64 protein-coding genes and 1 pseudogene (2 of these 65 cut by a window edge) are annotated in these 57,216 nt (G+C 44.3%); 20 read left to right on the forward strand and 45 right to left on the reverse strand.

All coding sequences use genetic code 11. The annotated features are described in order from the left end of the window. Together Phpb_RS13135 and Phpb_RS13140 are read left to right on the forward strand one after the other, a co-directional pair. Positions 1–341 carry the 3' end of a glycosyltransferase gene (locus Phpb_RS13135; RefSeq protein ID WP_082302577.1) on the forward strand. Its footprint begins 952 nt before the window's first position, so only the last 341 of its 1,293 coding nucleotides appear in the window; its start codon lies beyond the left edge, outside the window; its stop codon occupies positions 339–341. A gap of 168 nt (positions 342–509) precedes the next feature. Beyond that, positions 510–911, forward strand: a complete 402-nt coding sequence (locus Phpb_RS13140) for a hypothetical protein (protein ID WP_065390711.1) — start codon at positions 510–512, stop codon at positions 909–911. Positions 912–967: 56 nt separating this feature from the next. Here the strand turns inward: Phpb_RS13140 and Phpb_RS13145 are convergent, their stop codons facing one another. After that, positions 968–1,219, reverse strand: coding sequence for an ogr/Delta-like zinc finger family protein (locus Phpb_RS13145; protein ID WP_065390712.1), 252 nt, complete (start codon positions 1,217–1,219; stop codon positions 968–970). Positions 1,220–1,258: 39 nt separating this feature from the next. Further along, positions 1,259–2,410 (reverse strand): phage late control D family protein, encoded by a 1,152-nt coding sequence (locus Phpb_RS13150; RefSeq protein ID WP_065390713.1) that lies wholly within the window; start codon positions 2,408–2,410, stop codon positions 1,259–1,261. A 143-nt stretch (positions 2,411–2,553) separates the two neighbouring features. Between Phpb_RS13150 and Phpb_RS13155 the strand changes: the two genes are divergently transcribed. The 6 genes from Phpb_RS13155 to Phpb_RS13175 all read left to right on the forward strand — a co-directional run bounded on the left by Phpb_RS13155 (position 2,554) and on the right by Phpb_RS13175 (position 8,419). Beyond that, complete coding sequence (locus Phpb_RS13155) at positions 2,554–3,747, forward strand: phage tail sheath subtilisin-like domain-containing protein (RefSeq protein ID WP_082302578.1); 1,194 nt, start codon at positions 2,554–2,556, stop codon at positions 3,745–3,747. Between the two features lie 12 nt (positions 3,748–3,759). Then, positions 3,760–4,272 carry a phage major tail tube protein gene (locus Phpb_RS13160; protein ID WP_065390715.1) on the forward strand — a complete coding sequence of 171 codons (513 nt, stop codon included), beginning with the start codon at positions 3,760–3,762 and terminating at the stop codon, positions 4,270–4,272. A 65-nt stretch (positions 4,273–4,337) separates the two neighbouring features. Next, positions 4,338–4,643, forward strand: coding sequence for a phage tail assembly protein (locus Phpb_RS13165; protein ID WP_065390716.1), 306 nt, complete (start codon positions 4,338–4,340; stop codon positions 4,641–4,643). Between the two features lie 83 nt (positions 4,644–4,726). Continuing rightward, complete coding sequence (locus Phpb_RS27395; RefSeq protein WP_321208849.1) at positions 4,727–4,792, forward strand: GpE family phage tail protein; 66 nt, start codon at positions 4,727–4,729, stop codon at positions 4,790–4,792. Continuing rightward, positions 4,789–7,980, forward strand: a complete 3,192-nt coding sequence (locus Phpb_RS13170; protein ID WP_065390717.1) for a phage tail tape measure protein — start codon at positions 4,789–4,791, stop codon at positions 7,978–7,980. Before Phpb_RS27395 ends, Phpb_RS13170 begins: the two co-directional genes overlap by 4 nt. Before the next feature lie 4 nt (positions 7,981–7,984). Next, a complete protein-coding gene (locus tag Phpb_RS13175) occupies positions 7,985–8,419 on the forward strand; it encodes a phage tail protein (RefSeq protein WP_065390718.1) in 435 nt (144 codons plus the stop codon). On the opposite strand, the gene Phpb_RS13180 is transcribed toward Phpb_RS13175, so the two are convergent. The 17 genes from Phpb_RS13180 to Phpb_RS13260 form a co-directional block, all read right to left on the reverse strand. Further along, complete coding sequence (locus tag Phpb_RS13180; protein WP_065390719.1) at positions 8,399–8,599, reverse strand: hypothetical protein; 201 nt, start codon at positions 8,597–8,599, stop codon at positions 8,399–8,401. The genes Phpb_RS13175 and Phpb_RS13180 overlap by 21 nt on opposite strands. 64 nt (positions 8,600–8,663) lie before the next feature. Beyond that, positions 8,664–9,290: a tail fiber assembly protein gene (locus tag Phpb_RS13185; RefSeq protein WP_065390720.1), complete on the reverse strand. Its 627-nt coding sequence runs from the start codon at positions 9,288–9,290 to the stop codon at positions 8,664–8,666. Next, positions 9,290–10,906: a phage tail-collar fiber domain-containing protein gene (locus Phpb_RS13190; RefSeq protein WP_065390721.1), complete on the reverse strand. Its 1,617-nt coding sequence runs from the start codon at positions 10,904–10,906 to the stop codon at positions 9,290–9,292. Before Phpb_RS13190 ends, Phpb_RS13185 begins: the two co-directional genes overlap by 1 nt. Then, entirely contained in the window at positions 10,903–11,511 is a 609-nt protein-coding gene (locus Phpb_RS13195; protein ID WP_065390722.1) for a phage tail protein I, read from the reverse strand. The genes Phpb_RS13190 and Phpb_RS13195 overlap by 4 nt, the downstream gene beginning before the upstream one ends. After that, positions 11,504–12,412, reverse strand: coding sequence for a baseplate assembly protein (locus Phpb_RS13200; protein ID WP_065390723.1), 909 nt, complete (start codon positions 12,410–12,412; stop codon positions 11,504–11,506). Before Phpb_RS13200 ends, Phpb_RS13195 begins: the two co-directional genes overlap by 8 nt. A gap of 4 nt (positions 12,413–12,416) precedes the next feature. After that, positions 12,417–12,755, reverse strand: coding sequence for a GPW/gp25 family protein (locus Phpb_RS13205; protein ID WP_065390724.1), 339 nt, complete (start codon positions 12,753–12,755; stop codon positions 12,417–12,419). Further along, on the reverse strand, positions 12,752–13,381 hold the full coding sequence (locus tag Phpb_RS13210; RefSeq protein ID WP_065390725.1) for a phage baseplate assembly protein V: 630 nt from the start codon (positions 13,379–13,381) through the stop codon (positions 12,752–12,754). The genes Phpb_RS13205 and Phpb_RS13210 overlap by 4 nt, the downstream gene beginning before the upstream one ends. Beyond that, positions 13,378–14,019, reverse strand: a complete 642-nt coding sequence (locus Phpb_RS13215; RefSeq protein ID WP_065390726.1) for a phage virion morphogenesis protein — start codon at positions 14,017–14,019, stop codon at positions 13,378–13,380. Before Phpb_RS13215 ends, Phpb_RS13210 begins: the two co-directional genes overlap by 4 nt. Then, positions 14,016–14,477 (reverse strand): phage tail protein, encoded by a 462-nt coding sequence (locus Phpb_RS13220; RefSeq protein WP_065390727.1) that lies wholly within the window; start codon positions 14,475–14,477, stop codon positions 14,016–14,018. Before Phpb_RS13220 ends, Phpb_RS13215 begins: the two co-directional genes overlap by 4 nt. 11 nt (positions 14,478–14,488) lie before the next feature. Beyond that, positions 14,489–14,938, reverse strand: a complete 450-nt coding sequence (locus tag Phpb_RS13225; RefSeq protein WP_065390728.1) for a lysis protein — start codon at positions 14,936–14,938, stop codon at positions 14,489–14,491. A 9-nt stretch (positions 14,939–14,947) separates the two neighbouring features. Continuing rightward, a complete protein-coding gene (locus tag Phpb_RS13230) occupies positions 14,948–15,352 on the reverse strand; it encodes a structural protein (protein WP_065390729.1) in 405 nt (134 codons plus the stop codon). Continuing rightward, positions 15,327–15,671, reverse strand: a complete 345-nt coding sequence (locus Phpb_RS13235) for a phage holin, lambda family (protein WP_065390730.1) — start codon at positions 15,669–15,671, stop codon at positions 15,327–15,329. Before Phpb_RS13235 ends, Phpb_RS13230 begins: the two co-directional genes overlap by 26 nt. Before the next feature lie 49 nt (positions 15,672–15,720). After that, positions 15,721–15,921, reverse strand: a complete 201-nt coding sequence (locus tag Phpb_RS13240; protein WP_065390731.1) for a tail protein X — start codon at positions 15,919–15,921, stop codon at positions 15,721–15,723. Beyond that, positions 15,921–16,418 (reverse strand): head completion/stabilization protein, encoded by a 498-nt coding sequence (locus Phpb_RS13245; RefSeq protein WP_065390732.1) that lies wholly within the window; start codon positions 16,416–16,418, stop codon positions 15,921–15,923. The genes Phpb_RS13240 and Phpb_RS13245 overlap by 1 nt, the downstream gene beginning before the upstream one ends. Positions 16,419–16,515: 97 nt before the next feature. Beyond that, positions 16,516–17,376, reverse strand: coding sequence for a phage terminase small subunit (gene gpM / locus Phpb_RS13250; protein WP_065390733.1), 861 nt, complete (start codon positions 17,374–17,376; stop codon positions 16,516–16,518). A 39-nt stretch (positions 17,377–17,415) separates the two neighbouring features. Then, entirely contained in the window at positions 17,416–18,465 is a 1,050-nt protein-coding gene (locus Phpb_RS13255; RefSeq protein WP_065390734.1) for a phage major capsid protein, P2 family, read from the reverse strand. Between the two features lie 31 nt (positions 18,466–18,496). Further along, positions 18,497–19,339, reverse strand: coding sequence for a GPO family capsid scaffolding protein (locus tag Phpb_RS13260; RefSeq protein WP_065390735.1), 843 nt, complete (start codon positions 19,337–19,339; stop codon positions 18,497–18,499). Positions 19,340–19,489: 150 nt separating this feature from the next. Between Phpb_RS13260 and Phpb_RS13265 the strand changes: the two genes are divergently transcribed. Continuing rightward, positions 19,490–21,211 (forward strand): terminase large subunit domain-containing protein, encoded by a 1,722-nt coding sequence (locus tag Phpb_RS13265; protein WP_065390736.1) that lies wholly within the window; start codon positions 19,490–19,492, stop codon positions 21,209–21,211. Between the two features lie 4 nt (positions 21,212–21,215). Then, positions 21,216–22,256: a phage portal protein gene (locus Phpb_RS13270; RefSeq protein WP_065390737.1), complete on the forward strand. Its 1,041-nt coding sequence runs from the start codon at positions 21,216–21,218 to the stop codon at positions 22,254–22,256. Positions 22,257–22,648: 392 nt separating this feature from the next. Here the strand turns inward: Phpb_RS13270 and Phpb_RS13280 are convergent, their stop codons facing one another. From Phpb_RS13280 to Phpb_RS13365, 16 genes and pseudogenes are all read right to left on the reverse strand, one after another. After that, positions 22,649–23,461: a hypothetical protein gene (locus Phpb_RS13280; RefSeq protein ID WP_065390739.1), complete on the reverse strand. Its 813-nt coding sequence runs from the start codon at positions 23,459–23,461 to the stop codon at positions 22,649–22,651. Beyond that, the gene (locus tag Phpb_RS13285) at positions 23,458–23,646 is read right to left on the reverse strand and encodes a hypothetical protein (protein WP_065390740.1); all 189 of its coding nucleotides are present in this window, start codon (positions 23,644–23,646) and stop codon (positions 23,458–23,460) included. The genes Phpb_RS13280 and Phpb_RS13285 overlap by 4 nt, the downstream gene beginning before the upstream one ends. Before the next feature lie 185 nt (positions 23,647–23,831). Continuing rightward, on the reverse strand, positions 23,832–24,101 hold the full coding sequence (locus Phpb_RS13290; RefSeq protein WP_082302579.1) for a MazG-like family protein: 270 nt from the start codon (positions 24,099–24,101) through the stop codon (positions 23,832–23,834). Then, positions 24,101–24,403 (reverse strand): hypothetical protein, encoded by a 303-nt coding sequence (locus Phpb_RS13295; protein ID WP_065390741.1) that lies wholly within the window; start codon positions 24,401–24,403, stop codon positions 24,101–24,103. Before Phpb_RS13295 ends, Phpb_RS13290 begins: the two co-directional genes overlap by 1 nt. A gap of 59 nt (positions 24,404–24,462) precedes the next feature. Continuing rightward, positions 24,463–24,744, reverse strand: a complete 282-nt coding sequence (locus Phpb_RS13300; RefSeq protein WP_205634779.1) for a hypothetical protein — start codon at positions 24,742–24,744, stop codon at positions 24,463–24,465. Continuing rightward, complete coding sequence (locus Phpb_RS13305; protein WP_065390743.1) at positions 24,741–27,164, reverse strand: replication endonuclease; 2,424 nt, start codon at positions 27,162–27,164, stop codon at positions 24,741–24,743. Before Phpb_RS13305 ends, Phpb_RS13300 begins: the two co-directional genes overlap by 4 nt. 2 nt (positions 27,165–27,166) lie before the next feature. Then, positions 27,167–28,170: pseudogene (locus Phpb_RS13310) on the reverse strand (phosphoadenosine phosphosulfate reductase domain-containing protein). After that, positions 28,163–28,981, reverse strand: a complete 819-nt coding sequence (locus Phpb_RS13315; RefSeq protein ID WP_065390744.1) for a DNA adenine methylase — start codon at positions 28,979–28,981, stop codon at positions 28,163–28,165. Before Phpb_RS13315 ends, Phpb_RS13310 begins: the two are co-directional and overlap by 8 nt. 1 nt (position 28,982) lies before the next feature. After that, positions 28,983–29,204: a TraR/DksA C4-type zinc finger protein gene (locus Phpb_RS13320; protein WP_065390745.1), complete on the reverse strand. Its 222-nt coding sequence runs from the start codon at positions 29,202–29,204 to the stop codon at positions 28,983–28,985. After that, positions 29,197–29,442, reverse strand: a complete 246-nt coding sequence (locus Phpb_RS13325; RefSeq protein ID WP_065390746.1) for a DUF2732 family protein — start codon at positions 29,440–29,442, stop codon at positions 29,197–29,199. Before Phpb_RS13325 ends, Phpb_RS13320 begins: the two co-directional genes overlap by 8 nt. A gap of 66 nt (positions 29,443–29,508) precedes the next feature. Continuing rightward, a complete protein-coding gene (locus Phpb_RS13330) occupies positions 29,509–29,853 on the reverse strand; it encodes a DUF5347 family protein (RefSeq protein WP_065390747.1) in 345 nt (114 codons plus the stop codon). Positions 29,854–29,883: 30 nt separating this feature from the next. Next, complete coding sequence (locus Phpb_RS26060; protein ID WP_165603294.1) at positions 29,884–30,021, reverse strand: hypothetical protein; 138 nt, start codon at positions 30,019–30,021, stop codon at positions 29,884–29,886. Continuing rightward, positions 30,021–30,425, reverse strand: a complete 405-nt coding sequence (locus Phpb_RS13335; RefSeq protein ID WP_065390748.1) for a hypothetical protein — start codon at positions 30,423–30,425, stop codon at positions 30,021–30,023. Before Phpb_RS13335 ends, Phpb_RS26060 begins: the two co-directional genes overlap by 1 nt. A gap of 1 nt (position 30,426) precedes the next feature. Then, positions 30,427–30,630 carry a hypothetical protein gene (locus Phpb_RS13340; RefSeq protein WP_065390749.1) on the reverse strand — a complete coding sequence of 68 codons (204 nt, stop codon included), beginning with the start codon at positions 30,628–30,630 and terminating at the stop codon, positions 30,427–30,429. Next, complete coding sequence (locus Phpb_RS13345) at positions 30,620–30,859, reverse strand: hypothetical protein (protein WP_065390750.1); 240 nt, start codon at positions 30,857–30,859, stop codon at positions 30,620–30,622. Before Phpb_RS13345 ends, Phpb_RS13340 begins: the two co-directional genes overlap by 11 nt. A 630-nt stretch (positions 30,860–31,489) precedes the next feature. Next, positions 31,490–31,750, reverse strand: a complete 261-nt coding sequence (locus tag Phpb_RS13365; RefSeq protein WP_049585555.1) for a hypothetical protein — start codon at positions 31,748–31,750, stop codon at positions 31,490–31,492. A 106-nt stretch (positions 31,751–31,856) separates the two neighbouring features. Here Phpb_RS13365 and Phpb_RS13370 point away from each other — a divergent pair, with 106 nt between their 5' ends. The 4 genes from Phpb_RS13370 to Phpb_RS13385 all read left to right on the forward strand — a co-directional run bounded on the left by Phpb_RS13370 (position 31,857) and on the right by Phpb_RS13385 (position 35,348). After that, positions 31,857–32,168: a helix-turn-helix domain-containing protein gene (locus Phpb_RS13370; RefSeq protein WP_065390754.1), complete on the forward strand. Its 312-nt coding sequence runs from the start codon at positions 31,857–31,859 to the stop codon at positions 32,166–32,168. A gap of 117 nt (positions 32,169–32,285) precedes the next feature. Next, positions 32,286–32,606: a helix-turn-helix domain-containing protein gene (locus Phpb_RS13375; RefSeq protein WP_082302581.1), complete on the forward strand. Its 321-nt coding sequence runs from the start codon at positions 32,286–32,288 to the stop codon at positions 32,604–32,606. A 74-nt stretch (positions 32,607–32,680) separates the two neighbouring features. After that, complete coding sequence (locus Phpb_RS13380; protein WP_065390755.1) at positions 32,681–33,661, forward strand: phage integrase; 981 nt, start codon at positions 32,681–32,683, stop codon at positions 33,659–33,661. Between the two features lie 391 nt (positions 33,662–34,052). Beyond that, the gene (locus Phpb_RS13385) at positions 34,053–35,348 is read left to right on the forward strand and encodes a glycosyltransferase (RefSeq protein ID WP_082302582.1); all 1,296 of its coding nucleotides are present in this window, start codon (positions 34,053–34,055) and stop codon (positions 35,346–35,348) included. 201 nt (positions 35,349–35,549) lie between these two features. On the opposite strand, the gene Phpb_RS13390 is transcribed toward Phpb_RS13385, so the two are convergent. From Phpb_RS13390 to pepN, 4 genes are all read right to left on the reverse strand, one after another. Beyond that, positions 35,550–36,095, reverse strand: a complete 546-nt coding sequence (locus tag Phpb_RS13390; RefSeq protein ID WP_065390756.1) for a cell division protein ZapC — start codon at positions 36,093–36,095, stop codon at positions 35,550–35,552. Between the two features lie 191 nt (positions 36,096–36,286). Next, positions 36,287–37,297 carry a quinone-dependent dihydroorotate dehydrogenase gene (gene pyrD, locus Phpb_RS13395; RefSeq protein WP_065390757.1) on the reverse strand — a complete coding sequence of 337 codons (1,011 nt, stop codon included), beginning with the start codon at positions 37,295–37,297 and terminating at the stop codon, positions 36,287–36,289. A gap of 366 nt (positions 37,298–37,663) precedes the next feature. Then, entirely contained in the window at positions 37,664–37,933 is a 270-nt protein-coding gene (locus tag Phpb_RS13400) for a CCDC90 family protein (RefSeq protein ID WP_065390758.1), read from the reverse strand. A gap of 209 nt (positions 37,934–38,142) precedes the next feature. Further along, positions 38,143–40,755, reverse strand: coding sequence for an aminopeptidase N (gene pepN / locus Phpb_RS13405; RefSeq protein WP_065390759.1), 2,613 nt, complete (start codon positions 40,753–40,755; stop codon positions 38,143–38,145). A 346-nt stretch (positions 40,756–41,101) separates the two neighbouring features. Between pepN and pncB the strand changes: the two genes are divergently transcribed. The 5 genes from pncB (at position 41,102) to Phpb_RS13430 (ending at position 48,501) form a co-directional block, all read left to right on the forward strand. Continuing rightward, positions 41,102–42,316, forward strand: a complete 1,215-nt coding sequence (gene pncB / locus Phpb_RS13410) for a nicotinate phosphoribosyltransferase (protein WP_065390760.1) — start codon at positions 41,102–41,104, stop codon at positions 42,314–42,316. Positions 42,317–42,522: 206 nt separating this feature from the next. Further along, positions 42,523–43,923 (forward strand): asparagine--tRNA ligase, encoded by a 1,401-nt coding sequence (asnS, locus tag Phpb_RS13415; RefSeq protein WP_065390761.1) that lies wholly within the window; start codon positions 42,523–42,525, stop codon positions 43,921–43,923. Positions 43,924–44,260: 337 nt separating this feature from the next. Then, positions 44,261–45,406 carry a porin gene (locus Phpb_RS13420; RefSeq protein ID WP_065390762.1) on the forward strand — a complete coding sequence of 382 codons (1,146 nt, stop codon included), beginning with the start codon at positions 44,261–44,263 and terminating at the stop codon, positions 45,404–45,406. A 507-nt stretch (positions 45,407–45,913) separates the two neighbouring features. Beyond that, entirely contained in the window at positions 45,914–47,089 is a 1,176-nt protein-coding gene (gene ompC, locus Phpb_RS13425) for a porin OmpC (protein ID WP_065390763.1), read from the forward strand. A 221-nt stretch (positions 47,090–47,310) separates the two neighbouring features. Continuing rightward, the gene (locus Phpb_RS13430; protein ID WP_065390764.1) at positions 47,311–48,501 is read left to right on the forward strand and encodes an amino acid aminotransferase; all 1,191 of its coding nucleotides are present in this window, start codon (positions 47,311–47,313) and stop codon (positions 48,499–48,501) included. Between the two features lie 132 nt (positions 48,502–48,633). On the opposite strand, the gene Phpb_RS13435 is transcribed toward Phpb_RS13430, so the two are convergent. The 4 genes from Phpb_RS13435 to Phpb_RS13450 all read right to left on the reverse strand — a co-directional run bounded on the left by Phpb_RS13435 (position 48,634) and on the right by Phpb_RS13450 (position 52,636). Continuing rightward, the gene (locus Phpb_RS13435; protein ID WP_065390765.1) at positions 48,634–49,281 is read right to left on the reverse strand and encodes an MBL fold metallo-hydrolase; all 648 of its coding nucleotides are present in this window, start codon (positions 49,279–49,281) and stop codon (positions 48,634–48,636) included. Positions 49,282–49,326: 45 nt separating this feature from the next. Next, a complete protein-coding gene (gene mepK / locus Phpb_RS13440) occupies positions 49,327–49,875 on the reverse strand; it encodes a peptidoglycan L,D-endopeptidase MepK (protein WP_049585326.1) in 549 nt (182 codons plus the stop codon). 78 nt (positions 49,876–49,953) lie between these two features. Beyond that, complete coding sequence (gene ldtD / locus Phpb_RS13445) at positions 49,954–51,666, reverse strand: L,D-transpeptidase (RefSeq protein WP_065390766.1); 1,713 nt, start codon at positions 51,664–51,666, stop codon at positions 49,954–49,956. Positions 51,667–51,982: 316 nt separating this feature from the next. Then, positions 51,983–52,636 (reverse strand): TetR/AcrR family transcriptional regulator, encoded by a 654-nt coding sequence (locus tag Phpb_RS13450; RefSeq protein WP_065390767.1) that lies wholly within the window; start codon positions 52,634–52,636, stop codon positions 51,983–51,985. 153 nt (positions 52,637–52,789) lie between these two features. Between Phpb_RS13450 and Phpb_RS13455 the strand changes: the two genes are divergently transcribed. Beyond that, the gene (locus Phpb_RS13455; RefSeq protein WP_065390768.1) at positions 52,790–54,103 is read left to right on the forward strand and encodes an FAD-dependent oxidoreductase; all 1,314 of its coding nucleotides are present in this window, start codon (positions 52,790–52,792) and stop codon (positions 54,101–54,103) included. An 846-nt stretch (positions 54,104–54,949) separates the two neighbouring features. Here Phpb_RS13455 and Phpb_RS13460 read toward each other — a convergent pair. Further along, complete coding sequence (locus Phpb_RS13460; RefSeq protein ID WP_065390769.1) at positions 54,950–56,047, reverse strand: type II secretion system F family protein; 1,098 nt, start codon at positions 56,045–56,047, stop codon at positions 54,950–54,952. Between the two features lie 6 nt (positions 56,048–56,053). Beyond that, positions 56,054–57,216, reverse strand: the 3' portion of a protein-coding gene (locus tag Phpb_RS13465) for a GspE/PulE family protein (RefSeq protein ID WP_065390770.1). It continues 394 nt past the right edge of the window; only the last 1,163 of its 1,557 coding nucleotides appear in the window; its start codon lies off the right edge, out of view; the stop codon is at positions 56,054–56,056.

Below are 57,216 nucleotides of genomic sequence, written 5' to 3' on the forward strand. Positions count from 1 at the left end.
TTTCATTTGAGCACTGGCTGCCAAAAGCTTCACTGCTAATATCCAACGGAGGTTATGGAACCATCAATTATGCTCTCAGCCACGGGACTCCGTTACTCATTGCAGATGCAGGAGAAGGCAAGCAGGAAGCGGCTTTTCGTGTTGTATGGGCTGGATGCGGTACTAATCTGGATACAGCACACCCCACTGAATCTCAACTTAAACAAACAGTGGAAAATATGCTGAGTACAGACTTGTTTAAACAACGTGCGCAAATTGTCCAAAAAGATTACGCAAGACATGATGCATTAGCAGCAATATCCCGTCACATAGAACAATTAATTCATTTATTTTTAACTTAACCTATTGAATTAAAATGATTATATTTATTTTGTGTCCCGATATTGACCACATGTCGAGAAATAGCCCTGATTTTCGGGGCTTTTAATATCCAAATTCAGGTAAGATAAAAAGTTCACGGAAACCCGTTTTATCGTATGGGTTTCTACTACAAATAGAGGATAGATTTAATGAAAAAATATATCTGCACGCTATTTTTACTTGTACTGACATCATTCAGCGTTTTTGCACAATCAACCAATTACTCAGTTTTACAAAAATCAATGCGGTCATGGCAACCACTATCAATCAGTGATAGCGGAGATGTCATTACACTAACGATGGATGAAGGTCAGGTAACAAGCGACATTTATAAGTCAGTAATTAAGATGGGCGTATGTGGCCCAATCTGGCTGGGTGTCAAAAATTCATACTTGAAAAATACAAAAGAGATTCGTGTACTGAACAGACATAACTATATTGGCTATGTTTTTGAAAATCCACGTTCATCATGTGATGACGTTGGCAAAGCAACAGATGATAATGTTGATCTTATCATTTTATCTCACACTCACGGTCACATGAATCGATAATCTTTGTCAGTCTAAGAATAAGCCCAGTTTTCTGTCTCGGGCTTATTCGTTTTCAATCAGAATCCAAACCCTATTTGCTCATCACCGTAATGACTGGCCGGAAATGCCATCTTTGGTAATTTAAAATTGGGTGGCAATTCTTGTTGATTGGGTGTACAGAGATAGCGTTCGACTGTTGTAATCGTTGTAAACGTACAGCCACAAAGGAGGTTTTGACATTGATGATAACTACGACGAGTTTCTTCACTCATCATTTCACTTGTGCGGGTTTTTGCTACAGCATTGCAGCGGGGACATATAAACGCCATGATATACCTCTAATCAGGGGTTTGCTTAATATAAGCATATCATGACTTGTTATTATTTTTGCTATTTTCGTCACCCGCGCTCATTTCTGTGTTCTTAATTTTTAATTCAAGTTCCAGTGAAGTTGTATAGCCACTGTCACCAATATTATGCACCACCCTCGTGATTACCCACCCTGATGAATCAATGACAGTTTTAAAGCCCATCACCTGAGCATACAGATCGGGATAAAGATCCGGGCGGCCTCTTGCGAGAGTAATGCTAAATTCGGCGGCTCCTCGTTGCAAAGCGGCCCATTTCGCCGCGGCAGCACGGCGGGCTATACGTTCTGTCTTAAAGGTTTGGCGCATCACATACACATTTCCCTCCGCACCTTCCAAATAATCGCCCTCTTTTTTACTTGATTTATTTGATGCTGTTGCCTTGGTTTTTGTGGATTGGTCAGGTTGACTCTTACGCTTCATCGTTGTTGCCGGTTTTTTACCAAAGCTCAAATCTAACCAATACGCTTTAACGCCGGTATAAGCGTCTCTGTCAGCCAGGCTAAAATTATGCTTATCGCCAGATTCACGCTTGATAGTGATAATCGGCAATGGCTTACCGCTACGCGAAACACCTTGGCCGGGAATAATAAACAGCAACATGCCGTTTTTGATTGTTGCAATAGCACCGAGCATTTCAGCCATGCGGCTCAAAAAACTAATATCGCTTTCATTGGTCTGGTCGGCGTGATCAATTTCAATATTCATTAACTGGCGACTAACGCCGGGCTTTAAATTGTATCGACCGGCAATGGCACTGACGACTTTTGCAACGGTGATATCGTGCCAGCTATATTCGCGTTTGACATTGAATTCTTGTCTAAAGTCGGCGGACCTGGCGGTTATAGTTAACTGGTCAGGTGGGCCACTGTGACTAATTTCATCGACTGTGAAAAAGCCCTTATGTATCAATGGCTCTCCTTGCCAGCCAATCGCAACAGAAATCTCAACACCCCTTGGTGGTAATGCGATTTTACCGTCTGAGTCGTCAATGACCAATTCAAGCGTATCCGCCTCAAAACCCCGATTATCAGTCAATGAGAGTGAAATCAGTCGGTCATTCAGCGTGGTGATTTGCTGACCGCCAATCATCAGATCAAAAGCCGGTTGCTTGACGTATTCACTCGCCATTAAATTATCAAGAAAACTCATTACCCACCCAGTCCGATTTATTTCAGTTCATCATTGCCGCACGCGTGCGCGTAGACAATTGGCGGGCGTTGTCGCGGTTCCACGACACGCAGCACAACATGATTTTCTGTTGCCGAGCTATCACTATAGCAACATGTTCAATCATGAGAGTAAAAATCATGGCCGCTTTTCACCACGGCGTATCTGTTACAGAAACAACAAAACTCAGTACGCTAATCCGGGATATTGATACATCTATCATCGGTGTCGTTTGCACTGCGGATGACGCCGATCCAGCCCTGTTTCCGCTAGACACGCCAACTTTAGTAACGCGTATTAACAGTGTGATTGGTAAAGCCGGAAAAACCGGGACGTTATACACCACATTGAAAGCCATTTCTGATCAGTGCAGCCCGAAAGTGATTGTTATTCGTGTTGCTGACGCAGCGAAACAAAAGTCAGGCGAAGATGCCAAAACACAAGATCAGCTTGTTATTGGTGGTGTTGGGGCTGATGGACGTTACACAGGTTTATATGCTCTGCTAACAGCCGAATCTAACGTGGGTGAACATCCGCGGATTCTAGCAGCCCCCGGACTTGATACGCAGCCCGTCGCGGCTCAACTAGCGATATTTGCTGAGAAGTTGCGGGCATTTGCATATATCGGCGCAAATGGCAATAAGACGCTTGCTGACGTGAAGAAGTACCGCGAAAACTTCAATCAGCGTGAACTGATGGTGATTTATCCCGATTTCATTACTTACAACAGCCAGTCAGGGAAAAATGAAACCATTCCGGCTACGGCGTTTGCTTTGGGGCTGCGGGCGCGTATTGATGCGGATCAAGGCTGGCATAAGTCATTATCAAACGTTGCCGTTAATGGGGTGCTTGGTATTTCTGCGGACATTTGGTGGACACTACAAGGCGCAGATACCGATGCTAACGATCTCAACTCCAAGGGCGTGACCACGTTGATTAAAAGAGATGGTTTTCGCTTCTGGGGTAATCGCACTTGCGACAGTGAAACTTATTTTTTTGAAGTCTATACCCGCACCGCGCAAATACTGGCAGATATGATTGCCGAAGCCCATTTCTCTTATATTGATAAAACGCTAACACCCTCTCTCATCAAAGATGTGATCGATGGCATCAACAGAAAAGGGGTTCAACTAGTGACCGAGGGGAAGTTGTTGGGTTTTGAATGCTGGTATGACCCGGCAGACAATCCGAAAGAAAACCTGAGAGATGGTAAAGCGCATATTCGTTATAAATACACGCCGGTACCGCCATTAGAAAATCTGCAACTTACGCAAACTTTCACGGATGAATATTTTGCTGTCTTTAATCAGTTGGGTTAAGAGGATCACACAATGGGTATGCCAAAAAAGTTATTCATGTTTGATACGTATATCAACGGTCAAACTTATCTAGGGCAAGTTGAAGAAGTCACCACGCCCAAACTCTCATTGAAAACCGAAGACTATCAAGGAGCCGGGATGCCGGGATCAGTTGCTGTGCTCGTCGGCATGGATGGCGGGGCCCTTGATATGGATGTGACGATGGGTGGCATTGAAGCAGCATTATTGAAAACATGGGGCGGCACACTTGACAGTCTGCAATTGCGCTTTGCGGGTTCTTATTATGATGATGCAACCGCGCAAACTATCGCGTGTGAAATTCAGACGCGGGGGCGCTTTACAGAGCTTGACTGGGGTTCGGCAAAAGCGGGTGACAACACGCAACATAAATACACGCTGAAAAACACGTATTGCAAAGTCACGATTGATAACAGTGAAGTATTCGAAGTCGATATGTTGAACCTGGTTTGGAAAGTGGACGGCAAAGATTTACTTGAACAACACCGGGCCAATATCGGCCATTAATCACAACCCTACTTTAATTTAATGGCGGTAATTACGCCAATTGGCCAATTGCAGGAGATTTAACCATGTCAAAAACCATTACTCTTTCAGAGCCCTTGGAGCGTCACAACGGGGAAAAAATTACAGAGGTCACAATCACTGACACGATGAAGCAAGTGGGTGCCCTACGTGGGTTAAAACTGTACGACGTGATGACCAGTGATGTGAACTCGCTTATTACCCTGTTACCCCGTGTGACACAGCCGCGTTTGACAGAAGCAGAGATTAATAGCATGGGTATTCAGGACTTTACACAACTGGCGAGCGGTGTTGCTGATTTTTTAGCGCCGAGCTCGGAAGTCGATACGACCCAAACACGGGACGAAAAATAATTCCCTGTCCGCTTGTCGAAACCGACGAAATTATCGCGGATATCGCGACGGTTTTTCACTGGGCCCCGTCTGAATATGACGTTATGACCGTGCCTGAATTGCTGAAATGGCATGAGCGGGCGGCGGCACGCAATGGAAGTGATTCATGACAGATCGTAATCTGAATATTCGGGTATCACTGAGCGCCGCTAATAAACTTTCTGTCCCTGTTGCTGCCGCAAGTCGTGCGGCGGCAGCGCTGGCGTCTCAAATCAAATCCACATCAGGCGACATTAAAAACTTAGCCAGTCAGGCAAAAACGTTTGACCGCTTAAGCGATGCTATTAAAAAAAACACAGAGGCTTACGACAAGGAAAAAGCCAAAGTTAAAGAGCTGGTAGCGCAATTTCCGAAATTCAGGGAGCAGACCGAAGAACAGCGTAAAATCCTGCTTGCAGCAAGACAGGAACGGGATCGCTATGGCCGCACCTTGGCTAAAGAAAAGCAGAAATTGCAGGCCGTGGGTGAACAGATGGATAGGCATAATATTTCTATTCGTCAGAGTGATAATGTTACCGCTCAAATTACCCGTCGCACTGAAATTTACAATCAACAATTAGCCGAGCAACAACGGCGGCTAAATGCCGTTACACGCGCTCAGAGTAGCTATAGCAAAGCCAAAGAGATGCGCGGGAAGCTTGCCACGGCGGGGGCCGCTGCAACCGCGGGCAGCGCGGGCTTTTTGTATGCGTCATCTCGCATCATGGCACCCGGTCTGGATTTCGATGAGGGCATGTCGGGCGTTCAAGCGCTGACACGTCTCGATAAAAATGATCCTCGCCTAAAAATGCTCAGAGAACAAGCCAGAGCGCTGGGGGCCAGCACGGCATTTACGGCAACGGATGCCGCGGCGGGTCAGAAATTTTTGGCGATGGCGGGTTTTACCCCGGAATCTATTAAAGCAGCATTACCGGGCGTACTAAACATGGCATTAGCCGGGGATGTTGATCTGGGTGAAGCGGCTGATATTGGCTCAAACGTGCTGACCCAGTTCAAACTCAACGCCGATCAGATGGACCGGGTGTCTGACGTTCTGACTGCGACTTTTACCCGTAGCAATACTGATTTACGGCAACTTGGCGAAGCGATGACCTATGCCGGGCCAGTGGCTGCCGACCTAGGTGTTAGTCTAGAAAGTATGGCGGCGATGGCGGCAATGATGGCCGCAAATGGCATGCGCGGCTCGATGGCGGGAACTGCTTTGAGAGGGGGATTATCGCGCCTTGTTGCGCCAGTTGGCGCGGGCGCGGATGCCATGAAGGCGATGGGGATTAAGGTCAGCGGAGCAAATGGTAAGCTGAGGGATATGGGCGATATCCTAAAAGAAGTGGCGCAAAAACTTCGCAAATATGATCAGGCCAGCCAGATCCGTATCAAAAAAGACATCTTCGGTGAAGAAGCAATGGTCGGCATGGGCGCTGTGCTAGAAGGTACCCAAAACGGTAAATATGACGAACAGAAAAAAGCCAACAAAAATTCGAAGGGTGAAGCCGAAAAAGTTGCAAAAGTCAAAATCGATAACCTAAAAGGCGATCTCAAGCAACTAAAATCAGCGTGGGAAGATTTAGTGATACAAATGGAGGAGAGTGTTGACTCTCCGTTCCGAAAACTAACGCAAGGACTGACAAAGGTTATTGCTCGTGTTGATGACTGGATGAAAGCCAATCCCAAATTAACTTATGCACTGATGGTTGGCACGCTGGTTATCGTGACGCTTGTCGGTGCGCTAGGGGCGCTTGCGCTAGCGGCCGCTGCCGTTATCGTGCCCTTAGCTGCAATGAAACTCAGTCTGTTTATGCTGACTGGCGGGGGCGGGATTGGCAAGTTAATTCCGTCAGTCGGCAGATTAACGGGCGGCTTGAAGGGACTATTACCGTCACTGGGCGGCGTAAGCAGAAGCGTTAAAGGTTGGGGGCCTATTTTCAAAAATAGCAGTGCGGCGCTAAGTCGCCTTGGCAGTCAACTCGCAACAAGCGGGGCAAATGGGTTTAAAACATTATCTGGCGGAGCGGCGGCGGCAGGACGTGGGGTTGCGATGGCGTTCACACAGCCAGTAGCAACGATGTCTATGCTGTTTAGCGGGTTAAAGAGCTCGGTTTCTTCGGCGTTCGGCGCATTGCGGAGCGGCGGAACAGTGGCAATTAGGGCACTGATGAGCGGGTTTTCGCTGTTACTCAGTCCACTTGGTCTACTAGTTGTTGCTATTGTCGGCGCTGCGATATTGATCTGGAAATATTGGGAACCCATTAAAGCGTTTTTTAGCGGTTTTTTTGAAGGGCTGATGAAGGGATTAGCGCCTATTAAAGAAGCATTTAAGCCCCTCGCTTTTATTTTTGATGGCATTGCCAGTGCTGTTAAAAAGGTGTGGGACTGGTTCACGAAACTATTTGAGCCTGTCAATACTACATCCGAAAATCTCAAAGCCTGCACAGAAGCCGGTAAAACGTTCGGTGAAATTGTGGGTGCTGCAATCAGCGCCCTCATGTTACCCATCACCGCGGTAGCAAAGGGCCTCGGTTTTATACTTGAAAAATTGGGTGCCATTCCCGATGCAACAAAAGCCGCAGCCGAAGCTGCCGATGCAATGAACAACAAACCCGTCAAGGTCTCAGATAGCACATCTAAGAAACTGGATGAAATGGGTGAAAAAGTCAAACAACTCGTCGTGCCGGGTTGGGCCAACGGCATTCTCCCGGCACTGGGAGATAAAACAAAAGGCATTATTAATAAAGTCAAAGCTGCCGCCAGTGCTGCGGAAAAGAAAAAACTTAAGCAGGACACTTCGACAGGTGATAGCAACATACCTGCATATGGTACACAAGTTTATACTCCTAAAGGGGATAAAAAGAATAGTAAAAATTCAAGTGGAGGAGCCGCAAATACATCATTGCCAAATACCGGTACAGCGTCACTCGCTGATGCTAATAAACTGGGTGAGATTGTCTTTAAGAACCACCCCGCAGTGACGGCGATTGACGGCGCGTATCGTGAACCACAACTAAATGTACCGCGTGCGTCATTGTTATCTCGACTCAAAGATTCTGCGATGGGGCTTGCCAGTGCCGTGCTGCCTGAACCTCAACCGGCATTTGCCGGCATTCCGGTACCGATTGATCTGAACGGAAACAGAAATAGTGAACGGCAAAGAGCAAGTGACAATTACACTTTTGAGCTTAATTTCTACGGTATTGATATGCGCGACAGCAAAGCGCTGGGTGACTTAGTAAAAGAAAAGATAAGTGAACTGATGCGAGAAACTAACACTCGCCGCCGTTCCCGTTTAACTGATGGAGATTAATTTTATGATGATGATTTATGGCATGTTTGTTTTTATGTTGAATACCACGCCCTATCAGTCGCTCAGTCGCGAAATGGCCTGGCGGCATGTGAAAAATGATCGGGTTGGGAAATCCGCGAAGTGGCAATATATCGGGGCCGGTGAAGACAGTATTACGTTAGACGGAGTACTTTATCCAGAAGTTACAGGGGGCGATATTTCTCTTGAAGCCCTGAGAACGCTGGCGTACGCGGGCAGGGCATGGCCGCTAATCGAGGGCACAGGCATGATCTATGGCATGTTTGTGATTGAGAGCCTAAATGAAACCCGCACTGAATTTTTTTCAGATGGTAAAGCCCGAAAAATTGAATTTACTTTATCACTGAAAAAAGTCAGTGAAGATATTCGAGAGGGCTTAAGCAATATTACTGCTGATGACCTACTTAATATTGTTAAATAATTTAGTACGCTTGTTGATTGTATTTTTATTTAAAACGTTAATAGTATCTTGGGATATCGCAGCAACATCATTGCTGATTTTCTCTTTATCACTTTTCGATGATATAAGCTTTCTGTAATTTGTTGCTGGCATGATATTCATAATACTGCTTGCAGCAATAAAAAAACGACGCATTGACATCTCTCATCTCCATATCTTGAACACGAATGAACACGAACAAGGGCCTCACGGCCCTGTTTTTATTTCACTTCGGCACTGGCGGCCACTCAACATTGGGTGCTTGGTTCACATCTGTATGAGTGAGTAGTACTCTGTATTTTCTCCATTCGAGCAGAGATGCTCTTGTTTCATCTGTAGCCATCTCTAAGTCAACAGAATCTTGCAACAGTGAGATTGTGTAATTTGCTTGCTGTAACAGTGTTGCTTGTTTCTGTTTTGCTTCGTTGATTTGATGAGCTTTGAGTAAGTCTTTATCAACTACCCAATCTTTGCCGTTCCATACATCGAAATCGGTCGGTGGTTTTTTGAAGGTCAGGGTTTCCGGTAGCTCACCGATTTCCGTTATCTCAATCGGTTCCCGTGTTAACGTGTCGTAAGCTATCTTTCCGCGATAGTCTGGGAGGATTTCCCAACATTTACCGTCAATGCTACGACAGACCGCTTCGTCATCAGACTTCGGTAACTCAGGCGCATCGGGATAAGCACCGGCCGATAAACTAACTCCAAGCATCACATATTCAATATCAGAGTTTGTGAATTCTCGTGTTATCTGATTCGAGTGATAAACCTTTATCCAACCCGCCTGAGTCGCTAAACCATCTTTACCCAAAATTGCCGTTTCATGTTCTAAAGAGTATTTCTGTTCTGTCATTATATTGCTCTCACTATGTAGTTAAATGCTATGTTACGGGGACGGGTTTCGTTGCCGCCTGTATTGTTAGCAATTGATGTATCAGTTGCGCCACCCTTCATATCCCTGCCAAGTGGGTACCAATATCCGTTCACTGGCCCTTGATTTAGTGACATATAACGGCTATCTGCGTTACCTTCTGCAAGCTGTATTCTTTTTGTGCTATCAGCCTGCCAACTCCCACACACTCTACCCGGATCTACTCCGCGACTATCGTCCCAACCTCGGATAAACTCGCCTCTTAAGTCGGGCACTTTGCCGTCAGGATAAGCTTGTGCTAGTTGCGGATATACAGATTTGTCAAATGTTTGACCGTTGCACGTTAAGTAGCCGGGCGGCGTATAACGGTGGGGGTACGGAATAGGAGAGCCAACTGGGTGAGTATTGACTACTCCGCCAAGCCGCGCTTTTGAGCTTGCCTTTAGAAAATATGAATAAAGATTTCCGTCTTTATCTACATATATTTGTCCGATGTCGCCTTTTTTTAAGCCGATGTTAATTCCTTTTGCCCATTGGGTTTTCAATCCAGCTTCGAACGTACCGACATAATTATTGTCGGGCAGGTCGTCAAAATCAGTGAGACCGGGAAACGCCCCCACATCCCCCGCATTCAAACTGACATCCCCGGTCAACGCCTTGCCATTAATTTTCCGGCTGTTCGGTACCGCATTATTCGCCCTCTCCACAGTCTCCGCCAAACCGAGGTTTTTCACAAACTCACTTTTGTTAGGGATGTCGGCACCGTTTTGATTTTTTGCCAGTTTAGTGTTGGCGTTATCATTTATATCAGTAACTAACTTCTGAGTAGCTGCAAGGGTATTACTGTTACCTGTTTTGTCTGTGAGTTGGGTGATTCCTTTTTGGGTTAATGAGGCGTCGGGCACGCTTGTAAGCTTACTTGCCGCAAGATCATAAGCTGCTTTTACGGCTTTTGGTGTAGCAGCCAGGGTTTCACTTACGCTATTTGTTGCACTACTCAGTAGTACAACTCCTTTCTGAGTCAATGAGGCATCAGGCAAAGGCGATAAATCTTTTTTTAATAAATATTGCGGATGCGGATCACTAGCCGCGAGATGGGCTTTAAACGCATTATCACAGTAAGCTTTCACTTCAATCGTGTTTTTATCGACATACTCACGTGTTGCCAGTACAACAGACGGATCAACTTTTAACGTGACTGATTCAGTGTTGTTAACAATTAGAATCATTCTCACCGTTTGTGTTCTGCCTGAACCTTCTTGTAATTGTGGCTTGTAGGTTTCTGGACAATTTGCTACTGCAATTAAGCTATCCTCGCTATCAAATAAGCCAATTTCACGCAGCCACCATCCCCCCTCATTTTCGGGAATAATTTGTTCAGCAATAATTTGGTTGGTGTTCACCGGGTCAACACTTAATGTATTAATTGCAGCGCGACGCTTTTCATTAACTAATTTTGTCTGATTGGCGTCAGGCTCCGGTAATTTGCCGCCACCGTCACCCACCGCCATATGAGTAATACTAATCTTGGTACCCAGTGCGGCAGCATTTGCCAGCTTTGCCGCGCCCAACTTAGTTAAAATGGCAAAGTATTTCATGATAAAATCCTCATCGTATCAATCAAATGAACCGCTGATCCCGCATGAGCGGTACCTTTTGTTTCAATCAGTTCTGGCAAATAGGGGTAAACTGTCAGACTATCGCCGATATAGCTTGTTGCCGCGCAGTGAATGACACCCGATATATCTAAACTAACAGCTAAACCAATTAAGTGACGGCTTACGGGTTTAGCATCAGAGATTAAACGCTCAAGCTCTGAAAATATTTCAGCGGTAATCCCGCTCTCACGAACGCCGACTTCAAGTCGAAAAGTGCCGGGCGCATCATTGGTTTGCCACCATTCCTTTATTTGAATGAAATAGCCCAATGGCTCTACCACACGGCGGATAGCACCAACCGTTCCCTTATGTTTATGCAAAAATAGTGAGTTTTTTATTACTTCCCGCTTAGTCGTTGCCGGCCAGTTTTCATCCCAACGATCAACGGACCACGCCCACGCCAGATAAGGTAATAATTCCACCGGGCAAGTATCAGGATTCCAGAGCTGTCGAAGTGGTACCGGCACATCTTGTAATTGTGCACATGCTTTAGCTGCGGCCACCTCTAAAACCGTAGAACCTGTTGGTAACAGGCGGTCATTCATCAGAACCCCCTACTTTCAAGTTTGCGTGCATGCAAAATGACACCTGAGTTTTATCTAACACGACGTCAGTTGTGGGTGATTTCAATTCCACGCGTTGTACACCCTCTACATGTAGAGCGGCATAAATGGCAGATAAGCGAATATCACGACCAAGGCGGTGCTGCGTTTCTGTATAGCGTTTCATTTGTTGTTCAGCAGCAATACGAATCGGTTCAGACTCCGGTGTCGGATAGAGATAAAGCACGGCATCAATCTGATATTCCACTATCTGGGCTGACTGGATTTTTACCCGATCAGCTACCGGCCTGACATTTTCGTCATTCAGTGCTGCGGCGACTTTATTGAGTAAATCTTGTGAAGCAACACCATTATTTTCCCGTGACATAATGGTTACAGTGACATTGGCGGGGGACGGGCTGATAGCCGATGCATCCGCAACACGACCATCAGCACTGCGGGCATGATATTCATAAGCCCCTATCGGCCCGGCAACACTCAGCCCTTCAAAAGCCTGAGGGATGCGAACACGAAAATCTCTATCAGATTCCATGACAGCGGGCGTTGGCGGGATAGTACTGTCATCGGCATTCTGTAATATTAAGCGTGTGATATTATTATTTGCGCCCAACTGATCTAAATCGCTACCCGTCGCATAGGCTACCATTACCGCACGAGCAGCTTCATTCACGCGTTGACGTAGCAATAATTCCCGATAAGCATTCTCTTGTAGTAATTTCACAATGGGCTCAGATTCCAACCCAAGCGTACGAGTGATTGCAGCTCGTTGCTCTTCGGGATAAAGAGATATCAGCCTGGCTTTACGTTCAGCCAATAGGCTTTCATAATCCAGTGGCTCGACGACATCCGGTGGCGGCAACTGGCTTAAATCAATAGTCGGCATAGTTTCACCTTACAGGAATAGCTATCGCTAAATCATTACCATTAATATGAACGCCTGTTATCTCAACGTGCATTTCTCCCACCTCTGTACGCTGAAATGCAATTGTTGTGAGTCGCACGCGGGGTTCCCATTTCAGGATTGCCATATAGCACGCACTCATAATTTTTAGACGCAGAGCTGGATTCTGGGGCTGATCAATCAGTGCGGGCAGCAATGAACCGTAATCTCGGCGCATAACGCGTGCGTTAATTGGGGTCAGTAAAATATCGGTGATGCTCTGACGAACGTGTTCAATATCTGTCATGCTGCGGCCTGTTTGCTTATTCATACCCAAAAATTTCATGCTGGGCCCCCCGATGTATCACCGCCTGATTTAACGCCGGTGTGCTTATGTGAATCCACGATCACCCCGTTTGAGCTGAATTGCCCGCCGCTATGTTCAATATTGCCCGCCATTTTCCCGCCTTTTTGCACTACAAAGCTGGCTGTTGTCAGTAAATTGGTGCAAATGACTTCTGGTGTATCAAGCGTGATATTACTGCTCGCGATGCAAGTGATTTTTGGTGCTGTTACACTGACTGATTCAGACGCATTCACCGTTGCGGTTTTAATACCAGTTACTTTTAAGGCACTGGACGCCGGTTCATATTCCATTACTGCCCCATCAGGGAAAGCGATATGAACAGCGTCGGCAGAAACTGACGGGGCCGGAAACTGATCAGAATAAACAGCCGGTAATACAAAGGCGGTGGTCAATTCTCCACCCATAGACAGCAATAAAACCTGTTCACCAACATTGGGTGCCCACCAGGTACGAGAATGACCTGCACGCAGTGTCAGCCAGGGCAACCAGTCCGTTTTTAAATCACCGGTTTGCACCCGGCAACGATGACCAACGAGATCAATTTCTGTTACCAAGCCTGCGCGGATAATATTTGTTAATAGCCGGTGCAATTCGGGCAATGTCATAATTGGCCTACTAAATCATGGTAAATTAATTCAATCAGTTGTAACCGCTCATGTTGCGTAATACCCAACAATTGGCGCTGCGGATAACGCACCTCCGCAAGAGCGTTAATACTGCCCTCCAAACCGTATTGATGCTGACGAGCAATTGCTGCGGCTCGGCCCTGAAAGCCGACAACAGCGGCAGCTGATGACGCACTTGACTTAAGAAAACGGGCGGTTCTCAATCGCCGGAACATCGGATCGCGGCGATTTGATGTTTTTTTCACTTCACTGTGATTGATTTCCAGATAACGCTCTATGCCGCTGCGATAAAATGAGCGCACCGCGTTACGTTCTTCATCAAAGCCGGTAATCATACGCCCCCGCCGCCCCCGCGTTGCCCGCCAATTCTTAAGTGTCCGTACATCCCCTTGGTATAAAAATTTAATCCCCTTTTGCGAGCGCAATACACGGCGGCGGCGTGGCTCATAGGCGGTACCATCCACATTTTTTTGGCTACGGATACGCTTTTGCTGGTCGGCGCGGATTGCTTTTGCCAGCTTGTTAGCGAGGCGGCGGCGATATGCCGGTTTTGTGGTACTGATTAACTTTCTCAACTCGTTATCAAGAGTAACGAACAGTGAATTATTTTCCGTCATTGCTGCACGTCCCCGTCAATTAATACCCCCCAAGGATCTTTACTAGGACCGGCCGAGGGATAAGGAGGCTCATCGAGATGTTGGGTTGTCAATTGCCCGTTTTCTGCTTGAACAATGACACGCTCAGTTGTTCGTAATACAAATAAAATATCTGCGGTACCGTCACTTAAGATATCGGCGTCAAACTGAATACCGTCATTGCTTCTATCAGGATTAAACAGTAAATCGGGCTGATGTTGCCGCGCCCAAATCAATATTGAAATACTGATACTGTCAAGTGAGCCGGGATAATCTAACGCCAGTACGTTCAAGTCATACTGATACATGAATGAACTTGATTGAGTACCGGTTGCAAGCAACTTTCCTTTCTCAACATAGACTTCAAGCCTATCTGGGTTCTGAACAAACCAAGGGTTATATTCTGAAATAATGTCGCGTAGCAGTTTAGTTTTCAGCATCGCTTTCCCCATTATTGACATTGAGTTTTGATATATTCTTGCAAATATTTTATTTGTTGCTCATTCTCAACAATCATTCTTCGGAAATCGAAATAATCTTGCTCAGTTGCCGGGTTAAGTCGTGGGGGGACTGCATGGCCCACGCTGCCGGAGGAATCGGTTTCGCCTTGATGACAGGTGGCCGTGATACGCAACCGGCGACGACCAGCGGCAACATCGTTGCGAAGCACGTCAATTTCAGATTTCGCACGAGCAAGTTCCTTTATATTCTGATTATCCAGTTCAGACAGGCGCTTTATTTTCTCCTGCTGATTAACAATTTCATTCTGTTGCGCTAGCAATGCATTCTGTAGCTTAATGTTTGTATTAAGCTGGTCTGTATATTGACTTCGGTAGTGATAAGCAATAAGACAGACAAGCGCCAGCGCAATCACCGTATAACCATGAGAATTAAACTTCATAATATCGCCCTACAAAAGGGAAAAGGCTTTATCAATGACCGAATCGCTATAAGGTTGATTACCATTTTCCATGGTAATAATGGATTTAATCAGCTTTGCCATGAATACTTTATTAAATACATCAACAACCTGATCGCGAGTCACTTCCGTGTCTTTACATACGTGGTTAATATAAGCATCGGTATTATTTTCATTATGGGGGGCCCATCGTGAAATAATGCCGCTGACTGTATTAATTCCATATTTCCGATTGTAATTATGCAGAATTTTAATCATTGCCCGAATACCATATTCAGGGCTAACAAACTGACAGAACGATTTATCGATATGTTGTGATCCCCCCGGTACCAGACCTTGCCAGTCATCACCCCAACGGATATTGCCAGGGTTATGATTTCGGATGCCTCGGCTCATATTCATTCTTTATTCCCGCCTTGTTATTTAACGTTCCGCGCATTAACTGACCGAAAAAGTCGGTACCTAGATAACCAATAATGACACTGCCGATGTAAGCCAAATCCGTGCTCATACCGAAAAAATCTAGTGCATCGCGGATAAACCAAGCGATCATGGCGCACATAATGGCGTCCATAATGGTTGTCCAAAATTTACCGCCGTTATAGCGACCTCTGAGATATGCCATCGCGGCGGCCAGTGCGGCCCCTATACCTTGCTCTCTAACTGATAACAGCCACTCCCATAATTGAAACAAGATGTCAGGCTGATTTTTCATGTATCATCCTTTCCTTCACAGGCTCCCTAAGTTGTACAGCCTAGTGTTTTTAATCCCACAATTGAACAATGCTATCCTGCTGCGCTGGTGCGAAATCGGGCAAGATAACAAGCTGGCCGGGGCGTAATAGCGTCGTGTGGCAAATATCGTTATTAGCATTCAACACAGCTTCAACAACGCCTTGCGTACGTCCGTAATAACGTTGACACAATAGATCAACGGTATCCCCCTGTAGCGCCTGCACTTCCATCAGACTAGCTCCGCTATCATGCGATGACGCCCCAAAATATCTCGAATAGCGTGTTGCCCATCGCGCCACAAATCATCTATTTGCGTACTGAGCGCCTGAGCGTGCTTTTCACCCTGACGCGTCGTATCAATGTCACGATAACCCTCGGTCAGCAACGCTTTAGCAAAGCAATACACTGCACGGTGATAACGAAAGACTAACGCAGTGGTACCATTAATTGCCGGGGCCGGTACCGTCATCAGCGAAACAAACCCATCGGCTTCCTGCTTTTCGCGCCAGGCGTCAAGCTGGCTGTTAGCATTGAGTGCTGCCTCAGAAGCGGCGTGCATCAGCCGGTCAGTGGTCACGGTACCGTCCAGACGCATGGCCCGGCGCAAATCTGCGAGCTTGATATCGGGCCAGAATGCCCCAGAAGTGACCACAGACCCGCCATCGTTGATGTCTTCCTGGGGGGCGGAAGTCGGGGTAATTTCCTTCGGGGCTCTTAAGCCTGTCATGCAACTCACTCCTCATAAGGCAGGCGGTGGACGGCATAGACGAAACAGAGAAACCATCCGACTATGCCATGCCGCCTGGTGCGCGGGGCACATTCTGTTACTGCGCGGTTTTCTTGCCAGCGCGGGTTTTAGTCTGACGGGTTGCTCGCGGTCTGGGTGTAGCGGCAGTTTTTTTAACACCGGCACGGCGTGCAGTGGCAGCGCTTTCCGGCGATGAGGCGACTGCCTCTTGCTGTTCCTGCGTGATAGTGGCAACGAGCTCAGTCGCGGACTCTGGGTTATCATTATTTGTGTCCGGCTCTTGCGTACTCTTGATGGCGCGTTGCAGCAGTTCAATGTCGCGTTTAACGCCGATTTTGCCAAACAACGTGATCGCCTGCTGGAGATAAGCGAGGGCTGATCCCAGCGCCTGTGAGTCAAGGCGCAGACTGTAGCCGATCGCTTTAAACAGTTTAGCGCGTACCGGGTCCGGCATATCTTCCGCGTTGGTCATGGCATCAAGGCGCAATAGCAATGAGACGTCAATCGGTGCGATACGCGGATCACGGTTGAATGCAACCAGTACCGGATCGCAAATTTCATCAACAAGAGCCGTGGCGGGAGTTCGCTCGAACTGATCGGGCATATTCAACTTATGGCGCAGAACATACTCAGCAATACGCAAGGCATCATCAAGATTGCCGGCATCAATATTCCAGATCATCAAAGTCGTAATCACGTCATCGGATTGGCCGGTGTCTGCACTCAATACACCGTCAATCCAGCCTTGGTAACTGCCAATCAGACTTTGCTTGACGGCGGCTTTCACTGTTTTCGACTGAATACTTTTCAGCTTCACTTTATCAAGCCGCAGCCGGTGCAACATCTGTTCATAAGCAGTAAAATCACTGGCGTTAGCCTGTGTGCCGCGTCGTTGGGCCATCACGTTTTGAAAATGTCGCTGTGCTGGTGTCAGCATGATATTACCCCACAAATATCAAATATCGGACCGCTTAACTTATGCACCGGGGCCCGCAGGTTTCGCAAATGTGATACCTTCAATCACGCAACCAAAGCCGTAATCTTCAATAACATACGCGTCGTTTGATGATTCGTAAGTTGCGACACGGTTTAGCTCCGGCTCTTCTTTAATCATTCGGCGATGCTTTCCATCATGCCAATATATTGACAGGTTGCTAAAGGGCGTAATAAACATCGTTCCGTCAGGAAAGAACGGAGCAATATACGTTGGCATGTTAGCGATCGATTTATTAGCAATCAACAGCTTACCGGCTAGGGCTTCTGAGTTAGGGTTTTCTGCGCTAATGGCATTGATGATCGCAAACTCTTTACTGGTGACAATGGTGCGACCACAAATAACAACCAATTCAGACGATCCCTTGTGCCACTCATCCAATAAACTATTAGCCGCGTCGAAGCCCAATGAATCCAAGTTACCGTAGTCACCTTTGGCGATAATTTTATTTTCATCGTCACGACTGGTGACAGTGACATTCTTCATGACACGTTGCGGCGCATTTTTGCGATACTGCTCAAGCCAGCCAATATTAACATCCTGCAAAAGCGGGTTTGTTTTCAAATCTGATTTAGCGGCGCGATGAGTGCCGTTAAAACCGACCGCAATACGATCAAGCGCACGGCGGCGGATGATTTGATTAGTGATGCGTGCTTGAAAATCCCTGAACTTTGACCACATGTCTAACTTTGGATAGCTGATAAACGTGTCCGTGTTGGTTTTTTCACAGCGATAGCCATTATTTTCAAGTGTATGCACCGAGCGCGGCTCGCGTCGGTCGCTGGTTGAGTCGTTGGTTGATGCCAACGGGCCATTGATACCCAGACCGATTTTTTCGCCTTCTTGCTCCGGTACACCCACAATGTTGATTTTTTGAAGAAAATCGCTCGATTGCTGCGCCTTATCTTCCAGTCTTTGCGCGACAGACGGCTCAATGCTGAAATGCTTGGTGACGGCGGCGGGAGCAATACCATTTAACTCCGCCTGGCGTTCAATATACTGATCCCATTTCTCGCGGGTTTCGTTTCTCATGTTTGTTTCCTGCTTATTGATTATCGCGTTGTTAGCAATCTGCTAAGTCACCAGTAGATTTACCGGAGTGACCAATAGCCGTTGGCCGTTGACTGTAGTTGTTCGGTTGCGTTTCGAGTTGGGTTTGCAGCGCAGTGAAATCGCTCTGTAGCTTGCCGAAATCCCGGATCAACTTCCGGTGGTCACACTCAAGGGCTTGGTATTTTTCCAGCTTGTTCAGCGTATCGCGCTGAGTCTCAGCAATCAGCGTCACTGCATCGCGCAGTTCTCCGGTTTCCTGACTAAAGCGCTTACTGCTGCCCGTTAACAGCTCGGTGATACGAGAGAAAAACGCTTTACCATTTTCACTTTGCTGTACGGCTTGTCCTTCAAATTCGATAAAAGTTTCTTCTACGGCAGAGAAAAGCGCTTCCGGAAAACTCTTGCGTGATGCGTAAGGATTGACCGGCTGCTGACTGCAAAATTTCAGCATTTCAGTGCCCAGGCTGGCCGGATTATCTGTTACGGCCAGGCCACAAAGATAAGGGCGGCCGGTTGCCGGTAGGGCCGGATGCATTTCGACAGAAGAGTAAACTTTTTGCCGTGCGCGATTAGTGTCAACCAGCTCGGCAGTCGGATCGATTTGGACCTCTAACGCCAGTTTTCCCTTGAGTGGCCCATCTGTTATCTCGCTGTAACGCGCGGCGGTCACATCACCTTGAATTTTAAAGGGTCCATCCGGGAGCATAGATTTAATGTGCTCAATATTGACGCGGGCACCGTACACAGCGGGATCGTAAGTTTCCGCCATATCAATAATATCCTGACGTTTTAGTTCCCGTCCGTCTGTTGTACCGCCTTCCACGGCTACCCGAAAAAATTTTGACTTCGGCATAGTTAATGCTCCGGTGTGTAAATAGGGTGTTTACCTGATACCCCTATAATCAACACTTGCTGCGGGGTTGGCAAAACCTTCCCTCTGTCGCGCACTTGCGACAATCCACACTGATATTCTGATACGCGCGGGCGCGATAGCCTTGTGTTTATGAAACAGATTATCGACACACGAGACGAAGCAAAAAGCCTGTATTGGCAAGCCTATAGCATTCCTCAGATTGCCTGCCGGCTGGGAGTGAGTGCGAACACGCTTTATTCATGGCGCCGGCGCGATGAATGGGACAAAACCCCACCGTTGAAGCGTATAAAAGAACGTCTTGACGTGCAGTATCTGCGCATCGTTGAGAAAGGGGCAGATATTACGGCACATGATGCCAAAGTGATTGATATTCTTGGTCGTCAACTTGATCGCTTTTCGCGTGATGAGAAAAAAGCTCAAGAAAAGGCAACACAGAAGAAAGTACCCAAAAACCACTTCACGCCGGAGCAGATCGCTGAGTTGCGGACACTGGTGCTTGATTCATTGTATGAGCATCAACAACGTTGGTATCAGCAACGTCGGCAGCGTAACCGTTTTATCCTGAAAAGTCGTCAAATCGGTGCGAGTTGGTACTTTGCGCGGGAGGCGCTGCTTGATGCACTTGAAACCGGCACAAATCAGATCTTCCTTTCCGCCAGCCGCGCACAAGCAATGACCTTTAAGCGCTTTATTCAATTCCTGGCGCGCCAAATCGGGGTCGAGCTGAAAGGCGGCGATACGATTGTCTTAAGCAACGGCGCAGTGCTGTACTTCTTAGGCACATCGGCGGCGACTGCCCAATCCTACACGGGCAACTTGTATTTTGATGAAGCTTTTTGGGTATCTAATTTTCTAAATTTACGCAAAGTGGCGGCGGGTATGGCATCGCATATTGGGCTACGCCGTACTTATTTCTCTACCCCATCAAGCGAAGAACATGAAGCCTACCCGTTCTGGACCGGGGACTTTTACAACAAATCGCGTCCAAAAGATCAGCGTGTTGAGTTTAATACCACTCACGAAGCATTAAAACAGGGCAAGTTGTGCGGGGATAGAATGTGGCGTCAGATTGTCACCATTGACGACGCTATCGCCCAAGGCTTCAATCTTATCGATCCTGATGAAATCAAAGACGAAAATAGCCCGGAAGATTATGAAAACCTGTACCGCTGCCGGTTTGTAGCCAAAGGCGAGCGTGCGTTCAACTACAACGCCCTAATCAACTGTGGTGTAGATGGGTATAACCGGGATGTCTGGGCAGACTGGAACCCCTACGCGCCGCGTCCGCTGGGCAATCGCCCGGTATGGGTTGGCTATGATCCAAACGGCGGTGGCGGCAATGGCGACAGCGCAGGATTAACCGTTGTTGCACCGCCAGCAGTGCCGGGCGGTAAATTTCGGGTGGTTGAAACTATTCAACTACGGGGGATGGAGTTTGAAGAACAAGCTGACGTGATCAAGGCGCTAACCACACGTTACAACGTGCAGCATATCGGCATTGATGGAACCGGGGTGGGTGACGCGGTTCATCAGTTAGTCATCAAGTTTTTCCCCGCAGCAGAGAAACACATCTATACCCCGGCCCTTAAGCGGGCGCTGGTCATGAAAGCACAGCTAGTAATCCGCGCGGGCCGGCTGGAGTATGACGCCGGATTCGGTCAGGAGTTGGTCCGCTCATTTATGACGGTACGTAAATTTATCACCCCAGGCGGTCAAGTTTCTTATGAATCTGACCGCACCAACGGCAGCAACCACGGCGATCTCGCCTGGGCCTGTATGCACGCCCTGTTTAACGAGCCACTCGGCAGCGACGCCGGGGGCATTGATGATAGCTTTGTGGAGGAGTATTAACTGAATGAGTCGCAAGCGCAATAATCACCGCACCCGATCCACGGCGGAGCAGATAACCGAAACAACCGCAATTGAGGGGGTAGAATCGTTCTCGTTTGGCGATGCTTCACCCGTCACCAGTCAGAGCGACTTGCTGGATTGCATGGAATGCGCAAAAAATGGCCGCTACTATGAACCGCCAATTGATCCCTACGGACTGGCACGCATGTTTGATATTGCCGTACATCACCAGTCGCCAATCATGTTTAAACGTAATGTGATCATGGGTTGCGTTGAGCCTCACCCGTTGTTGAAACGGGAAGATACCGAAGCATTTATTTTTGATTTTTTAGTCTTTGGCAATGCCTACTTAGAGCTGATAAAGAACCGGCTCGGACAGCCGCTTGCGCTTAAACATTCGCTGGCTAAATACACACGGCGCGGTGAAGACTTGGATCAATACTGGTTTGTCACGCACTACGCGGAAGACCATGCTTTTCAGCCGGGCTCTGTGTTTCACCTCCGATCACGCAGCATTCACCAAGAGATTTATGGCACCCCGGAATACATGGCCGTATTGCATTCAGCTATGCTAAACGGAGAAGCCACTCTGTTCCGCCGCAACTATTATATTAACGGGAGTCACGCCGGTGTCATTGTTTATTTGACTGACCCTATCGCCAACAGCAGAGACGTTGAAAAATTAAAACAGTCATTGAAAAACGCACGTGGCGGCGGGGCGTTCAAAAACCTGTTTGTCTACGCGGCGGGCGGGAAAAAAGATGGTCTGCAAATCCTCCCATTCAGCCAAATCGCTGCTAAAGACGAGTTTACTGGCATCAAAGAAGTTACGCGCGGCGATATGCTTGATGCACACCGCGTTCCCTATCAATTGATGGGCGGAAAGCCCGATAATGTGGGCGGCTTCGGCGATATTGAGAAAGTCGCAAAAGTCTTCGCTATCAACGAACTGTATCCAGTTATGGAAAGAATGAAACAGCTCAACGAGTGGCTAAGCATCGAAGTGCTTCGCTTCAACCCCTACGCCTTAGCTCAAATAGATTAACCCATCCACCAAACACCTTCAGCGCTTCTATGTGAAGCGCCTTTCTTTTAAATACCTAGACATTACCCACTACGAAATCAACGCTTAATATGTCAGCCAAGCCGAAAGCGGCAGCAATAAACAATACATCTCTGGCCCCCCTCAACGCGCGAGCTGTCCCCCGCCTCGCCCGCACGCAAAAAGGGGGCGTTTTTGTGCAATTGTGCGGAGTGGATGAAGTCTTGCCGGGTCTGGCGTGGGAGGGAATTACTGGCGTGGTGATTATTGTGCAAAATTATGCAGATTTGTGCAAGGAATTTGTGAGATAAATTTAAGAAAATTAAGCGGTAATCAAGAAAATAAAAGGCTGCGACTGCAACCTAATTTATCTTTCTATTTATGCTATGCGGTAACTATTTTCGTGGCTGAAAGTTGTGATCGAGTGATTTACATGCTTGCTTGTCATATTCTTCGTGCTGTTTAAAAATAGAGTAAGTGTGAGGATCAAAGAAAGATATTGATTCTATTACACTTTTATCGATAAGCGTTCGAAAATCACTTAACGCAAGCCCGCCGATGCTCCCATCATTAATGCCTGCCTCAATATAATGGCGACGATAGTTAGTTGTTATGTTGATCGTTAATGTGTCTTTATCACGATAACCGCTCCACAGTGGTAACAACTCTATATGATGACAATCGCCATGTTCAAAAGCCGGACATGATACAATCCCGACATAGAATTTTCTTGAACTTAAAGTGACAATAACCGGAAATTGCCTGACAGAAGCTTCCATCAACATATTCTCAACAGGGTTGTTCCCCACGGCGCGAGCCAACGCGTCGAACCGACGATCACCTTTTTCTGTTTTACGCTTGCTCAGATATCCGAAGAGACTTGCAAGGCCAATCGATACCAATCCCCAGACCGTAACCTTTAACTCCTTAAGATGATTACTGTCTTTTTCGAAAGAAATCGGGAAAAATTGTTGGAAAACATCGGCTTTCCAATGCAGCATTGAATTGATCAGCCAGCGAAACAAACCTGCCGCGCTCAGAAGTGAACAGAGGAACCAGGCCCCAAAAACAAACACAACACCCCACGTAGCGACAAAAAAATAAGCGTCCCAACCCTCGGAACGCTTATATTTATACCTTGTTGATAATGATAAATTGACGTAAATGTAACCACTAATAAGTATGATTGCGATAAGTATTGTGTTCATTTACTTCCCTGTACAAAACTGTGTTCCATTTCTTCAAACTTTTCAAACCGTTGCTTTATCTCAGAAATCACTTCCTTATTATTCAAGTCGATAGAGACATAGCCATCTTTACTTACCGCAAATTTTCTCTTATTTTCTTTCAGAACCCGTGCGAGGCGTTCTGTCGGATCTAATGCAAATGACATAATAGTTACCTCTTATTTTCAAATAAATCATACACCTATGTACACAACTCAACAGAGCTTATATGACGTTAGACAACAACAAGACAGTTAAGTTCATTTTAGCGGGTTAACGTCTTTGCTTCTTTAAGCATAACTTATTCGTCATTTAATGCAAAAAACAGCCCGTTTGCTACGGGCTAATTTGGTCAACTTTTACGGTCGTAATACTCAATAACTTGCAGCGCGACGGCAGCAATCTGTACCGCTTCATCTCTTGCCGTTCCTGAGTGATTACCACCGAATACATCATGTAATATGGCTTGATGGAATTCCCCAACTTCTTCACCTAAAATTGAGGCCCATACAAACGGGTGATGATCACGGTCAGCGCCCCAGCGCTCATCCTGCTTTGTCATTTCTGACAGAACGCTATTTACTGCGCGTGTACGCGCAGTTGTAGTTGAGTAGTCAGTCATTATTCACTTTCCTCGCGACAACGGTCACACATATCAAACTGAGCGAGCGGATACAATTCTACAAAACAGTTGTGACAGTGCACAGATTGATTAGTTAACGGGTATTTACCCGACCAGGTAGTGGCCTGCACAATCAAGCCATTATATTCCGGTGAGCCGTCAATCGGGTCCTCTGCAATTGTGCCTTCGCAAATCACATATTCCTCATAACAATCCCTACCAACACGTCCAGTCGCGGTCACAGAAAAACCGACAAACTCGGCCAAGTCTTTAATTTGTTTGGCGCTTAATACTAAATTCATAAATTACCTCTGTTGAGTTGGTTAATGCGCTGCAATAGCGCATTGTGACTAACTGTTGGTTATTTTTTACTCCTTAGCTCATCAAAATATCTTCTTTCTGCCTCCTTAATCATGTCACAGTGACGCTCAATTCTTTCATTGACTGCATCAATTGATACCTGGCCTTCCGGGTGAATTCCCACACCCTGACTTAAGCGACATTGATTACATATCTTATTGGTATAATAGAATTTTTCTTCGTATGTCAGTTCGTTATTACACAACTTACAACGTTTTATTTTATTTGAAATATACAAATTATATTCCCGCTCTCGACGAGCAATTGCATCATCATCCATCATATACCTCTGTTGTGACCAAATAACGCTCCCCACATTACCGGGTCAATGTCTTCTAACATGGCAGAGTAATGCCCCCCAGGATCATGAAAGATATCGTTAAGATTGATATTGTTACCCAATCTATCATTTAACCTATTCATGATAACTTTTACGTTTTCTTTATACTGTTTGGGTTTTTTCTGCAAGTAACCAAACATAGATAAGCAATAACATTGACTATCAACGATAATATTTCCCCCACCGAGTAATGAGCGGGCTAAAAAATCGTCAATTTCGATGTTATTGAGCGCTGCCGACTCATAAATCCGTTTCACTTTTTCATCAAAATGCATCATCGGGTAGTTTTGATGAAACTCATTCACCAATAGATCGTCGTAAGGTCTGTCAATTTCTCTCTTAATTTTGCTTGAATTTTGAACCACCGGAGAGTTATTGACAGAACTCCAAGGGGCGGCGGGGCCGCTAAAAGACAAAGACCCAAAAGACAAACCCACGGATTCAGCATCAGAGTTGTTAGCGCTGGAGTTAATTTTCTTAGAGACAATTTTCCATTTTGTAAGACGGGTGCAAACCCGGGAATCTTCACCCAGCCGGGGGGAATAAATACCGTAAATCTTATCGACGGTTTCGCCATAAGCGTTAGGTTCATCATTTTGCTGATACGCAAGATGAACGGCGTAATCTTTGCGCGGAATTAGTACGCCGCCCTGCTTCATAATGTAAGTAGCGAAACACCCCGCATCGGCTGCGGCAGTAACGGCATCCATCAGCGGATCGCTTAACAGCGCTTGCCCGTGCTTAAACTCGCCCGAAATTTTTAACACCGATGTCAATTGATTGCTGAGTTTTCTCAGTTCACGCCAGACAGTGATAGGCGGCGTACCGATAGCCTGGTACTGACGAATGCGATAACGTGACGCCCAAGCCATCGCGAATTTAGCCGTCTCTTTTAGTGGCTTGCCAGTTTCGTTATCACGCTCGCCATCCAGTGCGTAACCGTCGATATTTTTCGAAATGTACTTAGCCACGTAAGCAGTTGCACTGCCCTTTTTCGGATCGAGTTTCTTCGCGGTAAACCGGGCGCTGGTGCGCTTACCTAACTCCTCGCGGTCTTCTCTGATAGCATAACTGCGCATAATATCAGTAATAGCTTTACGCTCATCCAAGCGCATAAACAGCAATAAATGCCAGTGCGGGGTGCTGTCGTGGTGAGGCTCGACAACCCGAAAACCGTAAACCCTCAATCCGTTACGATCCAGTTTTGAACCGATGTTGGCCCACACTTTGCGTAAATAACGTTGAGCCTGAACGGGCGTTGAATGGTTCCACTTCGGGTTGGCGTGGCCGCTGTGATTGTTGGCATGATACTTTGACGGGCAAGTGATGGTATAAAAAACGCCGACGTCACCGCGTTCTTGAGCAACAAATTCAATGCCCTGCATGCGTGTCATTAATTCGTGCCTGCGGAGAACTGGATTACTGATACTGGCATAAACCATGCTTTCTAATGAAACAACGTTACCGGCTTCATCAACCAAATCGTGCGCTTTAAAGAACTCAGTATTGCGGCGACGCTGCTCCTGCCAATCAGAAACCGCTTCGTAACTTAAATAAGGGTGAGCCTTTTTATTCACTTGATTTGCGGCGCGTAACTGACTTTCTCGCCAGTCACAGCGCAACCGCCAGAGCTGACGTTCCCACCATTTTGAGTCAATCATTCGCGCAATAGCGGAAAACGGAGACAATGGCGGCGGGATAATATGCAAAGAATAGACTTCCGCGGCAATATTGCGATAGATCAACAAGAAGTCATCATGAGATATCTCTGCGGTATCGCCGTTCTCATCTTCTGTTTCAGTACAAAACATCTCATTGACGCGTGCCGCAATTTCATTCGCCAGCGATTTAATCCGGCGCTTATTCATTTCTGCAAGATGACGGAAAACGCCTTGGTAATAAGCAGCCAGTTCACAGTAAGGCTTAACGCCCTGTTTTTCTCTGACTGCATTCAAACGCAGCAATGCACTCTTAACTGTTCCCAGTAAAAATGCATTGCTGTGTTTGGTACCGCGATTTTTCCGTAACCAGATTATTTTTTTCTGAAAATACGATTTAATAAAATGCGGCTGTTCGTTCAAGTAAGACTCAACGCCCGCGGCAGTTTCCTGCCACGAGCGCCGGCTTTCTTCATAAGCTTGTTTCTCTTGTAAAGCAAATCGGCGGCGGGATTCCTGTTGCGCAGGCGTTAAAACCTGGCTATGCAGTAAATCCCGCTCTATCAAGCGGGTGAGATATTTTTTTACATGCGGATGTTCGGACGTCATTTCACCCTTTGATAACAAAGTATCAGTATCATCAAGATAAGGTGACGCTATCGCCGGGCGGGGTTCATTCCACGGAAACGCCCATTCACATTGCATACTCACTCACACACTCCAGCATAAACAGAACTACACGCCTGATATGAATTTTCTTCGGCCAATAAATCAAACTGACGCCCCCCCTAGAGGTCATCGCCCAGTCACGGTATGTCTCTATGCCGTGAGACTCTAGAGTTACGCAATCAATGCGACGTTCCCGCTTAACAGGATCTTGATGGGAAGGGAAAAAAGCGCTGTTACCTCGCCGGGAACAAGCCGATACAATACGTTCCCATCGTGCAACGCGAGCAATTTCATCGGGGAAACGAACGAATATTTCCGCCAGTTCAGATTTCCGGGCATGAATGCACGGCATACACCCAACACGAGAGCACCCCTGCTGATATAGGGGGTTGGGTTTAATACTGTGCTTTTTTGCCAGTGCAAAAACGTGCTCATGTGTCCATGACAAAATCGGGCGATAAACAGACAGCCCCGCAGTATCATCAATATCCGATTCCCAAACAGGTAAACCCGCGCGTGCTGGCGACTCTTGCGCTCTAACACCCTGCCACGAAATAACCTCATCAAATTCAGATAACAAAGGCTTGATAATCTGCTCGGAGATGGGTTTATGCTTAAGCTCGAAGGTGCAAAATCGTGCTTTTGTTGATGGGAAACGTCCTTTTAACATGCACAGATCAAGAAACGGGTTATTGGTAGGAAACAAGACCTTGAGTGCTGCAATGATGCGATTTTCTGCTTGTGCCGCACTCATTCCACATTCTGAGACAAGACTGAGAGGCCAACGCGATTTGATAAACGCCCGTTTAGCATTTATTTGATTCGAAAAATCGGCGCGTACCCGTTGGATTTTCCCCAAGCGGTTTTCCAGATAATCCAAATATTCCATAGTTTGTGGGTGTTCATGCCCCGTATCTGCGAATACAGCAATATGATTTACACTGTTTTCAATAGCCAACAGCCACTGAGCTAAAGAATCTTTACCGCCTGAGACAGAGATAACATTGATGGTACTATCTGCATGACACCGAATATCAATCATTAGCTACCTCCATCAACAGACTGGCAATAATTTCTGTGGCGGGCTTTCTGCTATTGCTTGACGCTGCAATAGAACGTTGAGCTGTAATTTCTGTAATATCAAAATCTTTATAAATACCTTTTGCTTCCATACTGTTTGATACAACAATAGGATTACCCGATTCGTTATGTAATGTGATTAATGCATTCGTCAGTTTATGCTGTTCACTAAAGCTGAAATGATGACTGTGATAATTGGTGAATTTACTGAATTTACCAAGATAGGGCGGATCGCAATATACAACATCATCAGCTTTAACAAGCTGCAATGTCTCTCTCCAGTCAGCACAAATAAACGTTGCTCGCTGCGCTTTTTCAGCAAATGCACGGATCTCATCTTCCGGGAAATACACCGATTTATATTTACCAAACGGCACATTGAAATGACCACTTTTGTTATATCGACACAAGCCGTTAAAGCAGTGACGATTAAGATATAAAAACCAGACAGCGCGAATAAGTGGGGAGCGGCATTCTGGCAACGCTGAGTTAAATTTGTCTCTTAGCAGATAAAAGCCATGCTCATTATTATAAAACTTAAAAAAATCTCGTGATAATTCTATAAATAATTCAACATCATTTTTAATTTGCTGATACATATTAATCAGATCTGAATTGATATCAGCAATTAAATACTCGTCATAATCCGTATTCATCATGACAGCGCATGAACCTGCGAAAGGTTCTACCAGTCGTTTTCCGGCCGGTAAATGTAATTTATCCATGATGCGGGCTTTACTACCCGCCCATTTCAGAATGGTTTTATTAGCCATTTCATATGCTCCGGTAATGTCTGTTTTTAAGCTCAAGAATTGACTGGCATGTCATACAGCGAGTGACTCCGGCCACTGCTTTCCTGCGTTCTTCTGAGATAGAATTACAGCAATCCTCACACTCAAAAGCTGAAACGCTAATATGACGGTCAGTAACAGATCTGATTTGGCGCTCTAAAGTTGCCGCAATATGTTTCTCAGCAATATCAACAGAATCAGACATAATGCCATTCCCCCGCTTGACGTTCGATTTCACGCGCTTCGTCGGTTAACAACAGAGAAGCATTGGCATAATCAAGCTTATGCTTAAGAATGTGCGTTGAGAGTTTTGCAAGACGTGCTGAAAAGCGAGCCGCGCAGCATTGCCTCTCATCTGCGCGTGCGTCGTTAAGTAATTCAAGCAAAGTATTGTCTTCAACTTTGCCACCTATTTTTATTTTTCTCTTTTCGATATTTCTCATTTTCACTTTCCTTTATTTAGGTAATAAAAGGCCGGGCGGGTTTACGCCAGTAAAATTAATTATCAATTAACGGGGCATAGATAATCGTTCCGGGAATATGCTAGCCACTACTTTCAAGTGATTAATTGTCCGTACTAATGATTTCTTCTCATCAGGAGTGAATTCATTAAAGCTAATATTGTGTCGCTCTTCGGGAATATTAGCGAGATTGAAAATAGCAATCAGAACTCGCTTGTTAAATAAAAAACTATCCGGCCATTCCCACTTATCTCGCATGAGTGAAATAAACTCGCCTAACTCTTTTTCATTTCCTCCAAAGTGCTGACATCGTATTGCTGATAACTGATTAAGTGCATCAGCCCGGTTTCCTATCGCTATTTCAGCAAAGCGGAATGCTTCTGTATTTGCCATGCTTCCCCCGTACAAGAATGCAGGAAAGTTTTATTTCAGTAAGAAAATAATCGCTGACGCAACATACAACATGACGAGCGGGTATAATAATCCGTCAGTCAGTTTGGGTGCGCGAAAATCTTCGCCAGTTAATTTATATTTATGAGCCATCTTTTCGAGTGAGTTCATTAGAATTCCCCCCTATTTATCTTAATTAACGCTTCTAAGTGTTGCTGAGCGGCATCTTCCGTTAAATGAATAAGCCCTTGCTTTAAGAAATTGCTAAACATCGGCGAACCGTTATGCCAAGTAATACGGTGAATATTAATATTACTGCGTATAGCAACAACATAACATAAAGTGTCGAGCGCAGGAGCTTCACTTATTGGCTTTGGAAAACTCACAGAACCGACAGTGATTATTTCGGGTTTACGACGATATTTAAATTCTGGGTTCCATCCCGGATTGTGTGGACATTGTTCCCAGCCGATTGCTTTAGTGTAAAGCCGTTCCCACATCAGCCACGGCTCGTTGGTTTTCATTGCGTCTTGTGCATACTGCAACATTAACTCAGCGTGTACATGAGCGACCATATCATTCACCTTTCACATTAATAGCAACTTCATTTGCCAAATCAAATGTATAGTCGCATAATATATCTGCGATGAAATGTTCTAATGCTATCTTATCATTAACATAAGTTGATCGATGAACATTAAAACTACTACGATATGATTTGGGTAAACCGCTAATAATTTCATTAAATTCAAATTGAGTTAATGTAATTTTAGTTTTCATTGTTTAATTCTCCATTTAATAATCTCAGCTCATAATTTTCACCAGTGCTAATCTTCATAAATGATTCAAAGATTGCTTTCACGTCTGAAAGAGACAACGGAGTTTCGTCTCCCGCATATTGCAGGACATCTGTTATTCGGCGCACGATTGTTAAATGAAAATCAGCACGTTCGATTGGAGATAATAATTTTAAATTTGGTAATCCAGAATCAGTTGTTAGACGTTGCATGTTCTCTGCTCCTATATAATTGTCTGACCTGGCTCATGACATTGGCCTGTTAATAAGAATTCGCCGTTCATGTTTTCAAGAGATACTGATATAACATTAGTGGCGTTATATTTCTTCCCATTATTCATGACGATGCATAAACAATTTAATGATGAAACCGGATAGCTGTAAGCAATATCGCTTTCAATCACTAGAATAGTCTTCTTGTTATGCTGAAACATTAAACAAGCAAAAGACACGGTGAAGTTCCTTCAAGACTATATTCAACGCGCTGAACTATTGCAGGGTGTTGCTCAAAAAAATCATACGCATTGATGTTAACTATTTGACCACAATCTGAGTAAACAAGGCGGGTACTGTGAATAATGGTACCCGCTACTTTATACTTTGTTTTATATACGCTATTCACTGTCTGCTCCTATATAACTGCCTGACTTGGCCCATCGCCTGTTCTTTTGAGTCAAACTTGCCGTAAGAATATTCTCCATCACTAACCTGGTAACGTGTTGTTTGATTAATCTTATTTCTCGGCAACCGGCGAATTGCAAAAGCACCGTAACTTTCTGTATGATTGCTAACATGTTTTAAAACGAGATTTGTGTGATTCATCATTAATCACCTCAGCTATTTTTAAAACTTCATGCGGAGTGCTTCCTGAGCTTCTTCATAAGCTTCAAGGAATTCATAAACCATATTTACTTCACGTTCTCTGCCTTTCTTTTTCTTTGTTAGGATCAATTTTTGCTCATTGGCTTGTTGTTGGACGGTTCTGACCGTTTGACCTGTAACCTCTGCATATGCTGAAAGCGTTAGCTTTGGGTATGGCAGACAGAAAACAACAGGGCAATCGGGCATTTTTATCACGAGAGGCTTAGGTCTTTTAACTGACATAGTTTATTCTTCCCAAATCTTTATCTGAGTTTTGTTCGGATTTAGCCGGACTTCGCCGTACTTCAAGGTCTCCTATGGGAGGCCGCAATATGAGGATAGTCTCCACATGGGAACCTTGTCAAGCAGTTATGCAGAAAAACTTAAACTCATTAGAAAAGCCGAGGGGCTAACGCAAGTCGCATTTGCAAAAGAATTGGGATTGGGCTTGAGTACTGTAAAAAATTATGAAACGGGACATAAAGATCCTGGTTTATCAACTATTGGTAAAGTCACTAATCATCCCAGATTTGAAAAATACACGATGTGGCTAATGAGTAATAAAACTTTAGAAATGGCGGGGCAGATATCCCCCGCTCTCTCCCCTGATGGGCGAGACGACGACACATACAACAACCAAAGCGGCCAGAAGGCTGGTTAACTATATATAACATATACATACGTTGGGGGCGTGGTGGGATTTGCGCTGAACGTTTCCCTTAGCTTATAAATTAAGTAACTCATTAATGAAAATATTTTTGATGGTGATTATCAATCAATGGATCAAGTGGGAACTTTGTCAAGCAGCTATGCAGAAAAACTTAAACTAATCAGAAAAGCAGAGGGACTAACACAAGTCGCATTTGCAAAAGAATTAGGATTAGGTTTGAGTACTGTAAGAAATTATGAAACGGGGCATAGAGAGGCTGGCTTATCAATTATTGATAAAGTCACTCATCACCCCAGATTTGAAAGATACGCGTTATGGCTAATGACAGATAAGACGTCAAAAGCGGCGGGGCAGATATCCCCTGTTCTCTCCTCTGATGGGCGAGACGACGGCATATCCGACAACCAAAGCGACCAGAAAGTTGGTTAACCGTATATAAAATATACACGCATTGAGGGCACGCCATATAAACTTAGCCGCGCCCTCATTAGTTGGTACTGATTATGAGTGTATCAAAATTAGATAGCGGGCAGTACCTTGTTGACGTTCGTCCGCAAGGACGTAAGGGCAAACGTATTCGCAAGCGTTTTAGTACAAAGTCCGAAGCGCAACAATATGAGCGATGGGTGATTGCTACCCAAAACGATAAAGGTTGGTTAAATAAGGCAGCGGATCGCCGGACTCTCATTGAGTTAATTGAACTGTGGTGGATGCACAAAGGGCAATCATTAAAAACAGGTGAAGAATCTAAACAGAATTTGCTGAATATGGCCCATGATATGGGAAACCCCCCAGTACTGAAAATGACGAAAAGCACATTTGCAGACTACAGGTCAGAGAAGCTACTGGCGGGTATAAAGCCAGCAACGATCAACAAAAAGCAAATGTTGCTCAGTGGGGTTTTCACGACGTTAATCAAATTGGACAAATATCATGGTATCCATCCATTAAAAGGAATTGAACAGCTAAAGAAAAGCCAAGCTGAGATGGCTTTTCTCAGCCGGGAACAGATTGAGGCTTTTCTGTCCGCGCTCGATGGTGACAACTTAAAGGTTGCAAGATTGTGCTTAGCCACCGGGGCACGGTGGAATGAAGCAGCACGCCTGACTAGGGAAGCGGTAATAAAGCACAAAGTTACTTTCATAGACACAAAGAATGGGAAAAACAGAACAGTTCCCATCTCTAAATCACTTTATGATGAAATTCTGCAACATAAAAACCGACAATTATTTCCCGACGTCAATTATACATATGTACGACTATTACTTAAATCAATGATTCCAAATCTACCGCGGGGGCAGGCAACACACGTGCTACGACACACATTCGCAAGCCATTTTATGATGAATGGGGGCAACATATTAACTCTGCAAAAAATTCTAGGGCACGCTTCAATTGTGCAAACCATGATTTACGCTCATTTTTCACCTGATTATTTGAATGATGCAGTTCGCCTGAATCCATTAGAAAACCAATTTAACTAGCAGCAAAGTGATCCACATTTTGCCCAAAATACTCGGATTTATTAAGATTATTAAGGATCTGTATTTCGTGTTTACTTTAGCTAGCCCGCACCAGCCCTGACGAGGAACCGCGGGCTATATTCCATTACAGAACAATTAATTCTTGAATAAATCCGCAGTAACCAAACCCTAGATACCTTCGTCTTTCCTCTCCATTTTAGTGCTAACACAGACTAAAAGGGGGAGGAAATCGGCCTATTTCATAACCTCATAAAAAATAAACTATAGTTATTATTGTCATGATAAATTATTATTATTACAATGAATTTGTAACAGTTGTTATGAAATGATCACCCCCTCAGTCAGGAGCTAGCTAGCGTAATTAAATCAAAACAGTACAAAGGAGCAAGTTATGGCACGAATTGTCATTGCAGCGGTCGCAACGCCCGGGCATGTCTATCCGATGTTAAAAGTAACTCAATCACTGATAGCACAAGGACATCAGGTAACTGTATTCACCGGCGCATTATTTCGCCAACAGGTAGAAGATTTAAATGCAACATTTATCCCCTTTGATGAGCAGATAGACTTTGATTACCGCCACTTAAAACAACGTTTTCCTGATCGAGCGCACCTTCCTCCAGGAAATCTGCAAATGGCGCTGGCGTTTAAAGATTTCTTCTGTACCCCAATCCCATTCCTTGACCGCCAATTACAACAAATCATCCATGAACAGCAAGCAGAACTCCTTATAGCCGAGAACTGTTTCTATGGCATATTGCCACTGCTGCAAAAAGAAAAAACTCATCGCCTGCCAGTGATCATAATTGGCATAACGCCTCTGGCTTACTCTTCGAAAGATTCAATTTTCTGGGGACCACGTATTCCCCCTGCATTACTACCATCAGAGTTGACACATGAACAGCTCGTGGATGAGGAGACACGGAAACTAATAACCGAAGTGCAGGATAACTTTAATGACGCATTAGCGCAGTCGGGCTGCGCTACGTTAACCCGATTTTTCAATGACGAAGTTATTTTAGGTTCTGATCGCTTTTTACAACTTTCAACCCTGGCATTCGAGTACCCACGAGAGGGTTTACCTGATACAGTTCATTTTATTGGCCCCCTCCCCAACCCCGCTCCAACAACAGAATCACCTCAATTATGGGAAGAAAATGATCCACGCCCATTGGTGATAGTCACTCAAGGCACCATGTCTAATACTGATCTAAACCAGTTAATTTTTCCCACATTGCGTGCACTGGCTACATTACCTGTGCGTGTATTAGCAACCACCGGTGGTAGTTCAATAGAAATACGATCAGAAAACATACCTGACAACGCACATATCGAAGAATTTATCTCATTTGAGCACTGGCTGCCAAAAGCTTCATTGCTAATATCCAACGGGGGTTACGGAACCATTAATTACGCCCTCAACCACGGTACACCAGTACTCATTGCCGATACAGGAGAAGGTAAGCAGGAAACAGCGTTTCGCGTCGTATGGGCCGGATGCGGTATTAATCTGGATACAGCACAACCGACGGAATTTCAGCTTAAGCAAACAGTGGAAAATATGCTGCGTACAAATTTGTTTAAACAACGGGCACAAATCGTCCAAGATGATTACGCCAGTCACGACGCATTAGCAGCAATATCCCATCACGCAGAACAATTAATCTTCGAAAATCGTGCTAATTAACTTCATTATCCCTCCTCTCCATCTCGAAGCTAATGCTATCCAGAGGGGAGGAAATTATTAAAATACTTCTTATCTATTTTTCACACCAACTTCAAATAAACAAGCTATAGCTATTACATATAATAGGCAAGTCTCTGTGATAATAGCCAACAGGAGATTCTAGGACACAGAAAAAAGTGACTTACCCATAATCACCCTAAATCAAACCGCAGTGCCATAAATTGGCATACAAACAGGTTCCACAAATGGCATCAACCGATCATTCATAATCTTAATCGGATCGCAAAAATTCATTACCCGATCAGATAACGTTAATTGCTGTTGAGCTAACAGACAAAGGCTCGCACTATCCCCGGCCTCTACGACCAAGAATACAGCATCTGCCCCGTAATCCTGGAGCCGTACCTGAATTAGCTCGCCTTGTACCGGCTTTTCTATCATGGCAAAACGGGAAAAATACCAGCTTCTTGGCATCTGTGGCTTAATAAAGCGAAAAGCCACTAACGCATTAAGAATTAATTCAGCCCTGGATTCATCTGAAATATTAATTCGGCGTGTCTGTTCTTCAAAACAATAATAAAGCGTCGCATCTTCTACAGAAAATGAAGTTTCTCCCATTGCATAAGGTGTCAGCATCTTCGCAGGAAAACAGGAACGAAAAACCATACCATTAGACAGGTCGAGCATTACACGGTCATGGTCAGTATCAAAATACCAGCGCCATTGGTCATCGGGTTTAATGTTCATGAGTTATCCTTTTATGCCAGAAAAACTTACGTCGCCAAACAGATTGTAAATAACTTTTCCGCTATTCAGTGAAATAAACCCTGCCATAATTAAAAGACACGCGAAGATACAGGTAAAATTTAGGTGTTCAGAGCAAATATAGATGAGTTGGGGGCAAAAATAAACCCCCAATGATAAATTAACAGCAAGATTTAGATATGATTGACAATATCTTTGATTAATTTTGGACCATGATAGATAAATCCAGAGAAAATCTGTATTAAAGAAGCCCCCGCTGCTATTTTTTCTCTGGCAGAGACAAGTGAATCTATTCCACCAACACCGATAATGGGAATTTTACCGCTTAATTCCTGAGAGAGCTGACGAATAATCTCTGTACTACGCAACTGGACCGGCCGACCACTTAACCCACCAGCTTGTAGGCAATAGTTAAGTCCTTCAACTAATCTCTTGTCTAACGTTGTATTAGTTGCAATAGCACCATCGATATTATGACGAATTAAACTATCTGCAATTTGAATCAACTCTTCTTGAGAAAGATCTGGCGCAATTTTTACCGCAACAGGAACATATTTCTGGTATTTTTGTTGAAGTTCACTCTGTTTATTTTTAATCGCCGATAACAGATCATCCAACGCTTCGCCGTATTGCAACGTTCTTAAGCCAGGTGTGTTAGGTGAAGAGATATTAATTGTGATATAGCCAGCATGAGGATAAACCTTATCCATGCAGATTAGATAATCATCTTTTCCATGCTCTACTGGTGTATCTTTATTTTTGCCAATATTTATCCCAATAACGCCGCCATATTTTGCCTTTTTAACATTCTCTACCAGGTTATCAACACCAAGATTATTGAAGCCCATACGGTTAATTAACCCTTCTGCTTCAACGATACGGAATAATCTCGGCTTATCATTTCCTGCCTGAGCGCGTGGGGTTACGGTGCCAATTTCAATAAAACCAAATCCCATTGCACCAAATGCATCAATACAATCGCCATCCTTATCAAGGCCCGCAGCCAGACCGAGGGGATTTTTAAACGATAAACCCATACAAGTAACAGGCTTCGTCGCAACTGACTGGCGGATCAGAAACTCGAAAGGACTACCGGTAATACGCTTAAGTTGGCGGAAGGTTAATTCGTGCGCCCGTTCCGGATCAAGTTGGAACAACGCTTTCCTGACTAGTGGGTAGCACATAATTCTGAACCTATTAATTAATTTATAAACATTAAATTATAAAAGTAAAACTATACACATTCATGTGCCACTTAGAAATTTTTGAACTAAAAAAGCTCATTTTTAATCCTAAAAATATTTAGGCAGGTAGAGTAACCGAATAATACGGGCTGAATCTACAGAAATATGCTAATTAGGAGCAAATCTCTCCCAGATGTTGCGCGTGAGAGTCGGGAAAATGCATTGGTATAACAAGAATACACTAGTGACTACAACCGTTGACGTTTTTGCCCAAGATACTTTGCTTCTCTCGAACAACTCAAAAGGGAGCAAACCAATGGATGCCTTTAATATCTCGAGCAATTTTCATACTACAAGTATCCAGCATCAACCAATAAAAATGTATTTCAATGCCGCAATAACAACAGCAATACCAACTGCTAATGTCAGTTTCTTAATCCAATCTAAATCTGTTTTTATAGTACCAATATCGGTTTTAATGCTCTCAGTAGCAACTGTTAGATCTGCTTTGGCGGCAACACTTATATTTTGCAGTTCTGTAATAACTTCAACGATTTTTTCAGACTGCTCATCGTTAAAACCAGACGCTTTGAGTGCCTTAACTGCTGTATGTGTATCCATTGTAAGTAAAGCCATTCTTTTATCCTCTAAAGTTACTGGTTGGTTGACCGCCCTTAAATTAACGATAATACCATAGAGACATAAAAATTAACCACATATCAGTTTTACCATGAGATACTGACCATTGTATTTTACTTCCAACCCAATGCTTGCAAGAAGAAATTTATTATCCAGAAGATAAATCGGGCTAATAACCATTAGCCCGATAACCCAATAAATAATTATCAGCTTTCTAACGCCTTGGTAATTTTTTCAAACAGATCACCAGACAGATTTTCCAACTCTTTCAACTGTTCTAACGCACTACGCATCATGTCTTGACGTTTTTCATCATAACGTTTCAGGCGAATCAGCGGTTCAATCAAACGGGAAGCAACCTGCGGGTTACGGCTGTTAAGATCAGTCAAAATTTCCACCAAGAATTGATAACCGCTGCCATCTTCAGCATGGAATGCAACTGGATTATTAACAAATGTCCCGATCAGGGCACGCACCCGGTTTGGGTTACTGATACTAAATGAACGATGATTCAGAAGATTACGCACATTAGCCAAAACATCTGCCGCCGGGCTACTTGCCTGTAAGCCAAACCATTTATCCATCACCAGGCCATCCTGATGCCATCGCTCATCAAATTCCGCCATGAGGTGATCACAGCAAGGCAACACCGCCAGCACCGAACCAAATAATGCCGCCAGTGCATCAGTCATATTGTCAGATTGATGGTATTGGTTTGATACCACTTTATCAGCCTGCTCTTGATGACCAAAAGCCAGATAATATAGACAGATATTACGCAGAGAGCGCTTAGCGATATCCTGATGAGCGACGCGGTATGCGCCAATATTGATAGCGTTATAAACCACCGCAAACTCATCAGCCATTTCCTGAGCCAAAGTACGAGTGATTGCATCCAGAACTTCATGAATCGCTTTAGGATCGATAATCGTAAACAGCTCCGCCATCTCACTTTCTGATGGTAAAGTCAGAATATGAGCCGCCAGAGCCGGATCAATTTCTTTATCCAATAACACCGCTCGGAAAGCATCCACCACATGCATTGGCAGTTCGATCGGCTGCTTCTGCTGATAACGGATAACGTTCAATTTGATATAGTTTGCCATCAGAGACTGAGCCGCATCCCAACGTGAAAACGCATTGCGAGCGTGTTTCATCAGGAATGCCAATTGCTGATCACTGAATGTGTAATCCAGTTTCACCGGCGCTGAGAATTCCCGTAATAAAGAGGGAACCGGCAGCGACGGCACATCATCAAATACAAACGTCTGTTCTGCATTAGTCACATTCAATACATGGTGAACCGGTTGACCATCATAACGTAGCGGAATCACATGACCTTTACTGTCATATAACTCAATATCCAGAGGAATATGCAGAGACTGTTTCTCTTTTTGATCGGCGGTAGGTGGTGTCATCTGACTGACATGCAACTTATATTGCTGCTTTTCTGCATCATATTCATCGCGAACTGTCAGTACTGAAGTACCAGACTGGCTATACCAACGACGGAAAAGTGATAAATCCACATTTGACGCATCTTCCATCGCCTGAACAAAATCATCACATGTTGCAGCACTGCCATCATGGCGATGAATATAAAGCTGCATCCCTGCCTGGAATCGCTCTTCACCTAGCAAGGTATGAATCATACGAATAACTTCCGCGCCCTTCTCATACACAGTCAGGGTATAGAAATTATTCATCTCAATTACTTTATCCGGGCGAATTGGATGAGCCATTGGGCTGGCATCTTCTGCAAACTGCGCCGAACGCATCACACGCACATTATTAATTCGATTAACAGAACGAGAGCCAAGATCAGAGCTAAATTCCTGATCACGGAATACCGTCAATCCCTCTTTTAAACTCAATTGGAACCAATCGCGGCAAGTAATGCGATTCCCGGTCCAGTTATGGAAATATTCGTGGCCGATCACAGCTTCTATATTAAGGTAATCTCTATCAGTCGCAGTTTCAGACTTTGCCAGCACATATTTGGAGTTAAAGACATTCAGCCCTTTATTCTCCATAGCGCCCATATTAAAGAAATCCACCGCGACAATCATATAAATATCGAGGTCATACTCAAGGCCAAAACGGGTTTCATCCCACTTCATGGAATTTTTCAGAGAAGTCATTGCCCAATCAGCCCGATCGAGATTGCCATGATCAACAAACAGCTCCAATGCAACTTCACGGCCGCTACGCGTCGTAAAAGTATCACGCAACACATCAAAATCACCCGCGACCAGAGCAAACAGATAACATGGTTTCGGGAATGGATCTTGCCATTTCACCCAATGACGCCCATCATCGGTTTCTCCCTGCTCAACCCGGTTACCGTTTGAAAGCAGATACGGATACTTGGCTTTATCGGCTGTGATACGCGTTGTAAAACGAGCCAATACATCAGGACGATCGAGATAGTAAGTAATGTGGCGGAACCCTTCCGCTTCACACTGGGTACAAAGCGCATCGCCAGAAACATACAACCCTTCCAGCGCCGTATTGTTCGATGGATGGATCTCATTAACAATTTTCAAAATGAACTGAGCCGGCAACTGTTCAATAACCAGTGTCCCCTCCTGTTCACGGTAATGCGCCCACGGTTGACCATTCACATGAAGACTTTTCAGTGTCAAATCTTCACCATCCAACACTAATGGCGTTATTTCATGACTCAGACGTTTTATCTGGCTGATTGCGGTGATTTCCGTGTTATCGGCATCAAGATTAAAATCGAGTTCAATATCAGAAATCGTATAGTCGGGAGCGCGATAATCCCGGCGGTACTTAGCTTGTCGCTGTTGTGTCATAAGAAACCTTTTTGTTTCATGCCTGATAGAATTAATTCAATACCAAGCCTTACGCTGCCATAGAAAGAGGTTGAATTTCAAGAGTGAATAACGCACCTTCTGACGTTAAACATTCATTAAGAACGAGTATGATGTTGTGTAAGAAATATGTTTATTCTTTGGTGCTTGTCATCACCTAATGATCAAATAACATGATAACATTTGACCAAAGGCCCTGTTTAACTTCGATATTTTGGTGAACTATATGATGTTATGCGACTTCAATAACAAAATAATCCCGGTATACTCTTCCCACTTTATCGATTTAGCTAATACGAATACGCTCCGTGAGGATGCATAACGCGCTATGACACTAGACGCTACCCCAATTATAAAATCACTGCTTGATACTGACGCTTATAAACTTCATATGCAACAAGCAGTGTATCACCGCTACAACAACATGCCTGTTGTTGCAGAATTTCGATGCCGCGGCGATGAACTGCTAGGTGAATATGCCACAGAATTACGTTATCAAGTTAATACGATGGCTGATCTGGCATTAACCGATGCTGAATTTAATTACCTTTCCAGTCTGCCTTTTTTCAAGACTGACTATCTGGATTGGTTAAAAACTTTTCGTTTTAACCCACAGCAAGTCAATATTTCTGTTACAAACGGCGGCCAATTAGCTATCCGTATTTCAGGATTATGGCATGAAGTCATTATGTGGGAAGTTCCATTACTGGCGCTAATTAGTGAATTAGTTCATCGCTATCACTCACCAGATAATACAGTGGAAAATGCAGTTAATCAGTTACGCAAGTTGATCAAACTGTTCTATCAAAATGCTGAAAATGAAGGAGTCGATCTCTCCAGTTTCAAACTGATGGATTTCGGTACACGCCGGCGTTTCTCACACAATGTTCAACACGCTATCGTCAGTGAGCTGCAACAGCATTTCCCTTACCTGATTGGCACTAGCAATTATCAACTTGCACAACAGCTTGGACTCCCTCCGGTTGGTACACAGGCGCATGAGTGGTTTCAAGCTCATCAGCAAATCAGCCCGGATCTGGCTAACAGCCAACGAGAAGCATTACAAAGTTGGCTAAAAGAATATCCTAACCAGTTAGGCATTGCCTTGACCGACTGTATTACAATGGACGCTTTCCTGCGGGACTTTGATGCCCAGTTTGCCAAAAGTTATCAAGGTTTACGTCATGATTCGGGTGATCCCGTTCAATGGGGCGAAAAAGCAATCGCCCACTATCAAAAACTGGATATCGACCCAATGACAAAAACGCTGGTGTTCTCTGACAGCTTGGATTTCCAAAAAGCGCTAGCGCTCTATCGTCATTTCAACAAAAGAATAAACCTGACCTTCGGTATCGGTACGCAACTCACCTGTAATATTCCAGGGGTTAAGCCACTGAATATCGTCATCAAACTTGTTGAATGTAATGGCAAACCGGTCGCAAAGCTTTCAGATAGCCCTGGCAAAACCATTTGTGAAGATAACGAGTTTGTTAACAAGCTACGTGCGGCTTTTGATATACCTCAGGTTAAACAAGCTTGTTAACCCAAGTTTCATGCCAAAATACCCCTGTGCTGCTGCAAATAACGCGGCAGCACATCTGAAAAACGCCTTTCCCCTCTATTTCACCGTTTAAATTGATGATTTCCTCTTGTTTCCTGAAACAGGGCAAGTAACATAGAATAAGTCGCCCCTTGTGGGGATATTCAATTTCACAAACCTGAACTGATATATAAAGAAGAGAGAAATCTATGAGCGTAGCGCCTGTAGTCGACGTACTGCAAGGCCGGGTTGCGGTTGATAGTGAAGTCACCGTTCGCGGCTGGATACGTACAAGGAGAGATTCTAAAGCTGGCATCTCTTTCCTCGCCGTCTATGACGGTTCCTGCTTTAATCCATTACAGGCCGTCGTTAATAATAATTTGCCTAATTATCAGGATGAAATTCTGCATTTAACTACCGGCTGTTCTGTCGAAGTAACAGGGACAGTCGTTGCTTCCCTAGGTCAAGGGCAGAATTTTGAACTACAAGCGACCCAAGTCGTGGTGATCGGCATGGTTGAAGATCCTGATACCTATCCAATGGCCGCGAAACGCCACAGTATTGAATACCTGCGTGATGTCGCTCACCTGCGCCCTCGTACCAACCTGATTGGCGCCGTTGCTCGTATGCGCCATACTCTTGCTCAAGCATTACACCGTTTCTTCCATGAAAATGGTTACTTCTGGGTTTCCACCCCGTTGATTACGGCCGCGGATACAGAAGGCGCCGGCGAAATGTTCCGCGTCTCTACGCTGGATCTGCAAAATCTGCCGTTAACTGACAAAGGTGAAGTGGATTTCAACCAAGATTTTTTTGGCCGAGAAGCTTTTCTGACCGTATCCGGGCAATTGAACGGTGAAGCATATGCTTGTGCATTAAGCAAAGTTTACACATTCGGTCCGACCTTCCGTGCTGAAAACTCTAATACCAGCCGCCATCTGGCAGAATTTTGGATGCTTGAACCGGAAATCGCCTTCGCCAACCTCAACGATGCCGCTGCACTGGCTGAAAAGATGCTGAAATATGTTTTCAAAGCCGCATTGGCAGAGCGCGCTGATGATCTACAATTCTTCGCTGAACGCGTAGATAAAGATGTCATCACCCGCCTGGAAAAATTTATCACTTCTGACTTTGCTCAGATTGATTACACTGATGCCGTTGAAATTCTGCAAAACTGCGGCCAGAAATTTGAAAACCCAGTCTTCTGGGGAGTTGACCTCTCTTCAGAACACGAACGTTATCTGGCCGAGAAACATTTCCAAGCTCCAGTTGTCGTGAAAAACTATCCAAAAGATATTAAAGCCTTCTATATGCGAATGAACGACGACGGTAAGACTGTCGCGGCAATGGATGTACTTGCACCGGGCATTGGTGAAATTATCGGCGGCTCACAGCGTGAAGAGCGTCTGGATATGCTGGATAAACGTATGGAAGAGATGGGGCTTAATAAAGAAGATTACTGGTGGTACCGTGATCTGCGTCGTTATGGCACCGTACCTCATTCAGGGTTTGGACTGGGCTTTGAACGCCTGGTTGCTTACGTGACTGGCGTGCCAAATGTACGTGATGTCATCCCATTCCCGCGTACGCCAAGAAGCGCAAACTTCTAATGATTGCGTAAAAAAAACATTAAAAAATCATTATGTATAAAGCCAGCAAAAGCTGGCTTTTTTTATTCTTCAAATTCAAGATACGATCAAAAACCCCATTCCATTTACATTTTGCAATATATTATTTTCACTTTATTACAAAAATCGTCACTTTGTATCAATTAAATGATAGATAAAGTCCACGGCTAATGAAAAACTGTGCCCCGACTCGGACATCACGATATTTTCATAAATAATTTCAACGAGTTTCTTAAAGGAATTATTTCTGTCAGTAACAGATGTCCGAATAACACCAATGACGGTAATTAACAATTGTAATTAAATGAAGGTAACAATAATGAAGGGTAGTATCTTTTCCGTGGTCATCCCAGTGCTGTTGACTGCTGGTGTAACAAATGCCGCTGAAATTTATAACAAAAACGGTAATAAACTGGATATCTATGGCAAAGTTGATGCGCGTCATCAATTCTCTAAAATTACCCAAAGATCAGATAAATCCCCTATCTATAGTGAAGATGGTGATGCAAGCTACATTCGTTTGGGCTTCAGAGGTGAAACCCAAATCAATGACCAATTAACGGGTTATGGCCGTTGGGAATACAATATCCAAGCTAACAAGGCTGAGGCAAACAATTCCGAAGGGAACCAAACTCGTTTAGCCTTTGCTGGCTTAAAATTTGCCAAATATGGTTCTCTAGATTATGGCCGTAATTACGGCGTTCTCTATGACGTCAATGCCTGGACCGACGTACTGCCAGTATTTGGTGCAGACTCCATGTCGCAGGCTGACACCTACATGACTAATCGTGCTACTGGTGTCTTGACTTATCGCAATACGGATTTCTTTGGTCTGGTTGACGGTCTGAACTTCGCCCTGCAATACCAAGGTAAGAACGACGAAAACAGCAACAACCGCCGCAATTCAATTCGTAAGCGCGGTGATCTCATTAAGCCCAATGGTGGTAGTAACGGCGACGGCTTCGGTCTCTCTGTTACTTACGATATCGGCAATGGTATCAGCGTAGGGGGAGCCTACTCCAATGCTGACCGCCCTATTACACATGAAAGGCTCGTTACTTCTGTCGCTCGCGGTGAAAGAGCTGAAGCATGGAACATTGGCGCCAAATATGATGCAAACAACCTATATCTGGCCGCCATGTATGGTGAAACTCACAATATGACCTCTTTCGGCTACCAAGATTTCGTCTCCGCAAAAACCCGCAACATTGAATTAACTGCCCAATATCAGTTTGATTCTGGTCTGCGTCCATCTCTGGCATATGTTCAATCCAGAGGAACAACTTTTTTCACTCATCAGGACTGGGTAAAATATATTTCTATTGGTTCTTATTATAACTTTAACAAAAATTTATCCACTTATGTTGATTATAAAATCAACTTAGTACATGACAACTTCTACACCAAACATCTCGATGTCAACACAAATAACGCGGTAGGTGTAGGTTTGGTATATCAATTCTAACAGTCTGATATAAATTAGGCAGGTTAATAGGAGATCCAATTAACATGTTATAGTGCTCGCTTAAAGTGAGCACTACATTTTTTCAAGCATAATCATTATCAGGTATCTGTTAAAAAATGGTATATAACACATCGACAAGCATAATCAGTAAGTTACATATAAGAGATATTATTGATGAAATAAACATCATATTTTACTCTTTTTATTAAAATAAACGGGTAATCTTCTTCCGCCACTGACTGCAATCCATTTTTCACTTTTTTGATCAACTGGACAGACCAGAGTTCAAAAAACAATCCCTCATTTACATTTTGAAACACTTTGTTTCACATTTTTACTAAATTTTCTTTTTTATCGCATTTTGTGAGTGGATAAAAATAGCAACCAATGAAACACTTGACAGTGAAACAGACGACACTAAACTCTCACAAATAGTTCCGTAGATTTTTAAAGAATTATTTTTGGCAGTGGCAGGTGTCCGAATAACACCAATGAGGGTAATAATAAATGATGAAACGCAATGTTCTTGCAGTAGTAATCCCAGCTCTGTTAGCTGCTGGCGCAGCAAATGCAGCTGAAATTTATAACAAAGACGGCAACAAACTGGATCTGTATGGTAAAGTTGAAGTCCAGCACAAATTCGCTAACAACAAAAGCGGCGAAGATGGCGATAATTCCTTCGCCCGTCTGGGTATCAAAGGCGAAACTCAAGTTAATGACCAACTGACCGGTTTTGGCCGTTGGGAATACAATATCAAAGGTAACCGTGCAGAAGGTACTGACGAAGAAACTAAAACCCGTCTGGCTTTCGCTGGTTTGAAACTGTCCGACTACGGTTCAATGAATTATGGCCGTAACTATGGTGCAGTTTATGAAGTCAACGCTTGGACCGACGTGTTGCCAGTATTCGGTGGCGACTCAATGGCGCAGACTGACAATTTCATGACTGGCCGTTCTACAGGTCTGTTGACTTACCGTAATACCGATTTCTTCGGTCTAGTCGATGGCCTGAATTTTGCTCTGCAATATCAGGGTGAGAATAGTGACAATACTACTAATGGCCGTGCCAACCGTAAAGACAACGGTGATGGCTACGGTTTCGCTACAACCTATGACGTAGGTTACGGTATCAGCGTCGGTGGTGCATACTCTAACTCTGCTCGTACTTCTGCGCAAAAGACTACTTTTAACGTTATTGAAGAAAAAGGTAAAAAAGACACACCTACTGGCTCCACTGCCTTAGGTGATCGCGCTGAAGCATGGAACATTGGTGTTAAATACGATGCTAACAACATCTACCTAGCTGCCATGTACGGTGAAACCCGCAACATGACCCGCTTCGGTGGAAAAGTTGATGGTGTAAACTGGGAAAATATCGCCAACAAAACCCAGAACATCGAATTGACCGCCCAATATCAGTTCGACTTCGGTTTACGTCCATCTCTGGCATACGTTCAGTCCAAAGGTAAAAATCTGTTTGGTGACATTGATCATGATGGGAAAGAATCCGACAATCGCGATCTGGTAAAATATATCTCTGTTGGTAGTTACTACTACTTTAACAAAAACTTGACTACCTATGTTGATTACAAAATCAACCTGTTGGATAGCAATGAATTCACCAAAGAGATGGGTATCAGCACTGACAACGTTGTTGGCGTAGGTATGATTTACCAATTCTAATTACCGTTGGTAAATAGATTTGGCTGAACAAGTTAAGCATCATTAAGAGAAAGCAGCGCTTATGTGCTGCTTTTTTAGTCTTATGTTTTCCTCCTTTTTCTCACTCCGCAAACTGCCTCACAAGATTATCTTCTTTTCACGACAAATAGTTGGCAAACTGCTTTAGCAACGTTAACCTGACTACCCTTTTGGGCTTAACTCTGAGCTTTGGAATTACAAACATGTTTGAGAAAATCACAGCAGCGCCTGCCGATCCTATTCTTGGTTTAGCCGATAGTTTCCGTTCTGATCCTCGTACAAATAAAATCAACCTTGGTATCGGTGTCTATAAAGACGAAACAGGAAAAACCCCTGTTCTAAATAGTGTTAAACAAGCTGAACAATATTTACTGGAAAACGAAACAACAAAGAATTATCTGCCAATTAGCGGTTTAGCCGAATTTGGCCGCGTAACTCAAGAATTACTGTTTGGCAAAGATCACCCAGTCGTCACAGATAAACGCGCCCGCACAGCACAAAGCCCTGGCGGTACAGGTGCTTTACGTATTGCTGCGGATTTCATTGCCAAACAGACTAATGCTAAACGGGTGTGGATCAGCAACCCAACCTGGCCAAACCATAAAAACGTTTTTTCCGCCGCTAGTTTGGAAGTTTGTGAATATAAATACTATGACGCTGAAAAACACGCGCTGAATTTCGAAGGCATGCTAACAAGCCTGTCTGAAGTTCAGGCAGGTGATGTTGTTTTGTTCCACGGTTGCTGCCACAATCCGACGGGCATCGATCCCACCCCGGCACAATGGGCTAAGCTGGCAGAAATGTCTGCGGAGAAAGGCTGGTTGCCTCTTTTTGATTTCGCTTATCAAGGGTTTGCCAAGGGCCTGAATGAAGACGCGGAGGGCCTACGCATTTTCGCGAAAAATCACAATGAACTGATTGTTGCCAGCTCTTACTCCAAAAACTTTGGCCTGTACAATGAACGTGTCGGCGCCTGTACCATTGTCGCTAGTGACAGTGATACAGCCGAAAGAGCGTTCAGTCAGGCTAAAGCGATTATTCGAGCGAACTATTCCAACCCACCTGCTCATGGTGCATCTGTTGTCACCACCATTTTGTCAAATGAAGATCTGAAAGCAGCTTGGGAACAGGAACTGACCACCATGCGTGAACGTATTCAGCGTATGCGTCAACTGTTCGTCAATACCTTGCAAGAAAAAGGGGCAAAACAGGATTTCAGCTTTATTATTAGTCAAAATGGTATGTTCTCATTCAGTGGTTTGACAAAAGAACAAGTAGAACGTCTGCGTGAGGAATTTGGTATATACGCTGTTAGTTCCGGTCGTATTAACGTCGCTGGCTTGACGCTGGAAAACATGGCTCCACTGTGTGAAGCCATTGTTGCAGTACTCTAAGTTAACATTTACCTCACTATGAAAAGTCGCTGAATTTCAGCGGCTTTTATCATTCAGAAGATTCGACGCTCGACACAATTGCGATATTAACTTTATTGAGTACATCAAAATAAAAATAGAACGGGTTGATCATCACCAACCTGGTACTTCATCCTGTAAAAATGGATTAGTCTGCCGCTCATAACCTAACGTCGACATTGGCCCGTGCCCCGGAATAAATTCATAATCATCACCAAGTGGCAGAAGTTTATCTTTAATTGAGTTAATTAACTGCTGGTGATTACCGCGTGGGAAGTCACTACGCCCAACCCCCCCTTTAAACAGAACATCTCCCATATAAATCAGCTTATCTTCATGATTTACAAACACAACATGCCCTGGCGTATGCCCCGGACAATGCAATACAGATAAATCAATCCCCCCTACTCGTAGTTCATCACCTTCATTTAACCAGCGATCAGGTTCAAATAATGGGCACTCTTCAATGCCAAACATTCGACTTTGAGCTTGCAATCCTTCGATCCAGAAAGCATCGTCCTGCTGTGGCCCGTAGATCGGCACATTAAAATGTTTAGCGACTTCCGCCGTCGCACCAACATGGTCAAAATGACCATGAGTCAATAAAATCTGGGTCAACTTCAAACCACGACGTTCTATCTCGGCGATCAGCTTTGCCGCTTCCCCCCCCGGATCAACAATTGCCGCTTCCTTACTCTCTTCATTCCAAATAAGGGTACAATTCTGCATAAAAGCAGTAACAGGAATAATTTGGTATTTCATTATTTCATTTACTCCATAGTCAAAACAAAATAGTTACTCACCAGATTACCATGTCCTGACGGGACCTGTATCAATATGAACGAAATTACTGTGTGGATAGTATCCTACCCCTCCTGCTTTCATTTTCAGAGCCGCCTTGCAGATACGGCTAAGCTCAATACCTTCAATATGAAAATCCATCGCCCGCCCGCGAGTATGGTAACTCTGTCTAGCCACGCCTTTACTTTGCTTGCGCAACTGATTGTTGGTTACCAGTGAACGGTAACCAGAAATGAGTTGTACAGGTTTATTAATCCCCATCATCATTTGCAGCAAATAAATCTGATCAAATAATTTAGGATCAATAGTCTTAACTCTATTTTGACGGTAATCTCGAAACAGATGATCCAAGCGGGCCAGCTCTTCTTTGTTATAACGATAGCCGTCAAAAAATTCGGCTTTAATCGTTTCACCCGTATGTAAGTTGTCAAAACGTAAAATTCGTGGCCGTGGAGTGGCTAGAGTCGCAAAGGCATGCCCCGGCAAAAAACTCAAGCCTAAAGTAGCAGCCCCCACACAAAGCCACTTACGGCGATTATGATCAATTATATCCATGAAGAAACATCTACTCAGATTATGTTATGGAAAAAGCCACTGGTCACTGTGACAACTAATAACAGAAATTAGTTGCATTTAGTTTTGTAAAGGTAACAACTTTGACAAAAACTGGGAACCTTGTCCCACACTATTATCGTAGTCATAAATATCGGTACGGTACTGAGGAATCCCCTGTTCATCTACCCAAGCAGTTAAATAATACAAATAAACTGGGATACGCTGTGGAATGTTAACATAAACGGTATTGCCCTGTTTCACGGTATTAGTCACTTTGTTTTGCGTCCACCCCACATCTCCCAATAACATATTCGCTAATTCTGAAGCCTTATTAATCCGTACACAACCAGAGCTGATCGCCCGGATGTCTTTGTTAAACAGGTTATGGTTCGGCGTATCATGCAAATAGATAGCATCCGAATTTGGCATATTAAATTTATAGCGGCCTAATGAGTTAGTCGGTCCCGGAGCTTGCCATATTCGATAAGGAAAATTAGCAGGCGTAATCACGCTCCAATCAATCGTGTAAGGATCGATGACACTAGCATCCGCACGCCAATTGGAAAAGATAACGTACCCTCCCCGTTGAAAATATCCGGGATCATCAAGCCCTCGTGGTGCGATATCTTTTCTTGCCAGGCTAGTCGGCACACTCCAGGGAGGGTTAATCACCACATTATTCAGCACACTACTCATAATGGGTGTTTTACGGCTTGGACGACCAACGATCACTTTCGAGTCCAACACTTCCTGATCATTAAGATAATAATACAATGAATAATCTGGAATATTGACCATAATTCCTGTAGACACATGGCTTGGGATAATACGCAAGCGCTGGATATTAAGAGCTATCAAACCGGCTCTAGTTTGAGGGGAAGTATTCAGCCAATCTCTTGTGCGTTTACCAATTACGCCATCCGGCGCCAACCCTTGCCAATGCTGAAAATTTTTTACCGCAGTCACTAGTTCAGGATCGTAGACATGATCTGATTGAGTTGTCAGTTCGCTCAACATCCCAAGACGAATAAGTATTTCTCTCAACACAACGACATCAGAACTACTTTGCCCCGGTTTTAGCGCACTTTTGTCAGAAAGTTGTGGCCACGGTTTACTATCAGCCAATTGTTTCATCATCTCCTTGCGCATATTTTCATATTGAGGATGCTGTGGCGCCAATGCTGCGACATAAGCAGCCACATTGTGATCGACCATAGCTTGCTGCCACTGCTCTATAACTTCTGATGAAGGTAAAACAATTTTGTATGGCGTAGCATGATAGAACCAGCGTTGGCCCTGATGACCGACATCTGAAACAAATTGTAAATAGCCCAGCATAGCATCCGATAAGATGAGATCCCGTCCCTTATCACTCAATTGAGCATCATTGAGTTCAGCCAGCCATTGGCCAAATTGTGGCTGAAACCCTGCCAATGCAAGTTCTGAAAGTTGTTGTTCAAAACGTTGAACCGCAATTTTATCTTGCCACAAAGGTTGCATCTGATTGGCAGAGTACAAACGAACCAATTGGTCAAAGAAAACAGGCTTAATTTGCGCTGGTATCCAGCTTCGCAGCATTTTACGACGCTCTGTTTCTGAAATTGTAGCAGTTTGAATTTGTACTTGTTTAAGTGTTGTTGTTTCAGCTATCTTTTCAGACTCTATTTTCGATAGATTTTGCGTATCACCTTCAATCAGCTTACTTTGATGATTAGCTAAAGCGTATCCAGTGGCCATCAATGTACTGCAAATAACCGAAACGCGCAGCGGCTTTATCACTCTTCTTACCATATCAACATCCCCACCTTCGGAATATCTTCACAAATCAATTTTAATTATGACAAATTCAGACTCGGATTAAAGAAAAACAATAAGTTAGTTAAATTGTAAACTATTTGTCTACAAAGGAAATGAATAAGTAATCACAAATAAACCAAACATAAAAGAGTAAAAAAGAGAGAGTAAAAAAGACTCCAAAACGCCTCATCTATATTCAAGGCATTCAAACCGCTTTCTTAATTTCAGCGAAGAGACCTACCTGATAACAGGCAGGCTCTTAATTCAACGACATTCCTACGATAATTTCCAATTTACTACAAAGTAACTATCACGAAACCGTACCATACACAGCGAGAAATGACTGAACAGCGATGGCAATTCTCTGAGATTTTTCCTCTGGAGTCGGTAAACCAATACCCAAAGTAGCCTTAAGCCTTGGCGTTCCAATGATGCCATCGATAAACACCTCTGCGGAAATTTTCGGGTCTACTATGTTCAATTTTCCCTCCTTCACCTTTCGTACCAGATATTCGACAAGAAAATCTACGATCTTTTTGACTCCCTTTTCATAATAGATCTTACCCAACTGCGGAAAACGTTGAGACTCCAACGTTACCACTCGGTAGTTTGCGATCATTGTCTCAGAGAGAATTGCCGTGAGAACTTCCTCTGCAAAAATGGTTAACGCTTTCCCAATATCTGGTTCGCGGTTCATCGTCTTGTCCAGACCGACTTCAACTTCTTCTATTCTTTGCCTGACGACAGCGACTAACAGCTCTTCTTTAGAAGGGAATCGGCTATAATAGGTTCCCTTCGAAGCATTAGCACGTTTCGCCATCTCATTGATACTGGCACCATCAAAACCCCGTTCTGCAAATACCTGAGCAGCAATCTTTAACAGCTCGTTAACTCGTTCTCCTGAAATTCTAGAGTACGAACGGGTTCTTTTGTGATCTGTTTGGGCTTTAGGTGTATTTGTCATGTAAAAAAACCTAAATTTTTATTGGTACCGAACGGTACGGTATACTATTATTAAGACTATAGCAGTAACACGACTGATGGCTGCGATCCTAGCCAGCTATAGTCACCATGATTCTTTCAGAATCACATCGTACTACTTATGGAGAAAAAAGAAATGAACGTTGGAATAATCGGCTCAGGGATTGGTGGTGCATGCCTGGCACATGGCCTGCGTAAAAATGGAATAAAAGTGAAAGTTTATGAACGTGGCTCTGCTACATCATCCATACTTCCCGGTTATGGCATTTACGTCGATACGTTCGGCCAGCAGGCTATGCAGGAATGCCTACCGGAAACTAACTGGTTAACCTTTAAAAAGATTTCAAAACCTGTCGGTGGACAGACAAGATTCTATGATGAACATCTACATCTTCTTCTTGAGGCCCAGAGAAATATTCATGGAGAGGATGGACAAATTATTACCGAAGATCGGATGTCAATCAGCAGATCTGAACTTATAGAAGTACTAAACGAGGGGCTATCAAATACCGTTCAATGGAACAAAACGTTCGAGCGCTATGAACACATGCAAAACGGTAAAGTCAGGCTTTTTTTCACAGATAAAAGTCACGAAGATGTTGATGTTCTTATCGGTGCAGATGGAAGCAATTCAAGAGTACGCAAGCAGTACCTCCCCGCGATAAAAAGGCTTGACATTGGCGTCACACTCACCGTTGGACGTGTGCGCCTTACCCAAGCTCTTGCTGACTCATTGCCTCCATATTTGCTGGATGGGTCGCCCAACAATATCGTGCCTAAAAGCTCTGGTGGATTGTTTGTCTCTCTATGGCGTGCTCCAATCAATACCCAGGTAAAGTCCACATCGACAGAAATTGGTGATTTCGTCATGTGGGCCTACGCAGCGGCAACGAATAGCTATCCGAATACGATTACCGATTTTCCCGCGGAATCTCTGTGTGATCTGATCTGTACCCGTATTGCTGGATGGGACCAAAACCTGCATACCCTAATTAAACAGAGTGATATGGAAAACATCTCTGTGATTCCGTTACGCAGTATGGATCATCTCTTACCCTGGCGTTCCAGCGCTGTCACACTCCTTGGCGATGCTATTCACAACATGACGCCAATGGTGGGAATGGGAGCGAACACAGCGCTTCGAGACGCACTTTTGCTCACACAGACTCTGACTCAGGTAGCATCCGGTCATGAAGATTTAATCAAAGCGATTTCAGATTATGAACAACAAATGCGAACATATGCTAATGAGGCTGTTGAAATTTCGTTACGTACCGCGTTAAATGCAGCCGATCGTTCGATGATCAAGCGAATACTGTTTCGAACTGTACTTCGGGTTGCACAAACTTTACCGCCAATAAAGCGAGTGCTATTCCCGATAACAAAATCTGCGCAACACCAGGGAAAAATAAAATTAGGTACTACACACTCTTTGAGTAGTACGCAATAAGAGGCTTTCACTTTACCTCCAGATAACTTGAATAAACGATTAGCAAAGCATTTGCGGTAATATTGCGTCGGCTTAAGAATAGCGTCTGGTTTTGGTAAATCAGTGAGGACTTCTTTTTGAAAAATAAAGACTTGATAAGGCAGAATCGATTATTTACTATCGTGCCGGCCAAAATATCTTTGTCTAAAAAATATAATAAAAATCCATGCCCGGATTATTTGGTAGGTTTTTGCCAAATTTACAATGACTTAAATCTATATTGTCCGGGCTACAAAAAATTAAAGAAGCTATGTGCTTTTAAATCTATTAATTTTGTCATTTATAATATCCAGATAATTCATTAGCAATTAATGAAAATTATAAAAAATATAATCATATTAATCAATTAGTTAACTCAGCAAAACAGAACAGAAAACCTTATTCGCTTCATATCATTACATTTAATTATCCGAGAGTCTGTACATAATTCACAGTATTTTTACATTTAAAATTCAATTACCTTCCTTAATCACAAACATCAATATTCAGCAGCATTTAATTATTTAACCTGTAATATCATTATTTTAAAAATAACAAATATTTAATTAATAGAAGAAAATAATAAATTATAGATAAATTTGTTATTATTATTTTTATATTCTCATCATCATTTTCAGGGATATGTGTAACGTCACACTTTAAATACGTGGTTTGAATTCACAGTATCCATTACTTTGTAAGCACAAAACATTCATATTGTAACGATCATTCATAAACCCGGAAACTTCACAAATTTCTGACACCATTCTTCCCGGTTCCATTGCGATCTTTTCTGATGGCAGAAATTTTTCATCATCAATCTCGACATTAAACAGATGGCATAGATAACGACTGTTCAATAGCGTTTTCAATACCCGATACCGCCGTCACCACCAGCATCAACATGCCGCCAATCATAAGAATTGAAGCCAACAGGAAGCCACGCGTCACTATCTGAACCTTAACTATCGTTTCATCCAACCAGTGCCGTGCAAACTTCGCCATTGATTGATCAAAACCCTGCAATCGTGACAATAACCTCAGATAACTGATCGCCTCGTCATCCGGGAAACGGTAACCGGTATCGCGCAATGCCTCACCAAAACCAGCCCCCATTGAAATATGTTCGAGCGTAGCCGCGATACGCACATACAGCCAGCGGGAACCCGCCTGTTCCAGCAGCAATTCCAGCGCCGATTGCAACATCATCCCTGAACGGATCAGCAATGACACATTCAGTATGAACATACTGCCATGAATGGTTCTGTACAATGACCACGGCGGAAACCGGTCAAGCGCCGTTCGCAGTCGCCCCCCCAGAAAAGATAGCGATAACAACAATAAAATGATCAATATCACCAGCAATATCAGCGAATAAAATCCATAATCGTTGACAAATGTTCCCATTAAATAAAGAGTATAAGCCGCACCATCCCAGGTTTCCGGCTTAGAAACAGCAGCCAGTTTGGGCACCAAACTCCCAGCCACAATATGCAGCAAGACACATATCATCCCGATGAGTATAAGTGGATAAATAGATGTGCCAATAACAGCACTGCGGATCTTGCTACCCGCTTCGATCATGGCGATCGCATCCATAAAAGCGCTACGTATGTCGCCGGAACGCTCACCCGCAGCAATCACCGCGACTTCATTGGGACCAATCCATCGCTGTAAACTCTCCGCCAAAGTACTGCCCTGACTGACAGATTCATAGCAACTACTTAGCACCAACGCACAACCATTGTTGGGTTTATGGCCTTCGTTGCTGGCGATATTATACATTTCACGTAATGCATCAATCAGCATGATACGATTTTCCAGCATCATGATCAGATGCCCGTAAAAACGAATTCGCGCTTTATTACCAAACTGGATCTTAGCAAATTGATAGTTCAGTCTTTCAACAAAATCGGTCATGGACATAGCGTTTCACTCTATTTGATGGATCGCAGGAATAATCGGCCCCATCACACGTTCTGCGGCACGGGGATCGATTATCCCGTCATTTATTTTACGAATAAGCGCGTCGATCTTGCTTAATCCCGCCATCTCCGAGATCCAATATCGAGTCGCTTCGTGATGATGACCCATTCGATAAGCTTGCATTAAGCCGGGGGAAGTGCGTATCACTTCAGCGACTACTGTTCGACCCAAGGTGCCGCACTGTTTGCAATGATCACAACCTTCTCCCTGTAGACAAACCGACTCCGGCTGACAATAAAGATTCAGTCGTTTCAACAGACGCTCGGAGACTTCTTGCTCATGCCCTTGCAGGGGAACTTTACAATGAGGACATAACACCTGAATCAGCGCTTGGCTGACCAAACCAATCACCAACCGAGAATCCATTAATAGCGACTCCATCACAGCTTCATCCTGCAAGCGGGGCAAGATCGCTAAAGCATCGTTTGCATGTATCGTGGTCCAAATAAGATGGCCGGTCATTGCGGCACGAAACGCCATCTTTGCCGTCACTGCGTCGCGTATCTCACCGACCATAATCACATCAGGATCGAGTCGCATCGCGTCAGCAATTGCCATCGCCCATTCTTGTTCGACAATGATGCTATCACCTCGATCTCCGGTTATAGGAGATTGATTAGCGCCTTCAATTTCATATTCGGGAGGATCTTCAAGCGTAAGCAGATGGATGCCGGCTTGCTCGGTTATCATCTTCTGCATCACAACTTTCAAAGTAGTGCTCTTTCCGCTACCGGTAGCACCAGACAAAAGAACCACGCCAGCCCGATGCTCCATAAGTTCTTCCAGTATCTGACACTGCTCCGGCAAATAGCCGAGATCGCTTAAGGTGCACACCGTACCGGGGCTGTCCGCATACAACAATCGCAGCACCATCAACATGCCGCGATCGAGCGGACGGGTATTAATACGCGCCCCGGAAAGTCCGCACTCGGCCAGAAACTCATCTTTCATTCGCGCACGCTGCGCCTGCATCGGTTTAAAAGTTGGCTCTGCCACGTCACACATACTTTGATAGATAGTCGCGCATAATCGCAACCCTTCTTCCGGCCGCAGTTGTCCTATTGGCCGCAAATAACCATCGATACGGCAACGGATTTCACAATAATTAC

The sequence above is a fragment of the Photorhabdus namnaonensis genome (assembly GCF_001684335.1).
GTDB lineage: Bacteria > Pseudomonadota > Gammaproteobacteria > Enterobacterales > Enterobacteriaceae > Photorhabdus > Photorhabdus namnaonensis.

Bases quoted from the DNA above. Each gene is read 5' to 3' on its own strand.
- Phpb_RS13400 (WP_065390758.1), bottom strand. From the start codon at position 37,933: ATGGCTTTACTTACAATGGATACACATACAGCAGTTAAGGCACTCAAA.
- asnS (WP_065390761.1), top strand. From the start codon at position 42,523: ATGAGCGTAGCGCCTGTAGTCGACGTACTGCAAGGCCGGGTTGCGGTT.
- Phpb_RS13460 (WP_065390769.1), bottom strand. From the start codon at position 56,047: ATGTCCATGACCGATTTTGTTGAAAGACTGAACTATCAATTTGCTAAG.
- Phpb_RS13215 (WP_065390726.1), bottom strand. From the start codon at position 14,019: ATGACGGAAAATAATTCACTGTTCGTTACTCTTGATAACGAGTTGAGA.
- Phpb_RS13420 (WP_065390762.1), top strand. From the start codon at position 44,261: ATGAAGGGTAGTATCTTTTCCGTGGTCATCCCAGTGCTGTTGACTGCT.
- Phpb_RS13290 (WP_082302579.1), bottom strand. From the start codon at position 24,101: ATGACTGACTACTCAACTACAACTGCGCGTACACGCGCAGTAAATAGC.
- Phpb_RS13140 (WP_065390711.1), top strand. From the start codon at position 510: ATGAAAAAATATATCTGCACGCTATTTTTACTTGTACTGACATCATTC.
- Phpb_RS13245 (WP_065390732.1), bottom strand. From the start codon at position 16,418: ATGACAGGCTTAAGAGCCCCGAAGGAAATTACCCCGACTTCCGCCCCC.
- Phpb_RS13320 (WP_065390745.1), bottom strand. From the start codon at position 29,204: ATGTCTGATTCTGTTGATATTGCTGAGAAACATATTGCGGCAACTTTA.
- Phpb_RS13170 (WP_065390717.1), top strand. From the start codon at position 4,789: ATGACAGATCGTAATCTGAATATTCGGGTATCACTGAGCGCCGCTAAT.
- mepK (WP_049585326.1), bottom strand. From the start codon at position 49,875: ATGGATATAATTGATCATAATCGCCGTAAGTGGCTTTGTGTGGGGGCT.
- Phpb_RS13345 (WP_065390750.1), bottom strand. From the start codon at position 30,859: ATGCAACGTCTAACAACTGATTCTGGATTACCAAATTTAAAATTATTA.
- Phpb_RS13200 (WP_065390723.1), bottom strand. From the start codon at position 12,412: ATGCCGACTATTGATTTAAGCCAGTTGCCGCCACCGGATGTCGTCGAG.
- Phpb_RS13285 (WP_065390740.1), bottom strand. From the start codon at position 23,646: ATGTCATTTGCATTAGATCCGACAGAACGCCTCGCACGGGTTCTGAAA.
- Phpb_RS13280 (WP_065390739.1), bottom strand. From the start codon at position 23,461: ATGAACACAATACTTATCGCAATCATACTTATTAGTGGTTACATTTAC.
- Phpb_RS13450 (WP_065390767.1), bottom strand. From the start codon at position 52,636: ATGACAAATACACCTAAAGCCCAAACAGATCACAAAAGAACCCGTTCG.
- Phpb_RS13305 (WP_065390743.1), bottom strand. From the start codon at position 27,164: ATGCAATGTGAATGGGCGTTTCCGTGGAATGAACCCCGCCCGGCGATA.
- Phpb_RS13195 (WP_065390722.1), bottom strand. From the start codon at position 11,511: ATGAATGACCGCCTGTTACCAACAGGTTCTACGGTTTTAGAGGTGGCC.
- Phpb_RS13300 (WP_205634779.1), bottom strand. From the start codon at position 24,744: ATGATGGATGATGATGCAATTGCTCGTCGAGAGCGGGAATATAATTTG.
- Phpb_RS13165 (WP_065390716.1), top strand. From the start codon at position 4,338: ATGTCAAAAACCATTACTCTTTCAGAGCCCTTGGAGCGTCACAACGGG.
- Phpb_RS13230 (WP_065390729.1), bottom strand. From the start codon at position 15,352: ATGAGCCGAGGCATCCGAAATCATAACCCTGGCAATATCCGTTGGGGT.
- Phpb_RS13340 (WP_065390749.1), bottom strand. From the start codon at position 30,630: ATGAAAACTAAAATTACATTAACTCAATTTGAATTTAATGAAATTATT.
- Phpb_RS13225 (WP_065390728.1), bottom strand. From the start codon at position 14,938: ATGAAGTTTAATTCTCATGGTTATACGGTGATTGCGCTGGCGCTTGTC.
- Phpb_RS13315 (WP_065390744.1), bottom strand. From the start codon at position 28,981: ATGGCTAATAAAACCATTCTGAAATGGGCGGGTAGTAAAGCCCGCATC.
- Phpb_RS13455 (WP_065390768.1), top strand. From the start codon at position 52,790: ATGAACGTTGGAATAATCGGCTCAGGGATTGGTGGTGCATGCCTGGCA.
- Phpb_RS13385 (WP_082302582.1), top strand. From the start codon at position 34,053: ATGGCACGAATTGTCATTGCAGCGGTCGCAACGCCCGGGCATGTCTAT.
- gpM (WP_065390733.1), bottom strand. From the start codon at position 17,376: ATGCTGACACCAGCACAGCGACATTTTCAAAACGTGATGGCCCAACGA.
- Phpb_RS13370 (WP_065390754.1), top strand. From the start codon at position 31,857: ATGGGAACCTTGTCAAGCAGTTATGCAGAAAAACTTAAACTCATTAGA.
- Phpb_RS13185 (WP_065390720.1), bottom strand. From the start codon at position 9,290: ATGACAGAACAGAAATACTCTTTAGAACATGAAACGGCAATTTTGGGT.
- Phpb_RS13190 (WP_065390721.1), bottom strand. From the start codon at position 10,906: ATGAAATACTTTGCCATTTTAACTAAGTTGGGCGCGGCAAAGCTGGCA.
- Phpb_RS13160 (WP_065390715.1), top strand. From the start codon at position 3,760: ATGGGTATGCCAAAAAAGTTATTCATGTTTGATACGTATATCAACGGT.
- Phpb_RS13330 (WP_065390747.1), bottom strand. From the start codon at position 29,853: ATGGCAAATACAGAAGCATTCCGCTTTGCTGAAATAGCGATAGGAAAC.
- Phpb_RS13155 (WP_082302578.1), top strand. From the start codon at position 2,554: ATGAGAGTAAAAATCATGGCCGCTTTTCACCACGGCGTATCTGTTACA.
- Phpb_RS13255 (WP_065390734.1), bottom strand. From the start codon at position 18,465: ATGAGAAACGAAACCCGCGAGAAATGGGATCAGTATATTGAACGCCAG.
- pepN (WP_065390759.1), bottom strand. From the start codon at position 40,755: ATGACACAACAGCGACAAGCTAAGTACCGCCGGGATTATCGCGCTCCC.
- Phpb_RS13260 (WP_065390735.1), bottom strand. From the start codon at position 19,339: ATGCCGAAGTCAAAATTTTTTCGGGTAGCCGTGGAAGGCGGTACAACA.
- Phpb_RS13325 (WP_065390746.1), bottom strand. From the start codon at position 29,442: ATGAGAAATATCGAAAAGAGAAAAATAAAAATAGGTGGCAAAGTTGAA.
- Phpb_RS13220 (WP_065390727.1), bottom strand. From the start codon at position 14,477: ATGCTGAAAACTAAACTGCTACGCGACATTATTTCAGAATATAACCCT.
- Phpb_RS13270 (WP_065390737.1), top strand. From the start codon at position 21,216: ATGAGTCGCAAGCGCAATAATCACCGCACCCGATCCACGGCGGAGCAG.
- Phpb_RS13380 (WP_065390755.1), top strand. From the start codon at position 32,681: ATGAGTGTATCAAAATTAGATAGCGGGCAGTACCTTGTTGACGTTCGT.
- Phpb_RS13210 (WP_065390725.1), bottom strand. From the start codon at position 13,381: ATGACATTGCCCGAATTGCACCGGCTATTAACAAATATTATCCGCGCA.
- ldtD (WP_065390766.1), bottom strand. From the start codon at position 51,666: ATGGTAAGAAGAGTGATAAAGCCGCTGCGCGTTTCGGTTATTTGCAGT.
- Phpb_RS13295 (WP_065390741.1), bottom strand. From the start codon at position 24,403: ATGAATTTAGTATTAAGCGCCAAACAAATTAAAGACTTGGCCGAGTTT.
- pncB (WP_065390760.1), top strand. From the start codon at position 41,102: ATGACACTAGACGCTACCCCAATTATAAAATCACTGCTTGATACTGAC.
- Phpb_RS13435 (WP_065390765.1), bottom strand. From the start codon at position 49,281: ATGAAATACCAAATTATTCCTGTTACTGCTTTTATGCAGAATTGTACC.
- Phpb_RS13240 (WP_065390731.1), bottom strand. From the start codon at position 15,921: ATGGAAGTGCAGGCGCTACAGGGGGATACCGTTGATCTATTGTGTCAA.
- Phpb_RS13175 (WP_065390718.1), top strand. From the start codon at position 7,985: ATGATGATGATTTATGGCATGTTTGTTTTTATGTTGAATACCACGCCC.
- Phpb_RS13265 (WP_065390736.1), top strand. From the start codon at position 19,490: ATGAAACAGATTATCGACACACGAGACGAAGCAAAAAGCCTGTATTGG.
- Phpb_RS13390 (WP_065390756.1), bottom strand. From the start codon at position 36,095: ATGAACATTAAACCCGATGACCAATGGCGCTGGTATTTTGATACTGAC.
- Phpb_RS13430 (WP_065390764.1), top strand. From the start codon at position 47,311: ATGTTTGAGAAAATCACAGCAGCGCCTGCCGATCCTATTCTTGGTTTA.
- Phpb_RS13235 (WP_065390730.1), bottom strand. From the start codon at position 15,671: ATGAAAAATCAGCCTGACATCTTGTTTCAATTATGGGAGTGGCTGTTA.
- Phpb_RS13145 (WP_065390712.1), bottom strand. From the start codon at position 1,219: ATGGCGTTTATATGTCCCCGCTGCAATGCTGTAGCAAAAACCCGCACA.
- Phpb_RS13365 (WP_049585555.1), bottom strand. From the start codon at position 31,750: ATGTCAGTTAAAAGACCTAAGCCTCTCGTGATAAAAATGCCCGATTGC.
- Phpb_RS13375 (WP_082302581.1), top strand. From the start codon at position 32,286: ATGGATCAAGTGGGAACTTTGTCAAGCAGCTATGCAGAAAAACTTAAA.
- Phpb_RS13180 (WP_065390719.1), bottom strand. From the start codon at position 8,599: ATGTCAATGCGTCGTTTTTTTATTGCTGCAAGCAGTATTATGAATATC.
- Phpb_RS13205 (WP_065390724.1), bottom strand. From the start codon at position 12,755: ATGAAATTTTTGGGTATGAATAAGCAAACAGGCCGCAGCATGACAGAT.
- Phpb_RS13150 (WP_065390713.1), bottom strand. From the start codon at position 2,410: ATGAGTTTTCTTGATAATTTAATGGCGAGTGAATACGTCAAGCAACCG.
- Phpb_RS26060 (WP_165603294.1), bottom strand. From the start codon at position 30,021: ATGAACTCACTCGAAAAGATGGCTCATAAATATAAATTAACTGGCGAA.
- pyrD (WP_065390757.1), bottom strand. From the start codon at position 37,297: ATGTGCTACCCACTAGTCAGGAAAGCGTTGTTCCAACTTGATCCGGAA.
- Phpb_RS13335 (WP_065390748.1), bottom strand. From the start codon at position 30,425: ATGGTCGCTCATGTACACGCTGAGTTAATGTTGCAGTATGCACAAGAC.
- ompC (WP_065390763.1), top strand. From the start codon at position 45,914: ATGATGAAACGCAATGTTCTTGCAGTAGTAATCCCAGCTCTGTTAGCT.